This is a genomic window from Roseateles sp. P5_E4 (genome assembly GCF_054049255.1).
In genome coordinates, this window is sequence record NZ_JBFUMS010000008.1 from 285,055 (window position 1) to 341,091 (window position 56,037).

Sequence of the window (56,037 nt, forward strand, 5' to 3'; positions counted from 1 at the left end):
ATGACCGGCTCGTCGTAGCGCTCGGCCAGCGCGTTCAGCACCACCAGCAGGCGTTGCAGATTCTCCGGCGCGTCGACGTTCTCCTCGCGGTGCGAGCTGACGACGAAGTACTTGCCCGGCGTGAGACCCTGGCGCCGCAGCACGTCCGACGCATCGATGCCCGGGCGGTAATGCTCGATGACCTCGCGCATCGGGCTGCCGGTGACGATGACCTGGTCCGGCGGGAAACCCTCGCGCAGCAGGTAGTCGCGCGCGATCTGGCTGTAGCTGAGGTTGATGTCCGACGTGTGGTCGACGATGCGACGGTTGATCTCCTCGGGCACACGAAAGTCGAAGCAGCGGTTGCCGGCCTCCATGTGGAAGATGGGCACCTTGCGGCGCTTGGCCGCAATGGCCGCGAGGCAGCTGTTGGTGTCGCCGAGGATGAGCAGCGCGTCGGGCTTCGTCAGCTCCAGCACCTTGTCGACGTTCTGGATCACCTGGGCAATGGTCTCGGCGGCCGTGCTGCCAGCAGCCTCCAGGAAATGGTCGGGCTTGCGGATGCCCAGATCGCTGAAGAAGACCTCGTTGAGCTCGTAGTCGTAGTTCTGGCCGGTGTGCACCAGCACATGCTCGCAGTGACGGTCGAGCTGGGCGATGACGCGGGACAGCCGGATGATCTCCGGCCGCGTGCCCACGACGGTCATGACCTTAAGCATTCACGGCCTCCTTGATGAGGTCCAGTTGCAGCAGCACCTGCTTGACCTCTTCGACGCTCAGCCGCTGGGTGTTGTGGGAGGTGTAGTCGTCGATCTCGGAGATCGCCGTCTCGCCCTCGACGAAGTACTTGGCGTAGTTCAGGTCGCGCGAATCAGCCGGGATGCGGTAGTAGCCGCCCAGGTCCTCGGAGCGGGCCATCTCCTCGCGCGAGACGAGCGACTCGTACAGCTTCTCGCCGTGGCGCGTGCCGATGATGTTGATGTCGTTGCTCTTCTTCAGCAGCTGGCGCATGGCTTCGGCCAGGTCGCCGACGGTGGAGGCCGGCGCCTTCTGCACGAAGATGTCGCCGGGGCGGGCATGCTCGAAGGCGTAGAGCACGAGGTCGACCGACTCCTCCAGCGACATCAGGAAACGCGTCATCGTCGGGTCGGTGATGGTCAGCGGCTTGCCGTCCTGCAGCTGTTGCAGGAACAGCGGGATCACCGAGCCGCGCGAGGCCATCACATTGCCGTAGCGCGTGGCCGACAGCACCGTCTTGGCCGGGTCGCACAGCCGCGACTTGGCGACCATGACCTTCTCCATCATGGCCTTGGACATGCCCATCGCATTGATCGGGTAGACGGCCTTGTCAGTCGACAACACGACGACGCGGCTGACGCCCTGGGCGATGGCCGCGCGCATGACGTTCTCGGCGCCGACGACATTGGTCTTGACCGCTTCCATCGGATAGAACTCGCAGGACGGCACCTGCTTGAGCGCGGCGGCGTGGAAGACGTAGTCCACGCCGTTGAGCGCGTCATGCACGCTGTCGTAGTCGCGCACGTCGCCGATGTAGAACTTGACCTTGTCGCTCTTCAGGGCGATGCGCATGTCCTCCTGCTTCTTCTCATCGCGACTGAAGATGCGGATCTCGGCGAAGTCGGATTTCAGGAAGCGGCTCAGCACCGCGTTGCCGAAGCTGCCGGTGCCGCCGGTGATCAGCAGGACTTTGTCTTTGAACATGGAATATCTCTAAAAGGTTCAGCCGAAGGCGCGCATCTCGCGCACCAGCTCGGGCCAGGAGGGCGGCGCATAGCCGGTGGCCGCGCGAAAAGCGCTCGAGTCGAGCGAGCGGTCGATGACCAGCTTGTCATCGGGCGCGATGTCGTTGTCGCGGCCGTATTCGGCAGCAGCCAGCTTGAGCAGGCCGTACTTGTCGATGGGCGCGGCCGACACATGCCAGGTGCCGCGCAGTTCGGGATGCGGCACGACGAAGTCCTTCATGACGCGGGCGAGCTCCACGGTGGGCAGGCCCGAGAAGATCGCCTTCGTGAAGCCGCGCACCGGCCCGGTCTGGGCCAGGAACCAGCCGATCAGGCCGTGCGCGCTGGACAACTCGTGGCCGATGATGGAGGTGCGCAGCGTGACTGCGTTCTCGTAGTCGACCTCACCCATCAGCTTGCTGCGGCCGTAGAGGTCGTAGGCGTCCGAAGGGTCGGTCTCGAGGTAGCCGCCCTGCTTGCCCGAGAACACGCAGTCGGTGCTGACGTGGATGAGTCGGGCACCGGCCACCTGCGCAAGCCGCGCGAGGCGGTGCGGCAGCAGCGCATTGATCGGGATGGCGGTCAGCGGGTCGTCCGCTTCGGCCAGTTGCTTGACGACGCCGATGCAGTTGACGACCACCTGTGGGCGCACCTGGGCGAACAGGCGCGTCAGGCTGTCCAGGCTTTCGACGTCGACACCGGCGACGAACTGCGCCGCAGGCGCCTTGGCCTGCAGCGTGGAGATGACGCCGTGGCTGCGCACGGAGCCAAACACCTCGAAGGCGGGGTCGGCCGCGAACACGCGCAACGCCGCATTGCCCAGCATGCCGCTGGCACCCAGCACCAGCAGGCGCCGCTTGTTCTGACTCATCGCACCATCACTCTCATCAACGGCGCGCCGCCACGGCGCGCTCGAAATGCCCGACCAAGGCCTTGGCCAGCCGGTCGGGCTCGTAATGCTCGGCGTAGTAGCGCCGGCCGGCCTCGCCCATCCCTTGCCGCTGTTCGGGCGGCATGGCCTGCAAGGCCAGCGCCGTGGCGGCCAGCGCCCCGGCATCTTCCGCCGCACTGGCCAAGCCGGCACCGGCGGCCCGCACGACACGGGCGCCTTCGCCATCCATCGACGCGAGGATGGGCCGGCCAGCGGCCAGATAGGCCTGTATTTTGCTCGGAACCGTTCGGCTCAAGGCCGGGCCGCCAGTCAGGCTGACCAGCAGCGCATCCGCCTGCTCGAAGACTGCGGGCATCTGCTCGGGTGGCAGGCGCCCAGCCAGTTGCACTTGCGTGAGACCACGTCGCGCCACCTGCTCGGCCAACCAACCGTCGCGCGCGCCGCTGCCGACCAGCACCCAGCGCACGCCGCTGTCGGCACCCAGGCGCTCGGCAGCGTCGAGGACGCAGTCCAGCGACTGCACAGTGCCCAGGTTGCCGGCAAAGACGATGTTGAATTGCGCCGCGTCGAGTTGGAGCAATGTCGGTACACGCGGCTTGGATGAGGCCCGGTCGCCGGGGTTCTCATGCACCAGGACAGGCGTACCACCCGCCATGGCCTCCACGGGCGCCACGAAAGCCGGCGACTGCACCAGCAGCAGGTCACTGCGTCGGTAGATCCAGCGCACCACTGTGGCAACGGCCGACAGCAGTCGCGGGTTCTTCACGAAGCCGGTGATCTGCAGGCTGTCCGGCCAAAGATCCTGCACCCAGACGACCAGCGCCGCGCCCTTGATCCACTTCAGCACGACGGCCGCGATGGCCTGCAGGATGGGGCTGGTGCCGTAGACAAAGATCGCGTCGAAGCGCCGGCCGCGCAGGGCCCATGGGCCCATGACGGAGGCACAGAACAAAAAGGACAAATAGTTCAGCACCAGGCGCTTGGCGCCACCCACGCCACGCGGCAGCAGTGGCACGCGCACGATGTCGTAGCCCTCGTGCCTCTCGCGCTGGATGCCGCCAACGCGGTAGCCCGGGAACAGGTGGCCTTCCGGATAGTTGGGTTTGCCGGTCAGCACCGTGACCTCGCAGCCCTGCTCGACGAGGGACTGGGCGATCTCGTTGATGCGGAAGGACTCGGGCCAGAAATGCTGGCTCAGCAACAGCACCTTCATGCGGTCTCGTGGAACAGCGCTTGCAGGAAGTCCGCCGCCCGAGCCGGTTCGAGCGGCGCCTCCGCCTCGCCGAGGAAGCGCTTCACGGCGCGCGCGATCGATACCGCGGAGTTCGGGTCAAAGGTCTGGGCGGGCACGCAGACATCGCGCACGAAATCCAGCTCGCCAGCCAGGATGGGCAGGCCAGCTTGGCGGGCCTCGATCAGCGGCAGGCCAAAGGACTCGCCCTTGGACGGGAAGACCAGGGCCTTGGCACCGCGATAGCGCGCGAGGATCTCGGCATGTGAGCGCATGCCGAGACTGGTGATCTTCAGATCATGATCGGTCGCTTGCGCCTGCACCCATGCCGCCAGGCCGGCATCGCGGTCCGACAGCGTCAGCGCCAACGTCGGACGCAGCCCTTGCTCAGCCAGCAGCCGCCAGGCCTCGATGAGGGTGCGGTGGTTCTTGTGCGCCTCGCCGTCCGCCACATAGATGAAGTCCCAGGCGGCATCGGCGGCGGGCAGCGACTCTGGTGCTGGGGGAGCGAACGGCAGCACCCGGATGTCGGCGCGCTCCAGGCCATACCAGTCCTGCACGGCGCGCGCCATCGACGGCGTCTGCACCCAGTAGCGCGCCACGCGCTGGCGCAGCCAGCGGCTGACGGCCTGCTCGAAGCGCAGGCGCTGCCGCGTCTTCCAGCCAAAGGCCGCGAGCGGCACCTGGCCGAGGTAGTTGCGGTTCTGCTGGAACAGCCACACCGGCGCCGCATTGCGCATCAGGGGCGGCAGGCCGTGGAAGCACAACACACGGTCCTGGGCGGTGCCGGCGGATGCCAGCGACAACTCGGCGCCCAGGCGGGAGCCCGCCGACGCCTGCACCCACTGAACAGACGCGCCCTCGGGCACGCTCAGCCGTTCGCGCGCACGCGCATCGAGCCAGGCGACGAGGGGCCGCTCCTGGGGCCAGGCGACCAGCAAGGCCTGCAGCAGCACAAAGCCGCCACCGGTATGGACATTGGGCGCGTACAGCAGCAGGCGCCCGGCCTGCACCGTCACGGCTTGGGACCTTGGTAGACGTCCTTCTTGCCCAGGCCCTGCGGCACCAGGGCACGCACGCCCTGGCGCAGCCCGTTGTCCACGCGCGCCAACAGGCGCAGCAGAGGCTGCTCGGGCCGGGCGCTGAACGAGGTGACGTTGAAGTAGTCCTGGCCCGTCGGCGAGCGCGGCGAGAAGTAGTAGTTGGAGACGCAGCAGCGCGTGCCTTCGGCGACGACGGGGCTGACGGAATGCCAGGACGTCGGCGTCGTCTCCATGATGGCCAGCCGGTTGAAGCGGCTGACGATGGTGACGTTGTTGCGCACGCGCTGGTCCCAGAGCTCCAGGTTGCCGCCGTTTTCCAGCACCCAGCCCGGCGTCACGTAGTACAGCAGGTTGAGCGTGCGGTAGTAGCGGCGCGTGGACTCGTGCGAATTGTCGATGTGCGGGCCCAGGTGATGGCCCTTCACCATGGCGCTCAGGCCACCGGCGTAAAGGCTGGCGTCGGGGATTTGCTCCTGGATGCCGGTGATGCGCCCGACGATCTCGATGACGCGCGGGTCCTGGATCGCAAACGTGATGTCGGCCAGCACGGGGTCGAAGCGGTCGAAGTCCTTGGACGTGTACTTGCACTCACGGAAGCTGTCCATCAGCCGCATCTGCCCGGTGGCCGGGAAGGCCGCGGTGATGCGTTCCGCCACATCGGCGGGCAACAGATCGTCGACGATGGCGTGGCGCACGCCCACCTGGCGGGCCGAGGCCTCGAAATCCGCCGTCAGCTGGGCCAGGGATGACTCCAGCCGCGCACAGATCAGGTCGGTCAGCTCGGCTTTCGAGGGTAGGGATGAGGACATGGTCAGGTACGAGGCGCCCCGATGCCATCGGCAAGGGCGCAAATCAATGAGGACACGGCGCCAGCCGCCTGCACTCATCCCCGCGGGGAGAGGTCACGGCTGGGCGCCGGCATTGTAGGCATTGGGGTTAGCCCGGCCGGCTGGCGGCCCGCCTCCCGCAGCCAGAAGTAGCCGTAGGCGGCCAGCAGCACCGGCCCGGAGAAATAGCCCGTCCCGCGCAGCAGCAGCCCCACTAGGCCACAGAGCAGCAGGCTCAGCATGAGACGCGCTTGTTCCGACTGCAGGCCGTGCTGCCCATGCAGCAGGTGCCGGAAGCGCCAGGCCCGCCAGGCGCACCACAGCCACAGCAGTGCGGCGAAGTAGCCCATTTCGCTCAGGGCCTTGGAAGCGAGGAAGGAGCCGTCGTTGTAGTTGCCATCCTCCAGGCCCAGCAGATCGAGCACTTCCACACCCTCGGTGACCGGCCTGGGCTCGCAACCCATGCGATTGAAGCCCAGCCCCCAACCGCCGGAGCTGTGCAGGTTCTCCAGCGCGAGTTCCCAGCCCATCACGTACACCACGCTGGAGACATTGGCCTCCGTGCTCTGGTTGCCCAGGCTGGTGATCCGGTCCATGAAGTCGGTCCAGAAGGGCGACACAAAGGCCACGCCGGCAAACACCACCGACAGCACAGTGACCTGCAGGATCTTGAACAGCCCCAGGCGCCGGCCATGCAGCGCCAGCCACATCACTGCAAGCCCGACGGCCAGCAGCAGGAACAGCGTGGCCGAGGCCGCCAACCAGAGGCTGAGCACCGCGCCCACAACGCCATGGCGCCGCCAACGCCGGTTCTCGTCAAGGATGAGATAGATCAGCAGCGGCGCAATGGTCAGCGCGAAATGGCTGGGCTCGGAGAAGAACCCACTCGGCCTGAGCGTCTCGCGCGCACCGGTCGCTACAAGATAAATCTTCTCGACCACCACCGCCGCCACCAGCACGGTGACCAATCGCGCGATGCCACGCTGTGAAGGCATGCTGCGCCCCGCACTCGCCAGCACACTGAGCGAGGCGATCACCAGGATGAGCAGCACTTGCGATGCGACTGATTTGAGCATCAGGTCGCGGCAGGTATCCATGCTCCCGGCAATCACGGTGTGGCATAGCAGCAGCGCTGCCATGCTGGCACCTAGCACCAGCCCCCGCCAGGTCGCACGCCCGTCGAAGACGGAAAGCCACCCGGCCAGCAGCACGAACAGGGCGACCTGCGGGCCGACGCTGGTGGAAATGCTGGCCGTGAGCGCGGGGGCCAGCAAGCCGATCCAGACGATATGAAGCACGGTAGGCCTCCAGCGACCCTCCCTGGGGTCAAGCCGGTCGGCGATCATCTGACTCTCCTGTATATCAGGTCGACAGTCGCGTCGGCCGAACCGGCCAGGACAACCATGGACGGCAGCCGCCCGAACCTGAAGAGCTTGCTCTTCATTGTCTGGCCGCTCGCGTAGAAGCCCGGAGCTGGTACCAGCCACGACGCAGGAAACCCACCAGCAACTGGCGCCAGATGCCCAGATCGAACAGCAAGCCCGGGCGGCGCTTGAGCGCCTGGGCAAAGCAGCGCAGCGCGGCGCCGATGCGGCCGGACTGGCCGTGGTTCTTGGCGGCCAGGCTGTAGGCGCGCGCAATCGACCGCTGCGCACCGGCCTGCCCCGGCCGTGCAGCCCAGTAGGCCTGCATGACCCGCACGATCTCCTCGGCGCGAGCGTCTGGCATCACGCGAAACGACGCCGAGCCCTCATGGATGCGGTATTCAGCCAGCAGCTCAGGTACACGCACGAAGCCGCCCTGCCCCGCGGCGCGCAGCCAGAACTCGTAGTCCGGCACCTGGCGCAGGTCAGGCCGCCAGCCACCGCTCGCCTCGAACACGCTGCGGCGGAAAAACGCGCCTGGGCCAGGCTGGCAGACCAGGTCCACGCTGAGCCGCTCGGCATCGAACTCCTCGGTTCGGGACTCGCGCAGACGCTGGCCCTGCGCATCGATGAGCCAGAAATCGCAATAGGCCACGGCGGCCGACGGCTTGTTCTGCAGCATCTCGACCATGTGCCGCACGGCGCCCGGTACCAGGCAGTCGTCGGAACTCAGATAAGCCAGGATCTCGCCCTTGGCCATGCCCCAGCCGCGGTTCAAGGTGGCGGCCTGGCCGCTGTTCGCCTGGGTCAGCACCGTCAGGCGCCCCGGATGCGCGGCTTCGTAGCGCTTTGCCAGGGCCAGCGAGTCGTCGCTGGAACCGTCATCGATGACGATGTATTCAAGCCCCGGATAGTCCTGGACCAGCACGCTTTCGATCGTCGCCGCCAGGTATTCGGCCTGGTTGTAGACGGGGGTGACGAGCGTGACGAGGGACTGGGACATGGGCTGGCTTGAGCGGCGCGGCGATTGTAGGCAGCCGTGGTGAGGCGCCTTAGGGGCTGCGCCGTTCCAGCCGGCACAGCCAGAACATCGCCGCCGCGTCGCCGACCATGCGCAGCAACCAGGCCGTGGCCGCACCCATCAGGCCCCACCGGGCGCTCAGCAGCCACAGCGCCAGCAGGAACAGTGGCAGCTCGGCGCAGTGCAGCAGGGCCGGCGCGCGAAAACGCCCGGCGCCGTGCAGCCAGGTCAGCGGCACATGGGCCAGGCAGTTGATCAGAATGCCGATCGAGAACACGCGCAGGATCGGCGCGCTGTGCGCCGCCAGCTCGGGCCCGATCCACAGCGTCAGGATCGGCGCGGCGAACAGGCCCAACGTGGCGCAGATCGGCAGCAGCACGACAAACAGGATGCGCACGGCACGGTCGTACAGCGCCCAGGCGGCGGCATCCTTGCGGGCTGCCTGGGCCGCGAAGGCCGGGAACAGCACCGCCGTCAGCGCGCCCGGAATGATCCACAGCTTGGTGACGATTTCCTGCGGCGTTGCGTAGTAGGCGACGGCCGCGGCGGAGACGGTGGCGCCAATCATGAAGCGGTCGACGTAGCCCATGAAGGGGCTGACGATATTGCTCAAGGTGAGCCACCCACCCGACACCAGCAAGGGCCGCAGCCATTGCGCCTGCCAGTGCAGCCGCCCGCGCACCTGCGGCAGGGCTCGCCAGGCCAGCCAGCCATGCACGGCAAAGCCAACCACCCTGCCCAGCGCGAGGGCCACTGTGATCAGCAGCAGGTTGGGCCCGAACCAGTGCAGCACGATCCAGGGCCCGGCAAAGGTCCACAGCCCCATGGGCAGGCGCACATAGTTCAGCACCTCGAAGGCATGGCAGGCCTCGAGCATGCCGCGCAGGCCGGCGGTGACGACGATGAAGGGGACGGCCAAGCCCATCACGATGCAGGCCGCGACGGCCTCGCGGCGGTCCGGCAAGGCCTTGATGAGGTCCACGCCCCAGGGCGCCAGCACGATCATGGCGAGGCCCGCGACAACGCCCAGAGCGATCATCAGCAGCAACGCAGAAGCGCTGAGTGGCCCGATGCGCTCCTCGTCGCCTCGGTCGATCAGGATGGCGAGCTGCTGCGTCAGTGCCCGCCCCAGGCCCAGGTCGAAGAGCCCGAAATAGCTGGTCACGGCCCAGACCAGGGTCAGCAGGCCGAAGCGTTCCACGCCGAGGCCATGCATCAGGGCCGGGATGCTGAACAGGGCCAGCAGCAGCGGCGCGCCGAGTCCGAACAGATTGAGAAGCGTGTGCTTGGCGAGCTTCAAGGAGAGTGGGCCGGAAGGAGACGAAAGGGCGCGGATTGTAAGGACGAGCCCTGCGCGCAGACCCCGCCGCCCCGCTTCACAAATCGACACGCCGGGCTGCCCGATAAAATGCCGGTTTTGGCCGTCCGCGCGCGTCGGGCGGCCTAGCGCCCGGCTGATCCGGGCCGTTCAAGAACCCGACATGAAGCCGTCCCCTCTTCTGCTTTGCACGGCGCTGTGCCTCGCACTGGTCAGCCTGCCGGCAAATGCCTACATCGACCMCAATGCGGGCGGCATGCTGTTCCAGCTGCTGGCTCCGGTGTTTGCGGGCATCGTGGGCATCTGGTTGTTCCTGCGCCAGTGGATCAGTGCGATGGCGCGCCGCCTCTGGCGTCGGCTGACCGGACGCAACGCTGAATGAAGGTCGGCGCGAGCGCCGAACGCTCCCACCCTGAGCTGCCGCCGGCACGCCTTGGCACCTGCTTCGGGGTGGCCTTCGCCGCCTTGGGCCTGCTGTGGATGCCCTGGGTGCTGCTGCGCCAGGTCGACGCCTTTCTCGCCTTCCAGACTACCGGCGAGTTCGCGCGCGACGTCGCGCTGGCGCTGCTGCTGCTGACGCTGCCGGCCCTCGCGCTGGCCGCCCTGGCCTTTGCATTGGGCTGGCTGGTGGTACGCCTGGGAGCGTCCGTGGCGACGGGCCGCGTGGTGGCCTGGGCTAGCACGCTGCTGCCGGTGTCGTGGGTATGCCTGTGGCAATTCGGCTCGGCCAGTTGGGCCTGGCTGAAGCTGGTGACGGAAGGCGACTTTGCGCTGTCCGCCAATGCGCGGCTCGTTGCCGTCGCGCTGCTGCTGCTCGCCTCGGGATTGATGCTGCGCGGCCGGCGGCTGTCCTATGTACTCGCCCGCCTCGTGCCGCCGCTGCGCAGCCTACAGGCCCCGGCGCTGCTGCTGCTGCTCGTCTCGGTGGTCTGGCTGCTGCTGCACCCGCCGCGCGTGATGGGCCTGACCGCGCAGCCCGCCTCCGCGCCAGTGCGCGCTCGGCTGCCCGACGTCTACCTCATCACCATCGACACGCTGGCCGCAGAAGATGCGGCCGTATGTGGCGACGGCCCGACGACGATGCCGCGCCTGCGCGAATTAGCGGGCCGCGCCAGCTGCTTCGACCGCCACTACGCCTCAGGCAATTTCACGACGCCCAGCACCGCCACGATGGAGACCGGCGCCCTGCCCTGGTCACACTGGGGCGTGCAGATCGTCGCCAAGATGGCGCCAGCCATGCGCGGCCAGACCCTGGCCAGCCAGTTGCGCGCTCACGGCTACGAGGCGCACTCGATCAGCGCCAACCTGATGGCCAGCCCGCGCCACCACGGCAGCTACGACGAATACACGACGCAGGCGATCGCGCCGTCGCCGGCGCTGGGCCTGAAGCCGCGCGTGGCGCTGAGCGCCTTCCCGGACACGACGCTGCCGTTCTGGCTGTCAGGCCTCATTCCACTGCTGGACACACTGGACGTGCGCCTCTTCCCGGAGCGCAGCCCGTTCGCGCCGGAGCAGACTTACGACGCCGCCCGCCCGCTGTTGGACCGCGGCTCGCAGAACCAGCGCCCGCAGTTCATGTGGCTGCACACGCTGCCCCCGCACGACCCCTATCTGCCACCGCCCAGCACCAAGCACAAGTTGCTGCCCGAGGGCGAACTGGACCACTGGTCGCAGATGCTGGGCATGACACGCTACAACCCGCCGCAGCAGGCACTGATCGACAAGCACAGGCTGCGCTACCGCGAGGCCATCATGGGGGCCGACGAGGCGCTGGGGCGCTTCCTTGACGAACTGGACCGCCGGGGCAAGCTGGACGGTGCGCTCGTCATCGTGACCTCCGACCATGGCGAATCCTTTGAGCGCGGCTATATCGGCCATGCCGGCCAGTGGCTGCATGAGGCTGTCATCCGCGTGCCCCTCGTGATCAAGCTGCCTGGTCAACGTGCGGGGCGCGTGGTGCACACGCCGGTCGGCCTGGACGACATGGCGCCGACCATCGTCGACGTGCTGGGGCTGGCGCCCCTGCCTCATGCGGACGGCCGCAGCCTCAAGCCGGCCCTGCTGGGCGGGGAGTTGCCCGTCCAACCCGTGTACTCGATGGCGATCGAGCGGCAAAGCCGCTTCAAGCCGATCAAGGCAGGCCATTACGCGGTCATCGATGGCGCCAACAAGCTGGTGCTCGACCTGGGCGAGCAGCAAGCCGAGCTGTTCGACCTGGCCGCCGATCCGCATGAACTTCACGACCTGAGCAAGACGGCCCCCGAGACGGCCGCCAGGCTGCGCGCCTTGCTGGATCAGCAGCTCGCCGCCGCCGAGAAGCGCCGCGCGGCACAGTTCGGCGAGCCATGAGCACCAGCCCGCTGCACAGCTTCGACGCCGAGTTGCTGAAGTGGCTGCGAGCCGGGCCCGCCTGGCCCAGCCTGCCCCTCGGTACGCGCGCGCAGCTGCGCTGGCGTTCAGCCTGGGGCACGCTGAACCGCCGCCTCAGCGAAGCCCGCGTCGCCGACGCGCCTGCTCTGGCCCCGCCGCTGTTCATCGTCGGCCCGTGGCGCAGCGGCACGACGGTCATGCACGAGTTGTTGACGGCGGCCACCGGCTGGCCCACGCCGCTGACCTGGCAGTGCATGAATGCCACCGCCTTCCAGCTGCTGCCGGCGCCGCCCGCACGCAGCGGCGTGGCGCGCCCGATGGATGGGCTGGAGATCAGTGCGCTGTCACCGCAGGAAGACGAGTTCGCGCTGCTCACGCTAGGCGTGGACTCGGCTTACCGCGGCTTCCTGATGCCGGAGCGGCTGCCTGAGCTGTTGCACACGCTGGACCCCGCTTATTGGAGTGGCCGCGAGGCCGACTGGCTGCCGCGCTTCGAGCGCTTCATGGCCGGCGTGCTGGCGTCCAGCGGCCAGCCCGGCCAGCGGCTGATCCTCAAGTCGCCCAATCACAGCTTTCGGCTGCCTGCGCTGCTCAAGCGCTTTCCCGAGGCCAAGGTGGTATGGATGGTGCGCGATGCGGCCACCGTCTTTCATTCGAACCGCAAGATGTGGCATGCGATGTTTGCTGAGCATCGCCTGACGACCGGCGCAGCGGATGGGCTCGATGCTTTTCTCGGCGCAGCCCTGCAAGGCTGTGCTTCGGTGCTGGAGCATTTATCGGCGGCGTTGCCGCCGGAGCGTTGGATCGTCGTCGAGCAGACCCGCTTGGCCGCGGCGCCGCGCCAGGTGGTGGCCGGTGTCATGCGCCAGCTCAATCTTGACGCCGCGGCCGAAGCCGCGTTGGACGCGGCCTTGACGCGCACGCGCCAGGGCCGCATCGAGCGTTACGAGCAGCCTGTGCCCGGCGCTGCAGCGGCAGGCGTCGCGGCGCTGGGTGAAGCCCAAGGTCGCGTCGTGCAAAGCACCGGCGTTGAGTATCGGGCGGGTGAAGTATGAAATGTCGCCCGGTTTCCCTGCGTTATCATGAGACGCTGGCGGGATGGCGCCGGACGCAGCATTGCGACAGTGGCACATCACCATGACGAGTTCAGAATCTAATTTGCCGTCAAACCTTTCGTTTGGCGCCTTGTTCGTCGTGTTTTTCGGCGCAGTCGGCGGCTATCAATGGCTGCACGGCAATATGAATGGCAGGTTGTGGCTAGGCGCCGCCATTTTGATGCTGGCTGTGACGCTGCTCAAGCCCAAATGGTTGACGCCGCTCAACCGTGCCTGGATGGCTCTCGCAGATCTCCTGCATCGACTATTCAGCCCTATTGCCCTTGGATTGCTGTATTTCGGCCTGTTCACGCCCACAGGTTACGCCATGCGGGTATTTGGACGCGACGTCTTGAATCGCCGCTTTGACCCGTCTGCCGGCTCATATTGGGCAGAACGTTCGCCCCCTGGCCCCGATGTCGGCGGACTTGCCGACCAATTCTGATTATTTCGCCGGAGTGGCTTGAATGTCGTTGCTAGTTGAGCTGTGGCGATTTTTGAAATCGCGTAAGAAGCTCTGGTTGTTCCCGTTCGTGCTGGTCATGCTGATACTCGGCGGCCTGCTGATTGTGGCCAAGGGGTCGGTGATCGCGCCTTTCATCTACACGCTGTTCTAGCACGTGAAGATCCTCGGCATTTCGGCCTATTACCACGATGCGGCGGCGGCGCTGGTCATTGATGGTCGCATCGTGGCGGCCGCGCAGGAGGAGCGTTTCACGCGCCGCAAGCACGATGCCGCATTTCCGGTCCATGCGATTCGCGCCTGTCTTTCCATCGCCAATATTGGCGCGGCGGACGTCGACCATGTCATCTTCTATGACAAGCCGTTCTTGAAATTCGAACGGCTGCTCGAGACCTACCTGGCATTCGCGCCGCGCGGTTTCACCTCATTCCGGCAAGCCCTGCCGCTTTGGTTGAAAGAGAAGCTCTTCCAGAAAAGCTTGCTCATCGACGAACTCGCGGCGCTGGCGCCGGGCGTCGACTGGCGCGCCAAGCTGCTGTTTTCAGAGCATCACCTCAGCCACGCCGCGAGCGCGTTCTTTCCGTCGCCTTTCGAGAGCGCCGCCGTGCTGACGATGGATGGCGTCGGTGAATGGACCACCACTTCGCTGGCGTTGGGATGCGGCTCCAACCTCAGCATCATTCGCGAGATTCATTTTCCCCATTCGTTGGGGTTGCTGTATTCGGCGTTCACGTATTACACGGGCTTCAAGGTCAATTCGGGCGAATACAAGGTCATGGGCCTGGCTCCCTACGGCGAGCCAAAGTATGTCGACACGATCAAGGACAACCTGATTGACATCAAGGCGGATGGCAGCTTCAGGCTGAATCTCGACTACTTCGACTACTGCACCGGCTTGACCATGACCAACCGCCGTTTCGACAGCCTGTTCGGCGCGCCGCCGAGAAGACCCGAAGACCGGCTCGGTCAACGGGAGATGGATCTGGCGGCTTCGGTGCAGGCTGTCCTGGAAGAAGTGGTCCTGAAGCTCGGCCGCTCGATCGCCACGGAGACGGGTGAGCGCAATCTGTGCCTGGCCGGCGGCGTGGCGCTGAACTGCGTGGCCAACGGCAAGCTGCTGCGCAGCGGCCACTTCGACCGCCTGTGGGTGCAGCCCGCGGCCGGTGATGCGGGCGGTGCGCTGGGTGCTGCGTTGGTCGCCGCCCACATGTCCAAGGGCGAGCCGCGCGCCAACGCTGGCGTCGACGGCATGCAGGGCAGCTACCTCGGGCCGTCTTATTCGCAGCCGGAGATCGAGCAGCGACTGACGTCGCTTGGAGCGCGTTTCGAAACGCTGGACGACGAGAACCTGATTGACCAGTGTGCACGGGCCATCAGCGAGGGCAAGGCGCTCGGGTGGCATCAGGGGCGAATGGAATTCGGCCCGCGCGCGCTGGGCGCGCGATCCATCCTGGGCGATGCGCGCTCGCCAAGCATGCAGAAACTGCTGAACCTGAAGATCAAGTACCGGGAGTCTTTCAGGCCGTTTGCGCCATCGGTCCTGCGGGAAGACGTGGCCGAGTGGTTCGACCTTGACGAGGACAGCCCCTACATGTTGCTGGTGGCCGACGTGCTGGAAAAGCATCGCCTGAAAGCGCCGGCTGAGCAGACCTTGTTCGGCATCGACAGGTTGAACCTGCCGCGTTCATCGATTCCTGCGGTCACCCACGTTGACCATTCAGCAAGAATCCAGACGGTTCATCGCGACACCCATCCGCGCTATCACGCCCTCATCAGCAGGTTCAAGGCGTTGACGGGCGTGCCTGTCATCGTCAACACCAGCTTCAATGTGCGCGGCGAGCCCATCGTCTGCACGCCCGAAGACGCCTTCCGATGCTTCATGGGGACGGACATTGACGTGCTTGCGATCGGCAACTGCTTCATGCGCAAGGAGATGCAGGCCCAGACGCTCGCCAGACGCTATGAGCAGGCGTTTGAATTGGATTGACCCTGCCCCGTCACGAACCCGAACACCTGTTCTTTCTCATGGGATGTTGATCCAGTGACCCGTCAAGTTCGCTTCATGGCTCGATGCCGCTCGGTGGCCCTTTCGCTTGCACTGCTGCTGACGTCGATACTCGTCAGCCTGCTGATCCTGGAATTCGGCGTGCGCTGGCTGCTGCCCCAGTACTCTGCGGCCGGCGATATCGAGTACACCGTCGTCGACGGCGTGCCCCTGGCAGCGGCCAATACCGAGACGATCCAATGGAAGAACACCGGCGACTACAAGGTCAAGGTGTCGATCAACCGGCTGGGCTTGCGTGACACCAAGGACCTGTCCCAGTCCACCGCCGACGATCTTTTCGTAGTCGGTGACTCGTTTTCACTCGGGCATGGCGTCGAGGAAGCCGAGCGCTTCTCCAATCGTCTCGAAGGGCTGCTGGGCCAGCGCGTGTTCAACGTCGCCATCCCCACCGACATCGCCGGATACGAGACGTTGATCGGTTACGCCGAGCGCCAGGGCGCGCCGGTGCAAAAGGTCATTCTTGCCGTGTGCATGGAGAACGACATCGGCCAGTATCGCGACCGCATCACCCCGGTGACGCGCCTTCGCGAACGCCGCACCTTCGCCGAGGGTCTGCGTCGCACGAAACTCTGGCTGCAACGCAACTCCAGCGCCTACCGGGCGCTGGGCCATCAGGCGCACGCGTCGGAGTCGTTGCAGGCGCTGTTCGTTCGTCTTGGCATCATCACGCCGACCGCCGATGGCGCACTGCGCAATGTCTATTCCACCGCAGCGATCGAACAGTCCGCGGAGCGCGTGGCCGCCATTGCCGCCAAGCACCAGGTGATCACCGTCATCATTCCCTCGCGCTTGAAGTGGATCGGCAACAACACCGAACAGGAAGGCAAGCTGCATGCGGGCTTCGTTGCGCACCTGCGTTCCTTGGGGCTGCCCGTCGTCGATCTGGCACCCGCCTTCGAGAAGGGCGGTCATCCGATGGACTACCACTTCCCCAACGATGGCCATTGGACCGCGAAGGGGCACGCGCTGGCAGCGGCGGAAATCGCGGCCTATGTCCGGACGCAGGGCTGGCCTGCGCCGCTTGCTGCCAATCGTTGAGGGCAGGCCTTAAACCAAGGTGTCGAAGCTGGTGATGGCCATCATGACCGCCACCATGACGAGGCCGATGACGGCGCCGATGAGGATGATGGCGATGGGCTCGATCAGCCCGAGCATGCGGCGCTGAAGCACGGCGGCGGCATCGCGCTGGCTGTGGCCCAAGGCGAGCAACATCCTGGGCAACTCGCCCGAACGCTCACCGACGCGGATGAGGTTCAGCCGAGTGCGCGGGAACCAGGCTTGGGTCTCCAGGCCGGCGCTCAGCGACTGGCCCTGCTGCAGGCCCTTGGTCGCCCGCTCCAGGCCCGAGCGCAGCAAATTGAGGCGGATGACGCCCTGGGCCAGCTCCATGGCCGTGAGAACGGGCACACGGTTGGACAACAGGCTGCCCAACACCGTGGCCCAGCGGCCGATCTCGGCCTGCACCAGCCAGGGGCCGACCACCGGCATCCGCTGCAACGTCTGCAGCAGCGCCTGGCGCGTCGACTCGCGCGACAGGCTGGTGACGAGGATACCCACCAGCGCGGCGAGGATGAGCAAGGCCTCAAAAAGATGGCCGCGAACGTAGACGCCCGATTCGATGACCCAGCGCGACAGCTCGGGCACCTGGCGGCTGCCCTTGATCAGGTTGGCGAAGCGTGGCACGACGCCGACGAAGATGAAGAACACCGCCAGCGAACCCGCACCCACTAGCACGCTCGGATAGATGAGAGCACTGCGCAGGTCCTCGTTGGCCTTGCGGGCCAGCTCCATCTGCTCGGCCGACTCCTGCAGCGCGCGGGCGATGTCGCCGCTGGCCTCACCGGCCTGGGCCAGCGCGATGACGTAGACCGGCATGCGCAGCGCCTGGATACGCAGGGCGTCCGACAACCGGCCACCACCACGCACCAGGGTCTCCATCTGTGCCAGTGGCAGGCCCAGCGGCTGGCCTTCGTAGGCCTGCGCCAGGCTGGGCAGGGCATCGCCGAGCGTGACGCCAGCGGTGAGCAGCGTGGCCAGCTCGCGCAGCAGCACGACCTGGTCGGCCAGCTTGATGGTGCCGCGCGCTTTCGCACGCACAGGTGCGGCGGTGCGCGCCTGCAGGCTCACCGGTGTCATGCCCTGCGCGGCCAGACGCGCCATGGCGTCCGCCTGATCGCTCGCCTCAAGCTGGCCGCTGTGAGGCCGGCCGGCCGTGTCGCGTGCGGTGTAGTCGAAGCGCATCAGGCGTCGGCTGTGCCGGTGGCACGCAGCACTTCATCCAGCGTCGTCACGCCCTGGACGACCTTCAGCGCGCCTTCTTGGGCGAGCGATCGATAGCCGCCCTGGCGCGCCAGGGCGACGAGCTCCGGCAGGCCGACTTCGCGGGCGATGGCGTGCTGCATTTCGCTGCCCACGTCCAGCATCTCGTAGATGCCGACCCGGCCCTTGAAGCCGGTGTTCTGGCAGGCTGGGCAGCCGACATGGTGGCGCCAGCGCGGCAGGTCGGCGGCGCTGTCTTCGGCGCGCGCATCAGCGATTGCCGCGGCAAGTTCGGCGTCCCCCAGCGTCGGGGTTTCGTCGGTAGCCACCGCGCAGACTTCACACAGGCGGCGCACGAGGCGCTGTGCCATCACCGCGCGCAGCGAAGCACCGACGAGGAAGGGCTCCACGCCCATATCCACCAGCCGCGTGACGGCTGAAGGCGCATCATTGGTGTGCAGCGTAGCCAGCACCAGGTGGCCTGTCAGCGCGGACTGGATGGCGATCTCGGCCGTTTCGCGGTCGCGGATTTCGCCGACCATGATGATGTCCGGGTCGTGGCGCAAGAAGGCGCGCAGCGCGCGAGCGAAGGTGTAGCCGATCTCGGGTTGAGCCTGCACCTGGATGACCTGGGGCAGACGGAATTCGACCGGGTCCTCGACGGTGAGGATCTTGCGCGTCTGGTCGTTGGTGGCGGCCAGCGCGGAGTACAGCGTCGTGCTCTTGCCGGCGCCGGTCGGGCCGGTCACCAGCACCAGACCGTTGGCCAGGCCCAACCAGCGCTTGAACTGGCGCAACTGCGACGGCCGCAGGCCCAGGCGCTCCAGCGTCAGGTCGGCGCGTTTCTTGGGCAGCAGGCGCATGACGATGGATTCGCCATAGACCGCGGGGATGGACGACACACGCACGTCCATCTCGGCGCCAGCGGCGCGTGTGGAGATGCGGCCGTCCTGCGGCAGGCGGCGCTCGGCGATGTCGACGCCGGCGATCAGCTTGATGCGCGAGGCGACCGCCGGATAGCGGTCCATGCCCAGGGCCAGGCGCGTGTGCAGCTGGCCGTCGATGCGCAGCCTGACCTCGAACTCGCGCTCACCGGGCTCCAGATGGATGTCCGAGGCGCGCGATTCGACGGCTTGGGCGATGAGGTTGTTGACCCAGGCGATGACGGGCGCGTCCTCGGCCATTTCGCGCAGGGCCCGCTCGTCGAGCGTCTGCATGGCGAGGTCACCCTGTTGCAGACGCTGGACCCAGCGCTGGGCATCGTCGGGTGCGATCAGCCACCAGCGGGCCGATTTGAGCTCGGCCTGCTGCTGCGCGAATTCGCGCGCTTCGGCATCGAGGGGATCAGCGCAGGCGAGCTGCCAGCCGGCTTCATCGCGCCATGGCAGCACGCCGAGTCGGAGCAGTTGGGTGGCAATGCCTGCCAGCTCCTGCAGGCCCAGCCGCATGGCTGCTTCGTCGAGGTCGTCGAAGCGCCGCCAGCCCATGCCGAGCTGCTCGGACAACGCCGCATAAAGGCGCTCGGCCGTGATCGCGCCCATGCGCAAAAGCACAGCACCAATGCGACCGCCCTGCTCTGCCTGAAAGCGCAGCGCCGCGTTCAGATCCTCGGAGCGGATCTGCTCGCGGGCGAGCAGCAGTTCGCCGATCAGGCGCGGGGCGGCGGAATCCGTCATGGTTTCGGCGCAGAGCTGCCAGCTTCTGGCGTCGGCACGCGCGCCCAGTCGCCCAGGCTCTTGCGGAAGCTCTCCGTGATCGCCTCGGCTTCGGTGGAGTCGTTGGCGATATAGGGCGTGATCAGGATGATCATCTCGCGCCGTGTCTTCTTGACCGTCTGGTTGCGGAACAGGCTGCCCAGAATCGGAATGTCTTTGAGGAAGGGCACGCCGCCGTTGCCGTCGGAGGACGTGCCGTCGATCAGGCCGGCCAGCAGCATGGTCGCGCCATTGCGCAGCGTCAGCTTGGTCTCGACGCGACGCGTGGAAATGGTGGGCGTGGTCGTGACTCCCGCAGTCGTCTGCACGGGCTGACTGACTTCCTGGGAAAGGTCGATGTCGATCTGGTCGCCCGAGTGAATGACGGGCCTGATCTTCAAGATGACGCCCGTCGAACGGTACTGGTAGGTCGCCAGCAGGTTGCCGGCAGAGCCGCCAGTGGTGGATGGCGTGGCGATTTGCTGGCTCAGCACCGGCACTTCGTCACCGACCTGGATCAAAGCCGTCTCGCCGTTGCGCGCCATCAGGCGCGGGCTGGAGAGGATGGTCGCGCGCGAATTGCTCGCCAGCGCGTCGATGGCCAGCCGTTGGCCGCCCAACGAATTGAGGACCGAAACGTTGAAGCCGCCCGTGCTGCCTGAGCCGCTGCTGGCACTGGCCGTGATGCCCCCCTTGCCTTCCAGATGGCTGGTGAGCCACTGCACGCCCAACTGGGCGCCATCCTCGAGCTTCAGTTCGGCGACCGTCACCTCGATCAGCGCCGACTTCGTCGGTTTGTCCAGGGTCTGCAGCAGCGCCGAGACCTGGCCGAACTCTTCCGGGTTGACCTGGAAGATCAGCGTGTTGCTGGCCTTGTCGACCACGACGTTGGACAAGCGGCTGGCCGTCGTCGCCGTGCTGGCGGTGCCGGTCGTGGGGGACGCACCGCCCGCAGCCGGGGTAGTGCTGGCCGCCGACCCTCCGCCGCCCAGCACCCGTTCCAGGGTCACCGCCAACTGCTCGGCGTCCTTGTGCTTGACGGGGTAGGTGAACAGGTTCTTGCCGACGCCGCGCTCGTTGGGGCGATCCAGGGTCTTGGCCCATTCGGCAATGTGGGCGGCCACCTTGTCACCGGCGGCGAAGACGAAAACTTGGTTCAGGCTTGAGACCGGCAGCAGGATGATCGGGCTGCGCAAGCCCCCCTGGGTCATCGCGGAGCCCACCGGGTGGACCGCATAGCCCTCGGCCGACAGCACCTCGCCAAGCCGGCGCGCCAGCTCCTCGGCGGACCAGAAGGCGGGCGTCAAGGTCAAGCTGGTACGTCCCTTGAGCGCGGGCTGGTCGAGCACCGCGAGGGCCTCAATGGCCGCCTTGACGTTGTCGGGGTTGCCACTGATCAGCACCGCATTGCGGGTCGAGTCTTCCTGCACCCTGACGCGGTCGCCGAACAGCGTGCGTAGCCAGCCCGTCACGTCAACCTGGCGGACCGATTCCAACGGAATCAGTTGAAAGACAGGCCGCAGCGACGGCGGAACTGCCGGAAGCGCAGCGCCATACCGGATGCCCGGCAGGTCGCCACCCTGGTTGGCGTTGTCGGGCACCACGCGCACCAGGCCCCCCACCTCGATCACCGACAGGCCATAGCTCTTGAGCAGCAGGCGCACCGCGGTCTCGACCTGGGCTGCCGTCTGGCCGGCGCCGGCCTTGAAGGTCACGAGATCGGGCCGCGCAATCACGGCGGGGTCGACGCTGACACTTTTCTTCAGCACGTCCGCATAGATGACCTGGATGAAGGTCGGCAGGGCCACCTGCTGAAGGTTGACCGCAGCCACGACCTCGTCCTGGGGCTGGGCCACCGGGGCCGTGACCGCCAGGCTGGGCGTCTCGACCTCGGGTGCCTTGGGACCGGGCGCGATGCGCGTCGTGTCACGGCCGCCAGTCTCGGCTTGCGCAGAGGCATTGGGAGTCAGGCTGGCCACCGGCAGCGGCTTGGGCAATACGGGCACGATGGGTGCACAGCCGCTCAGGGCGAGCAGGGCACCGGCCGCGAGGGCAATCGGTCGCAGCGTCAGGGACATTCTGTTTTCACTCACGGTAATCAGCTCCCAACGGAACCTGCTTGTTGCCGACGCGGATCAGCACCTCGCCGTCGTGGATCTGGGTGATGCGCTCGCCACTGGGCACCTTGTCGCCCACGGCCAGTCGCAGCGGTGCCTTGCCAGCAGCGACAAAGCTGATCAGCACCTTGCGCTCCTGCCCGCGCCCGAACACACCGGCGACACGCCAACGCTTGTCTTCAGCCTTGGCCGCTGCGTCAGCCGCTGCAGCTGCAAGAACGGCCGCCTCTGGTTCGAAAATCGGCGAAGCAGCCAAAGCCATCGCCCGGCTCGCTTGGTCAGGGCGCTGAGGCAGGTCAGGCAGTCGCCAGCTTTCCTTGCGCGCCTGGATGACCGCCGGATCTGCATCGGGCGCTGGCGCGATCAGCCAACCGAGGCCGAGAGCTACCGCCAACAAGACCCAGGGCATGGCCTTCATGACTTGCTTCCCGGCCTGGCAAGGATGCGCAGGTCCATGTCAGCGACCGCCGGCTGGCTCTGGCTGCGGATGGACAGGCGCTCGACGACGATGCGGCGCTCCTGGTTGGCTATTTCGGCCAGCAGCACGAACAGCGGCGTGCGCTGCAGTTCGACGCTGACGCGGGCGTGCACTTCGACATAACCCACCGGGACGTTACCTGCGGGCTTGGCGGAAGGCTCGGCACGCACGAGGGTGATCTCGCGCACCTTCAGCCCCAGACGTTGCGTCACATTGCGCAGCCAGTCCTGCAGGCCGGCTTCTGACAGCGCGATGTCGGGTTCCATCCAGACGGCGGTGTCATAAGCCACCTTGAGGGCCGTGGCCTCACGTCGGCGCTCGGGCCAGTCCTTTTCCTTGGCCAGGCCCTGCAGGCGGGTCAGCTCGACCACCAGGCCGCGGTTGCGCTCCAGCAGCGCATCGACTTCGTCAAAGCCAGCAAACAGTATGTAGATGCTCAACAATGCCGCGCCCAGCCAGGCGCCCAGGCGCACCAGGCGGGATTCCTGCCACTGTTCGCGCAATTGCGCCCATGGCGTCAGCACAGCGTCACGACTCATCAGCGGTTCGGTATGGCATTGAATACGTCCGGGGGCGGCAGGCCGTTGGCATCCGGCTTGGCAACGATGGGCTTACCGGGGCCTTGCGGCGCTTGCGGTGGACGCGCCGGCGCCGGTGCCGGTGCGGGCGAGACTTGAGTCGCAGGGGCAATGGGTGCCTGCGTGACCGGCGACGGTGCAGCCGCCTGAGTTGCGGACGGCGGCGTCGCGGTCGCGGTGGTCACAGTGGCCGTGGCGGTAGCGGTGGCGGTGGCGTCTGCAGCGCCAGTCGCCGGCGGACGCAGACCCACGATGCGCAACTCCATCGTCAAAAGGCCCCGCGCGTTGTCGGCGCGCACTTCGTTGACGTCCACAAACCAGCCGCCGGATTGAAGGTCCTTCACGATGCCGGCGCGCGTCGCGTTGGGCTTGAGCTGCAAACCCAGGCGCAGCTTGCTGCCCTCAAGGTCAAGATCCTTGACCTGCACGCCTGACCTACCCAGCGTGTCATTCAGATGGCCGATCACGTCCACGGGCAGAGGCAGCGCAAACCAGGCGGCCAGCTTCTCGACTTCATCGACCGCGGCGACGGTGGCATCCCGCGCCGCGAGCACCGGCGCCGTCGCGGTCTTGATGTCGGCGATCTGCCGGGCAAGCGCCTGGCCTTGCTGGTGCGCGTCCCAGAGCTGTTGCGCCAGAACGCCGGCCGCCAGCGAGAGCGCCAAGGCGCCGATGAACACCAGGCGTTGCTCCGCGCCTTCGGCCCCTTCCGCGGAAGCGTGCAAGGGGTAGTGCTTGATCCATGCGCTGTCCAGCGCAAGCTGCTGCGCTTCAGGCAGCGCCCCACCGGCCTGCGGACCCGCGCCGCTGGCGTGGACGAACTCCTGCCAATCCTGGGCCGTGAGGGACTCGGACCACCAGCGGCTGGCGCGCAGGAACCCCTCCCGCCAGCATTGCACCTCCAAGCCTTCTGCACCGCGCAGCAGGCGCAGCCCATCCGGGCCGACGGGCTGCATCAGCGTCTCGGGTATGAACTGGCAGCGCTCGGGCACCACACCGTCGGCGACAAGTTGTCGATGGGCCGACGCCGCATCCCAAGCGATGGCCAGACCGTCTTCTCCAGACAGGACCAGCCGAGCCGCCGTGTTCTCAAAAGGCCGCCAGGCTTCGACCTGCAGCCGCAGCGCCGCGAGCTTTTCAGCCGGCGGAAGGCCTGCCAGGCGAAACCAGCGCAGACGGCACCGGCTGCGGGACACGATGACAGTCGTGTGGGCCCACCAGCTCGCGCGCGCCAGCGCCTCGAAACCCTCAAGGCGCAGGACTGCTTGCGGCCTGGGGCCGAGTACCGAGCGCAAGGGGGAAAGGGAGAGCTGGGGGAGCTTCATCAGTGAATGTAAGCCGCGAGATGCTGTGCTGTTCTGTGATCACCCACGGGCCAAGCTCCCCTGCAGGCATCAACCGGACATTGTACTCAAGGGCCCTTGGCAGCCCGGGGGCCCAGAGGGCGATGCGGCTGTCGTTGCCGGGTGCGAACAGATAGGCATCCTCATCAAGTTCCAGACCCACCAAACGTTGCGTGGTGCGGACGTCTCGCAATTGATCGGCGCGACGCAACGTCAAGAGCAGTTCGAGCTGGGCCTGGTTGGCCGTGGGTAACAACGCCCTCAAAACAGGCAGCGGCGCGCTGGACGGATTGTTTGGATGTCCGATGTCGCCACTGAACCAGCGTAACCATCGCGCCAGCCGGACCGGGTCATCGCGCCACAGCGGCATGGCTTCCAGCTCGCGGGGACTGAGCAGCCAGTCGTTGCGCGGTCCCGCCAAGCCGAGCGCCCGATATTCCGCCCTCTCGGCGCCGTTGAGCCGTTTGAGGTTGTCGGTGTCGATGTAGTCGTCCAGCACGTCGATCATGGCTTGTGCACGCGTCAGCGACACGCCGTCCTGGACCAGCAGGTTTCTCAGTACCGAGCGGCTCACGCCGTTGAGGGCAAGCAGTCCGCGAAAATCCTGCACGGCGACCGACGCGCCATCAGTCGTGGTGTAGCGCTGCCCGTCGTGCCGCAGTTGGCCGTCCGGCATGCCGCGACCTGCCGGCATCAGTGGGCGCGTGGCATTCCAGTACAGCGTGGCCGACAGCGCGCCCGCCGTTGCCGCCCGAGCCTGCGCGTACTCGCTGAAGTCCAGCGCATTGCGGCGCAGTTCGTCGTTGCGCAGGGCGAAGCGCTGCGCAACGAAGGTCATCACCGCCAGCGCAGCCAGCACCATCAACAACACATAACCCTGCTGCCCTTTCGCATGGGGTCGCGCGGCTCTCATTGCGCCTCCCATTGCGCTCGGCGCATGCGGCCAGGCTCGGTGACGCTCAAGACCGTCACCAGCGGCCCGCCGACGTCACCACCCATCTCCAGCCAGACGGCCCTGGGCAGCCGCGGGATAGCGGCTCGCGCCGCCCGCATTTGCTCGTCTTCGCCGCCCGCCGCAGCGAGGCGGATCGCCAGGGGTGGGGGCCATTGCTCGAACCATTGCCCGCTCGCATCGAGGAAGCGGACAGCACCTGGCTTGCCCTGCCAGGCCAGCACTTCAACCGGCGCGGCAGGGGTTCGCAAACCTTGGGCAAAAGCGTCGGTTGCCGGTGCCTCGGCAAGCATCAGCCGCTGCCGACCTGAACTGGCATCAGACTCGAAGCGGATCAGCAGCTTTGCGGCCTGCATGCCTGGCAGGCCCAGGGCTTCAGCGCTGGCGACGGTGAGTTGCCGGCTGTCACCCTGCAATTGCTGCGGCGCCCCGCTCTGCTCCACCAAGCTGGCCTGAATCAGGCTGCGCAGCCATTCACGGCGCACGACGTCCAACTGCCCGTCAACGCCCGAGCGCTGCAGCAATTGCTCCACTCTCAGCACCTGCTGCAATGCCTGCCAGAGCAGCGACGAAATCATGGCCATCAGCGCCAGCGTCACGAGCATCTCGACCAGCGTGAAGCCTCGTCGCGCACGGTTGGGCTCGAACCCGGCAAGCGTCTTCATGGAGGGCCTGTTTTCGGATTAGCGGCCGGTGCGGCAAAGGCGGACCTCCACCCCGTGGCGACCTGCTCCCAGTCCGTGCGCATGCCGCTGTCCAGGCGCGTGATGCTGGCGTTCACGCGATAAAGGCCGATCATCCAACGCGACACGATGACGCCGCCCATGTCGAACTCAGGACGCATCGGCTCCAGCAGGGTCGCGCGCCAAGTCAGGCGCAAACCACCCATTTCCCGGTCCCCTTCGGGCTCAGCGACAGGATTGATCGTCGCCAGCCAGGACACACCCTCGATCTGCAATTGGGAACGGGCCTGCGACTCACGCAGCCGCGTTGCCGTCGCCAGGTTCTGGTTGATCCAGCCGAACAGCACCAACCCGGCGGTGGACAGGATCACCAGCGCAACGATCACCTCGAGCAAGGTGAATCCCCGCGGCGCAGTCGCGGCGCAGCAGTTTCGACGCAAGCGGAGCCCGTTCGACATCGTGTCAGGATCCTTCGACGACACGGCCACTGAACGGCTCGACCACCCACACTTCGCGCACGCCGCCACGCTTGAACTGCATGCGGCCACCGCTCGCAACGCCGGTCGGGCCGTACGTCAGGGGTTCAGGCAACTGCAACTCAAGCCCCGGCGGGCCTCCCGGTACGGCAGCCAGGATGGCTGCCGCATCAAGCCGCTTCTCTTCGCCGGACAGGAAGGTGCGAACGGGCATGGCTTCTATGTAGGCGCGCAGGTCGGCACGCCAACCGCGCTCCTGAACACTGTCCAGCCAGCCCGTCGCCCGCGGGAGCACGATGCCAGTCGCCAGCGCCATCAGCGCCAGAACGACCAACATCTCCAACAGCGTGAACCCACGGCTGCGACTGGGGCTCATGTCACTGACGCCCAGGCGGTATTGCGAATCCGCCGTCATCGGTGGCCAATGGCAATGGATGGAAGACTCAGTTGGCCGGCAGAACGCCGAGATCCTGGGCATCGGCCTCGCCACCGGGCTGGCCATCAGCACCCAATGAATACAGGGCAAAGGGCTGACCGTCGCGGCCAGGCAGTGAATATTGATAAGCCTTGGACCACGGATCCAGCGGCACCGATTCTTCGAGGTAGGGACCGCGCCAGCGCGAAGCAAGGGCGGGGTCGGTTGGCGGCTTGTTGAGCAATGCCAAACCTTCCTGAGCAGTCGGGTAGCGGCCGATGTCCAGGCGCAGATTCTCCACAGCCCCACGCAATTGCTTGATCTGGATCGTCGCAGCCTGGATGCGTGACTGATCGACTTTCCTGAAAAGCCGCGGGCCGACCAAACCTGCAATCAGGCCAATGATGGCGAGCACGACCAGCATTTCGAGCAGAGTGAAACCGCGCACGCGCGGTTGAGAAACAGAGTTGGAGCGGACCATGAGGGTGCAATTTCGCAAGAGGTCGGCAGTGTAAGTGATGGCCTTGGCCATAAAAAAGGGCACCCGAAGGTGCCCTTTTGCTTGGCGCGAAAGCGCTTTTGCTTAGTACGTGTTGGCGCCGTACGGACGCTCCAGGGGGATGTAGCCAGCAGCAGCGCCGTTGATGGCTTGCTGGTACACGCCCTTGACGACGCCGATGTTGGCGTTGATCGTGAAGGTGATCGAACCACGCGTGCCGACGCTGAAAGTGCAGATCTCAGAAGCATTCAGAGCGGTCGTGCCAACAGCCAGCTTGCCCGACTTGGCGGCGCCATAGGTCACCGTGCGGCCGGTTTCAGCCTGGCAGGTTGCCGAGTAGTCAGCCTGCTGCGAACCCGTGTTCTGGAAGTAGAAACGGGTGAAGTTGTTGGCATCAGCGAAGTTGTTGAAGAACGCCGAACGCAATTCGATGCCGTTCGCGCCCCAGACCCACCAGCTGGCGTTGCCAGCCAGGGCTTGGGCACCGACGCCAGCCAGCGACGGGTTAACCACAGCGGACACGCCGAAGGTACGGGCGGTACCCAGCGACTGCGTCAGAGCGGAGTTGAGGCTCACCTGAACGTTGGACGTGCCGGACTGGTTCAGTTGCGGGCCAGTCACCGTGAACACGGCGGTACCTGCAGTGGCGTTATAAGTCACGGCGGGAGCGCCGACAGCACCGTTGCTGACGATCACGGAGCTGTTGCCAGCGCCGCTGAAGCTCGTGACCAGACCGGTGAATTCACCAGCAATAGTCACGACAATGTTCGTCAGGATGCTGTTGGCCGTCACGGCGACGCCGCTGGAATTCAGCAACGAGCCATTGATACCAATGGTGAAGTTGGCGCTGGCGTTGGTGGTCGTGTCGTCGTTCTGAGCGACGAAACCGAACAGCGGCTGGTTACCGCCGTTGAAGTTCACGTCAGCCTTGGTGCCGGTGTCTTGCGTAGCGGTCAGCGAGATGGCACGGGCAGACGTAGCAACCGTGGCGGTGATGTCGTTGGAGTTGTCAACACGGGCGGTTTCACCCGTGTCGTACAGGGCAACGTTCAGCTTTTCAACCGCACCGACCGTCGCCAGGCCGTGACCGTTGATGGCCAGGTTGGGGAAAGTGATGTTGCCGCCGACGTTGATGTCGGTCGTGACGTTCACGTCCCAGACGCACTCGGTAGCCGAGGTGCGCTTGACGGTGATGTTGGCAGCACCGCCACCAGAGACCGTCGGCACAGCGCCGCAGCTCAGGGTCGTGGTGGCGCCAGCAGGCTCACGCACGATGATGGTGAACGGCTGCGAAACCACGCGGGAGACGCCCATCGTGTAGACGACGGGATTCAGCGTGATGGCGCTGCTCGAAGTGATGGCTTCGACGGCGTACGTGCCGGCCGTCGAGGAGACCGAGCCTGCCGCCTGAGCACCAGCACCACAAACCGCAGCGGTCGCGACGGCCAGGGCCTTGTAGGTGAAGTTCTTCATTAAATGAACCTTCCGGATCGTTGTTGCAACAAATTAACCGAACACAAGCGAAGCTGAACACTCAGACACCGCATTGGGTCGATTGCCTCGGCCCGTTTCCGGACCGTCGCAGCCACCAACGCGGCGACCACTGCGTCGACACAAAGCGCTCATGCTTCGCCTCCCCTACTATGACTGGCACGGCTCAATACCCTCCAGCTCAGCAGGTTGTCCGGCAGCATAGCAGACGATTACAGGCGTTTCACTCTCGGGTGTCGGTAGCGGGTCGGGGTTTGCCCCAGATGCGTTGCTTGTTCACATCAGCACCCAGCACCCCACGACGGCGCTTTCCCTTCGCCCGTTCCGCTCAGCGATGCCGAGTCGGTGGTCCTGACCAGCTCGAACCGCGGACGCATCCCGCCCGACCGGCCCTTTAGAATGCTAAGTTCATTTGAGCGATCTGGCCAGCGCGCCGCGTCGCCTACCCCGCACCGAAGCGTCGCGTCAGCGCTTCCCGCGCTACAGCACACGCTCTTCCTCGCTATATGACCACTGCAGATAACCCCGTCCTGGTCGACGAGACCCTCGACAAGCTGGAACGAGCCGTATTTCAACGCCAGACACGCGAAGGCGTCGCGCTGCTGCTGAACTTGCTGACCTACATCAGCCAGACGCGCAACCCGTTCGGGATCCTCGCACCCACCTGCACGCCAGAGCAGCGCCGCGCTGCATATACGCGGATCGCTGCCATGATCTCGGCGCTGCTATGCAGCCCGGATTTCCAGATTGATCTCGGACAAATTGAATTTCTGGCCGGCCGCAAGCCGGCACTTGAAGCCATTTTCGAGCTCAGCGGTTATGAGGGTCCCTTCCATCTGCTGCGCTATCACGGCATTCGCAACGCAAACGGCAGCCTGACCCTGAAACCGAATCAGGTTTTCGTACTGTCACTGTTTTATTCGCTGGACGACATGCCGGCGGAGTTGATGTCGGGGGTGCTCAAACTGCCACCCGATCAACTTCTGCCGCTGATGCTGGGTTGGTTTACCGCGCCCTTCGTGCACAACGCTCAGGGCGAAACCAACCGCGGTCTGCTGATCGAAAATGCGGCCCTGATCGAGAACGCTGTTCCGACCCAGGGCATCATCCAGGCGTTGACCTCGGCCTGGATGCATTGCAGCTATGCCGACCACCCGCACAAGCACAATCTCAAGAAGTCCCTCAACGCCGTCTGGTTGCGAATCGATAAGACGGGCGGCCTCAAATCTCGCAGCAGCGCCCACAGGATTGTCGACCGGCCCACCATCTTGGTCGCGGCAGAGCGAATGTCCACCGGCCATGCGATGTATCGCAGCTATGCGGCCAGCATCCGCCAGTTGAAGACGCGCTACAACACAGTCTGCATGGCGGTGAAAGGATTCGTCTCGGAATCAGCGTTTGACCTGTTCGATGACGTGATCCTGCTCGAGCAGGGAACCAACATGAAAGACATCGGCGCGCACATCGTCAAGATCGCGCCGGACATCATCTACTACCCGAGCCTGGGCATGTCGGAGTGGACGCAGATGGTCGCCAACCTGCGATACGCGCCGATTCAGGTGATGACCCTGGGCCATCCGGCGCCCGCGATGATGGACACGATGGATTACACCCTGGTGCAGGCCGGCCACGGCGAGGCGTCCTGGGAATTCGGCTCCAAGGTGCTGGAACGCAAGGCCTGGGGTAGTTTTGCTCCCTACAGCGAAGACATCGACTTCGGCATTGAAAAGCTGCCGTTTGATGATGACGCCCTCCATATCGCCGTAAACAGCTCCCTGATGAAGCTGTCCCCAAGGTTCCTGGCCTTGTGCGAGCGCCTGGAAAAGGAATCCACCCGGCCCATCCATTTCCATTTCTTCGCCAGTGCTGCGGGTGTTATGTATGACCGCATCCGGCAGGTGTTCGAGCGCCGTTTCAGGAACTTCACGCTGGAGCCCTCGCGTCCCTACGCGTCGTTCTTGCACCAGCTCAAGCGCTGCGACCTGGCTCTGGCCGCTTTCCCCTTCGGCAACACCAACAGCACCGTCGACACCTGCCTGCTGGGCGTGCCCACGGTGGCTTACCACGCCAACGAGGTGCTCAGCATCGGCGACCGCGACGTGATGCGCATGGTGGGGCTACCAACCTGGCTGGTGTCGGACAACGATGAGGACTACTTCCAGTCCGCCATGAAGGTGATCCACGATGATGAGGCCCGGCAGGCCATCGTTGATCAGTTGAAGGCCACGGACGTCAAGGCCAAGCTCTTCCAGCCACCGCGTCCCGAAGACGCGACCGAATTCGTCGACGCCTTCGACTGGATGTACAAGAACCACGAAGCTCTGCAAGCCAGTTCCCAGCACCTTCTGAAGGTCGGCGAGCCCATCCCCGCCTGATCACCATGAGCCAGAAACCCATCTACGTCACCCAGCCCCACCTGCCGCCGCTGGAGGAATTCCTGCCCTATCTGAAGGAGGTGTGGGACAGCAAGTTCCTCACCAACGGCGGCCCGATGCACCAGAAGTTCGAGCGCGCGCTGTGCGAATACCTGGGCGTGCCGGAGATCGCGCTGTTCTCCAACGGCACACTGGCGCTGCTGACGGCGCTGCAGTCGCTGCGCATCACGGGCGAAGTCATCACGACGCCCTATTCCTTCGTCGCGACGGCGCACTCGCTGCTGTGGAATGGCATCAAGCCGGTCTTCGTCGACGTGGATCCGGTCAACCTGAACCTGGACCCGGCCAAGATCGAGGCCGCCATCACGCCGCAGACGACGGCGATCATGCCGGTGCATTGCTATGGCCACCCCTGTGACGTGGCGGCCATCGAGAAGATCGCAGAGAACTACAACCTGAAGGTCATCTACGACGCCGCCCACTCCTTCGGTGTCGAGTCCGACGGGCAGAGCGTGCTGAATGCCGGCGACCTGTCGGTGCTGAGCTTCCATGCCACCAAGGTGTTCAACACCTTCGAGGGCGGCGCCATCGTCTGCAAGGACGCCAAGACCAAGCTGCGCATCGACCAGTTGAAGAACTTCGGCTTCGTCGACGAGACGACCGTCGTCGCGCCTGGCATCAACGGCAAGATGAGCGAGTTCAACGCGGCCCTCGGCCTGCTGCAGCTCAACCATGTCGATGAGGCCCTGCGCCAGCGCGGCGAGGTGGACGTGCGCTACCGCGCCATGCTGGCCGACATCCCCGGCATCGAATGCCTGCCGCCCAGCCCCGGCAGCAAGCACAACTACTCCTACTTCCCCATCTTGGTGAAGCCCGAGTACGGCGCCTCGCGCGATGAGCTGTATTCGGCCATGCGCACCAAGAATGTCTATGCGCGCCGCTACTTCTATCCGCTGATCAGCAGCTTCCCGATGTACCGCGCGCTGCCCTCGGCGGCGCCGGCCAACCTGCCCGTCGCCTCGCGTGCGGCCGAGCAGGTGCTGTGCCTGCCCATCTACCCCGGCCTGACGGCGGAGCAGCAGGATCAGATCGTCGAGCTGATCCGCTCGCAGCGAAAGTAAGCGGCCATGCGGCTGGCCATCATGCAGCCCTACTTCCTGCCCTACATCGGCTATTGGCAGCTGATGGGGGCGGTGGATGCCTTCGTCGTCTACGACCGCATCAAGTACACCAAGAAGGGCTGGATCAACCGCAACCGCATGCTGCAGAACGGCGATGCGGCCACCTTCTCGCTGCCGCTGGCCGCGGGCGCCGACCAGCTCATGGTCTGTGAACGCGAGCTGGCAGCCACCTTCGACCGCCGCAAGCTGCTGGCGCAGTTCGATGGCGCCTACCGCAAGGCGCCGCAGTTCGAGGCGCTGCGCCCCTGGCTGCAGGATGTCGTGCTCGATCCGGCCAACAACCTGTTCGACTTCCTCTGGCAGTCCATCGTCAAGACACGCGACCACCTCGGCCTGACGACCAGGCTCATCGTGTCGTCCGAGGTGCCTCATGACGAAAGTCTCAAGGCCCAGGACAAGGTGCTGGCGATTTGCAAGGCCTTGGGTGCCACGACCTATGTCAACGCCATCGGCGGCATGGAGCTCTACGAACGCGAGGCCTTCGCGGCCGAGGGCATCGCGTTGCGCTTCCACAAGGCCAGATCCTTCGAGTACCCGCAGTTCGGCGCGCCTTTCGTGCCCTGGCTGTCCATCCTCGACGTGCTGATGTTCAACCCCGCCGCGGTCGTCGACGACGCCGTGCGCCACCAGTTCGACCTGCTGTGACCTCCTACCGCTGGACCAAGCTGGGCCGCCCCTTCGTGCCCCAGCAGATCGAGGGCCGCCCCTGGCTGCGCAGCTTCGCGCAGGCGCCTCACACCCTGCTGCTGGACGACCGCATCCGCGTCTATTTCTCCTGCCGGCCAGAAGCCGACGCGCGCGGCCAGTTCGTCAGCTACTCGGCCTGGGTGGACCTGGACCGGCGCGACCCGATGCGCGTGCTGGACATGGCCGACGAGCCCATCTTGCCGCTGGGCGGCCTGGGCTGCTTCGACGAGTTCGGCACCTACCCTGTCTCCGTGATCGCCCAGGGCGACGTGCTGCGCGCCTACTACGCGGGCTGGACGCGCTGCGAGTCCGTGCCCTTCGACACCGCCATCGGCACGGCCATCAGCCGCGACGGCGGCAAGCATTTCGAGCGCGAGGGCGACGGCCCGGTGCTGGCCGCCAGCCTGAACGAGCCCTTTGTCATCAGCGGCCCCAAGATCCGCCGCTTCGGCAACCGGTACCAGCTCTTCTACATCGCCGGCCGCTGCTGGAAGATGGTCGACGGCCGCGCCGAGCCGGTCTACAAGATCCGCATGGCCACGTCTGACGACGGCCTGAACTGGCAGCGCGAGGACCGCGACCTCATCGACAGCCGCATCGAGGCCGACGAGGCCCAGGCCAGCCCCGACGTCTTCGAGTCGGGCGGGCGCTTCCACATGTTCTTCTGCTACCGCTACAGCGCGGGGTTTCGCGGCAAGGAGAAGGGCTACCGCATCGGCTATGCGTCCAGCACCGACATGAAGCACTGGTCGCGCGACGACGCCAAGGCCGGCCTGGACGTGTCCGAAGAAGGCTGGGACCACGAGATGGTCGCCTACCCCCACATCTTCCGGGTCGATGGCGTGACCTATATGGCCTACCTCGGCAACGGCGTGGGCCGCGAAGGCTTCGGCCTGGCCCGCCTCGAAGGGCACCTCTGATGCATTGGCGCAAGCTCGGTCGCATCTTCAACCCCTTCGAGCATGACCTGCCAGGGGCCGGCGCTGGCTTTGCGCAGTCGCCGCAGGCCGTCGTCTTCGATGACTTCGTCCGCATCTACTTTTCCACCCGCGCCAAGGGCGCCGATGGCAAGTTTTTGAGCCAGGTCGCCTTCGCCGACTTCAGCAAGGATCTGCAGCAGGTGCTGCGCGTGAACACCGAGCCGGTGCTGGGGTTGGGCGGCCTGGGCTGCTTCGACGAGCACGGCATCTTCCCTTTCAGCCCCACGCCGGTCGGCAACGAGATCTGGGCCTACACCACCGGTTGGAGCCGGCGCGTCGCGGTGTCGGTCGAGACGGCCGTGGGCCTGGTCATCAGCCGCGATGGCGGCGCGACCTTCGAGCGCGCCGGCCCAGGCCCGGTGCTCGGCCCGAGCGTGCACGAGCCCTGCCTCGTGGGCGACGCCTTCGTGCGCCGCTTCAACGGGCGCTTTCACATGTGGACCATGTTCGGCACCGGCTGGAAGCATTTCCCCGGCGAAGCCGCGCCCGATCGCATATACAAGATCGGCCACGCCAGTTCGGCGGACGGCATCCACTGGACCAAGGACGAAGGCAAGGCCCTGGTGCCCGACCGCCTCGGCCCCGACGAATGCCAGGCCCTGCCGGCCGTCATCCGCGTCGGCGAGCGCTGGCTGATGGTGTTCTGCTACCGCGAGGCCTCCGGCTTTCGCACCGACCCGTCACGCGGCTACCGCCTCGGCCAGGCCTGGTCAGATGACCTGATCACCTGGACGCGCGCCGACGACCTGCCCCGTTTCGACCGCGAGGCCGGCGCCTGGGACGGCGACATGGTCTGCTACCCGCACCTGACCGAGATCGATGGCCGCATCGTGCTGCTCTACAACGGCAACGCCTTCGGCCGCGAAGGCTTTGGCGCCGCGGTGCTGGAGACATGAACTATCGGCTCGACAGCGCGGACGTCAGCACGTTACTGACCCATTTGCGCGCCGCCGATGCCAGCTTCGCGCCGCCGCTGAGCAGCCGCCTCGACCTCGCCGCCTATGCCGACAAGCTGTTCGCCCACGCGCGCCGCGTCGAGGCCTGGCAGGACGACGTCCTCGTCGGCCTCATCGCCATGTATGCCAACGATGCGGCCCAGGGCGGCTTCATCACCAATGTCAGCGTGCTGCCCGACCAGCAAGGTCAAGGCATCGCCGGTGAACTGCTGACCCGCGCACTGGCCCTGGCCACCGAGCTGCGCCTGCCGCGGCTGCGCCTGGAGGTCTACGCCGACAATACGGCCGCGCTGGCCCTGTACCGCCGGCACGGCTTCAGCGCCGAGGCTTCGGCTGCCGCCAGCCCCACCCTCTTTCTGCATCGAGAGCTTTGATGAGCAATTCCCGCGACTACAACGCCGAGCACGTCGACAACGCGCGCCAGTACGCCTACGGCTTCGACTTTGACGTGATGCACCCGCTGATGGTGCGCTCCTTCGCGCCCTTCTTCCGCCCGGGCAGCATGCTGGAGCTGGGCAGCTTCAAGGGTGACTTCACGGCGCGGCTGACCGAGCACTTCAGCGACCTGAGCTGCGTCGAGGCCTCCGACCAGGCCATCGCCGAAGCCCGCCAACGCCTGGGCGACAAGGTGCAGTACTTCAACTCGCTGTTCGAGGACGTGCAGCTGCCGCGCCGCTACGACAACATCGTCATGACCCATGTGCTGGAGCACCTGGACGACCCGATCGCCGTGCTCGGCCGCATCAACCGCGAATGGCTGGCGCCGGGTGGCCGCTTCTTCCTGGCCTGCCCCAACGCCAACGCGCCGTCGCGCCAGATCGCCGTCAAGATGGGCCTGATCGACCACAACGCCGCCGTCACGCCAGCCGAAGCGGAGCACGGCCACCGCTGCACGTATGCGCTGGACACACTGGAGCGCGACGCCACCCGTGCCGGCCTCAAGGTCATTCACCGCTCGGGCATCTTCTTCAAGGCCCTGGCCAACTTCCAGTGGGACCGCCTGCTGAAGACCGACATCATCACGCCGGCCTATCTTGAGGGCTGCTTCCAGCTCGGCCAGCAGTACCCGGACCTCTGCTCGTCCATCTACCTGGTCTGTGAAGCCGGGGCCTGAGCCCGGCATGCACGTCGCCGTCGTCGGCTCCGGCTTCAGCGGTGTCGCCATCGCCTGGCAGCTGCTGGGCCGCCTGCCGACCGGTAGCACAGTCACGATGATCAACGGCTCGGGCCGCTTCGCGCGCGGCCTGGCCTATGGCACGCATTCGGCCGACCACCTGCTCAATGTGCCCGCCGCACGCATGAGCCTGGATCCGGGCCAGCCCGATCATTTCGTCGACTGGCTGCGACAGGGCGATGCGGGGCTTGACGGCCATGAGTTCGTTTCGCGCCAGCGCTATGGCGACTATCTGCAGTCGGCGCTGGAGCAGCGCGCTGCCACTTGCACTGGCGTCTCCTTGCAGCAGCTTGTCGCCTTGGTTGACGACTGCCTGCCGGCGGTCCGGGGCTGGCAGCTGAACTTCGTCGACGGCTCGCAGACGACCTTCGACGTCGTCATCCTTGCCATCGGTCACCTCCCGCCCCGCCACCCGCACCCTGATCTCGCCGGCCTGCCAGGCTACGTGGCCGACCCCTGGGCCGGCACGGCGCTCGATGACCTGCCGCCCGACACGCCGGTCGCATTGATCGGCAGCGGCCTGACCATGCTGGATGTGCTGATCACACTGCGCGCCCGCGGCCACCACGGTCCGGTGCTGGCCCTGTCGCGCCGCGGCCTGCTGCCGCAAGGCCATCGCCGCAATGAGGGGCCGCCCACGCCCTGGACGCTGAACCCGGCCATCGCCGACAGCCGCCCCCTGCGCCGGCAGCTACGCCTTTTCCGCGCCGAACTCGCGCGCGCCCAGGCCGCTGGCGTGGACTGGCGCGACGTGTGGGCCGCCTTCCGCGCGCAAACGCCCAGGGCCTGGCAGGCGCTGGACGCGTCAGGCCGCCGCCAGTTCCTGCGTCATCTGCTGCCCTACTGGGACGTGCACCGCCACCGCGCGGCGCCGCAGGCGCGTTCGGTACTCGAAGAAGACCTTGCCAGCGGTCGGTTGCACCAGGCTGCGGGCCGCGTCATGTCGGTCCAGGGCCACGACGGGCTGCTACGCATGGGCTGGTGCCCGCGCGGCACCACTGGCGTGGAGCGGTTCGACGCGGCCCGCATCGTCAATTGCTCGGGTCCGAGCTCGACCATCGACGGCAGCTCATCGCCACTGCTGTGGCGGCTGCAACAGGCCGGCCGCCTGCAACCCTGCCCGCATGGCCTGGGCTTGCAGGTGGACGAGGGCTACCGCATCCGCAGCGCCTCGAGCACAGGCCAATCGGGGCTCTACTACCTCGGGCCACACCTGCGCGCCCAGCTCTGGGAAGCGACTGCCGTGCCCGAGCTGCGCGAGCACGCCGCGGCGCTCGCCGCGCAGCTGGTCAACCCCTGAGCAGCGCCTCCAGCGCAGCCACCGCCTCGCTCGCATCGTCGCGGCTCGCGTCGATGCGCAGATCGGGCGCCTGAGGCTCCTCATAGGGTGCCGACACGCCGGTGAACTGCGTCAGCGCATTGGCACGCGCGTTGCGATACAGGCCCTTGGGATCGCGCCGCTCGCAGACCTCCAGCGGCGTGGCCACATGCACCTCGCGGAAGTTCGCGGCCCCGATGATGTCGCGCGCCATCGCGCGGTCCTCGCGCAGCGGGGAGATCAAGGCGCAGATGACGACYAGCCCCGCCTCGCGCATGAGCTTGGCCACCTCGGCCACGCGGCGGATGTTCTCGCGCCGGTCCTCGGGGCTGAATCCCAGGCCGCGACACAGGCCGGCGCGTACGGCATCGCCGTCCAGCACGGCAGCCATGACGCCGGCGTCTACCAGGCGCCGATGCAGGGCGGCCGCCAACGTGGATTTGCCTGCGCCCGACAGCCCCGTCAGCCACAGCACTCGCGGTTCGTGAAGCCCGGCTGCCATCAGCTCACTTCCCGACTGCGCTGGCCGCGGCGGCGCTGCGCTGCGCAATGGCCTCATCCAGGCCCGCGGTCAAGGCGTCCTGGCGCGGCATCACCTCCAGCAACTGGAAGCGCATAGCCATCAGTTGCATGACAAAGCCCAGGGTGGCCTTGTTCCCGCCCACACTGGCGGAAAGATCCAATTTGTTGATCACAAAGGCCTCGATGGCCTCGGCCTTCATCGAAGCCAATTGCTGTCGTAACGTGCGAATCGTCGGCTCGACGTCTGCCCAGGGCATGGCCAGCACCTGGTCGCGCAGATGCCGCCGCAGCCAGTCCGCGTCGCCACGAGCGGCGGCCTGACGGGCCAGCACTTCATTGAGCAGGCCCGCCGTCTGTCGACCCGCCGCGCCGTCCTGCAATTGCCGCGTCTTCTTGACTGCGTCGAACACGGCCGGCCATTCCCGCTGTGCTTGCGCAAAGACGGTGCGCTGCACATTGAGCTCGATCAGCGCCGGCTTGCTCAGCAAGAGGACCGCCTTGCCACGTTCGTCCAGCGCGGCACCGGCCTTCGCCAGCAGGGGTTTCCAGGTCGCAGCGGGCGCGCGCAGCATTTCACTGGGCTTGGCCGGCAGGACGAAGCTCGCCTGCGGCGCCTCGGTGCCCGCTTGGGTGATGGCGGCACCCGCCGGAGCGGTGGCAACGGCCATCAGCAAGGCCGACAGCGGCGCCAGCAAACGAGCGGCCCAACGGGACCGGCGAGAAGAGATCAACAACATCATCAATGCTCCGAATGGGAGGCGTGGAATTCAGAGCCCAGCCAGGCGCCCAGCAGGGCTCTCGGCTGGGAGGTATCGAGACCGGCAAGGTCGCGCAGCACGCGCTCGCCGGCACCCTCGTCCACCAGCCGCGCCACGCGCACGCCGGCACAGGTGGTCGGCAGGCTGGTTTCTTGGTCGGCGAGAAGCTCTTCGAAGAGCTTCTCGCCGGGCCTGAGGCCGGTGAACTCGATGCGGACGTCATCGGTCGAATGGCCGCTCATGCGGATCATCTGCCGCGCCAGGTCGGCGATACGCACCGGCTCGCCCATGTCCAGCACCAGCACCTGGCCGCTCTCGCCGATGGCGGCGGCCTGGATGACGAGACGGGCAGCCTCGGGGATGGTCATGAAGTAGCGAATGATGTCCGGGTGCGTCACCGTGAGTGGGCCGCCGCGGGCGATCTGTTCCTTGAACTTCGGGATCACGCTGCCGCTGGAGCCCAGCACATTGCCGAAGCGCACGGCCATGAAGCGTGTGGCGGTATGCCGCTTGGCCAGTGCCGCCAGCGCCATCTCCGCGGCCCGCTTGGTGGCGCCCATCACATTGGTCGGATTGACCGCCTTGTCCGTGCTGATCAGCACGAAGCGCTCGGCGCCAATCTCGGCCGCGGCCAGAGCGGCGTTGTAGGTCCCGAGCGTGTTGTTGCGGATGCAGGCGGCCGAGTTGTCGGCCTCCTCCATCAAAGGCACGTGCTTGAACGCCGCCGCGTGGAAGACCAGATGAGGCCGGTGACGAGCAAAGCAGCCGCGCAAATGGTCGAGATCCTTGACGTCGCCAATGACCCGCACCAGCGGCAGATGCGGGAAGGCCTCCGCCATGGCCTGCTCGATGGCATAGAGGGCGTACTCGCTGAGCTCGTAGAGCACGACGGCCCGCGGGCCATAGCGCGCGATCTGGCGGCACAGCTCGCTGCCGATGCTGCCGCCGGCGCCGGTCACCATGACGACCCGCGAGTTGATGCACTCCGAGATGCCGGCCTCGTCGAGCTGCACAGGCGGGCGGCCCAGCAGGTCCTCGGGTTCGATGTCGCGCACCTCGTTGACGCGGCGACCAGCCATCAGCTCGGTGCTGCTGGGCACCGTCAGCACCGGCAGCCCCGTGGCACCCGCCAGGTCCAGCGCGCGGCGGCGCTGCGCCACCGAGGCTGCCGGCATGGCCACGATCAGATGGGTGACGCCATGCACGTCCGCGAAGCGTCGCGCCTGGCTCAGGTCGCCCAGCACAGCCAGGCCAGCCACGCGGCCGCCCAGCTTGGCAGCATCGTCATCCAGGAAGCCCACCACCACCCAGCCTTGGCTATGCTGGATGCCGGCCACCAGCAGCCGGCCCGCGTCGCCAGCGCCCATCACCAGCGCCCGGCGCTGTTCCAGCGCAGTCCCGCTGATGCGGCTGCGCATGTGCTCGTAGAGCATGCGGTAGCCCATGCGCATCATGGCCAGCAGCATCAGCGTGAACAGCGGATGCAGGGCCAGTACGGCCCGCGGCACGGCATGCAGATGGGCCATCAGCACGGCAGCAGCGCCGATCAACCCGGCCAGCACGCAGGCCGCAGCCAGGCGCTTGACCTCGCCGAAACCGGAGAAGCGCCACATGCCCTTGGGCACGCGCAGCAGCCAGAGCACGGCGGTATAGATGGCCAGCAAGCCCAGCAGCACCCAGCCGTCGTAGTCCGGCCGCGCGGCGAACCAGCGCTCGAAGCCGAGGCGAAAGAGATAGGTGGCCTGCCAGGCGATGGCGACGACAAGGATGTCCAGCGCCAGGGCCAACGCCTCGCGGCGGGGGCGAAGGCGCGTCAGCAGGGTATCGAGAAACTGCCAGTTCATGCGGTCAGAGGAGCCACGCCAAGGCCAGCGAGGGCGTTGCCCAGGGCTTCGGGATCGACGCGGAAGTCGCACTGTATCGCCAGGAAATGGGAGTTCTGCTGCGCCTCGCCCACAACGAAGCAGTGCTGCATGCCCAAAGATTGGAGCGCGTGCGCCCATGAGGGGAAGTTGGCAGCGAACCCCGAACACATCGCGATGACCCGTGTTCCCGGCGCGCAGAAGACGCAGTTTGACAGCGCCGACCCCTGCGCGCCCACCACGACATCAGCGTCATGAAAACGCCTCACCTGGTCAGCGAAACCCAGGGTCTCCGGATAGACCTCCTCGAAGCCCCACCTGCTGACGAGCATGCGGCACACCTCGTCTTCGTTCAGCACTCGGCGTGTCGAACTGCGACGCCTGACCAGGATGCGCCGGCCCTGCCGGCCCGGCCTGCCCAGCGCAGCCAGCATGCGCTCCCGCAGATAGGCCAGACCATCGATAGACGACGGAGCCACGGACGCCATCGGTGGCAGATCGCGGCGCATGAGATGCGGGAAGAAAACGTCCGGTCCGGCAAACAGCACCCGATCGACCTGCACGCAATGGCCGGGCGCAATACGCCGGATGACGGCGTCAGGCCCCAGTAGCAACCGAAGCGCCTCGTAGTGGCTTGCGGGCATGCCGTCCTCCACCAGCACGCTGGCCTGAGTCGCACCCGGGTGCTGGTCGATGGCTCGCAACCTGAGCAGATGGTCCAGCAACCAATGGCCGTAAAACCTGGCCGAGGCTCCCAGCAGGGAGATGGCCGTGCCAGACACTCCGACTACGGGCAGATCGCGCAACATGACCTCGCGGGTCGAACCCAGTGCGATCCAACTGTCCGAAAAATAGTCGGTGAGCTCGCCCAGGGCGTGGGTCAGGGGGTCGCAGAGAGCCGAGCCGTCCTTGAACAACACGACGTCACTGCCTGCAGCCACCTTGGCATCAAGCGCGTCGCCCACATAGCGTGCGCAGGTCAACGCGGGGCCGGCAGCGCCCGTCACATCAAGGTAGGCTCCGGCGCTCCTTGGCTCGAGAATCACCATGGTCGTGGCCGGTTCGAGCAGCTTGACCGCGGCAACACCCGCCAGTCTCGGATCGATTGCAGCGCGCAGCGGGAAGGGTCCTAGCAGCTGGCTCCCACGTTGAGCCGCCACCGCAGCGACTTCGGCTTTGCCCTGCCCCTCTTCGAATCGCATGCGAGCCAGCAGCGACAAGGCCTGCGAGTCATCCGGCAACAGCTTCAGGGCTGTCTGAAGTTGCGCCACGATCTTGCCGCGGTAGTCCGACATGGCATTCGCAAGCGCGCTTCTCCATCGGGCTTCGACGTCGGTAGCCTCCGTCGTAGCTTTCGGGAACAGCAGGATCTCTGCCGGTACGCCACGGCCGCTGCGGCCGAACATCAGCCAGGCCCGCAGGACCTGCCCCCTGCCCCACCGCGGATGCGCCTGAATCTGAGGCGCCAGTTCCTGCTCGGCTTGTTCGAACAGGCCATGGTCAAACAGCCTGCTCAGCCGATCTTCGACGAGAACGCCAGGGCCAAGCGCGTCAACACCCTGCTTCAGCGCGGCCTTCCAGGACTTCAACATCGGGCGCGCCAGAAGTTCATCAGACAGCTTGGCAGCGAACTGCAAGGCCAGCTCCTGCTGCCCCAAGGCACGCCAGGAGTCCAGCAAAGCCACGTTCAACTCTTCCTGGGCGGTGAAGTGCCGCAAGGCCTGCTGCAGCACATCCACGGCCTGCGCAAAGGCTGACGCGCGCCAAAGCGAGAGCCCCAGAAAAGCCACCGCGGTCGGGTCACCCGGCTTCTCCTGCAGGACAGCGACACACAGATCGACCGCCTGCTGATGCTGTCCTCGCAGGCCGGCCTCGCGAGCGGCCTGCAGTCTGTTGTCCATCGTGCTCATGCGCCCGGTCTTGTCAGCCGCGAACGACGCGAGCAAGCGTCGCGAAGATCAGCCGCAGGTCGGTCGCCAGGCTGGCGCTGGCCGCATAGTCAGCCGACAGCCTGAGCTTGGCCGGCATCACGACCTCGCGGTACTCGCGCTCTGGGTCGTCCGCGGCGGCGAGCAGTTCGGCTTCGCGGCTGAAAGCGAGCGAGGCAGGGTCGGTGATCCCAGGCCGCACCGCCAGCACGCGCTCACGCAGCTCGACCGGATAGAACTCGACATAGCGCGGCAGTTCCGGCCGGGGACCGACCAGGCTCATGGCGCCGCGCAACACGTCCCAGAGCTGGGGCAGCTCGTCCAGCTTGGTCTGGCGCAGCACCTGCCCCGAGCGGGTAATGCGCGGGTCGGCGCCCACCGTGATGGCTGCGCCCGGCTCGACGCGCATGGTGCGGAACTTGTGGATGGTGAAAGGCACACCGAAGCGTCCGACGCGTGTCTGGCGGAACAGCGCCGGGCCGGGCGAATCGAGCTTGATCCAGACGGCGGCCAGCAGCAGCACCGGCGCGAGGATCAACAGCCCCAGCGCCGAGCAGACCACGTCGAACAGGCGCTTGATCAAGCCAGCAGCCCACGCACCGCCGTGATGACGCGCTCCACATCCGCATCGCTCATGGCCGTGTACAGCGGCAGGCTGACCGTGCGCTCGAAGGCCTTCTGCGACTGCGGGAATTGCTCGGGCGTCAGACCGTAGCGGTCGCGCCAGTAGGGATGCAGGTGCAGGGGCACGTAATGCACGCTGCAACCGATGCCGGCAGCGTACATGCCCTCGATGAAGGCATCGCGTGTGATGCCGGCTTCGTCGGCCAGGCGAACGACGTAGAGATGCCAGGAGTGCGTGTCGCCCGCCGGCGCCAGCGGCGGCAGGATCAGCGGTAGGTCGGCAAGGGCCTCGTTGAAGCGCATCGCAATCTGCTCGCGGCGGGCCTGGAAGGCCGGCAGGCGCTTGAGTTGGTGCAGGCCCAATGCGGCGGCGATGTCGGTCAGGTTGTACTTGAAGCCGGGCGCGACGATCTCGTAGTACCAGCTGGGCACCTTAGCCGTGAAGCGGTCGAAGGCGTCGCGGCTCATGCCGTGCAGGCGCATGACGCGGGCGCGCTTGGCCAGCTCGGCATTGCGCGTGACCAGCATGCCGCCCTCGCCGGTCGTCATCGTCTTGTTGGCATAGAAGCTGAACACGGTGGCGTCGCTGCCCAGCGTGCCGATCAGCTCCTTCTCCAGCGTGGTCGGCAGTGCATGGGCCGCATCCTCGATGACGCGCAGGCCGTGGCGGCGGGCGATGTCGAGGATGGACAGCATGTCCACGGCCAGGCCGGCGTAGTGCACCGGCAGGATGGCTTTGGTTTTCGGGGTGATCGCTGCCTCGATGGCCGCGATGTCGATGTTCAAGGTCGCCGGGTCGATGTCGACCAGCTTCACGTCGGCACCGAGGTAGCGCACGACCTCGGCGGTGGCCGTGAAGGTGTGGGTCGTCGTGATGACCTCGTCGCCGGGGCCCAGGCCAATGGCTTCCAGCGCCAGGTGCAGGCCTGCGGTGGCCGAGTTCACCGCGATGCACTCGATCTGCGGGTCACCGAGGAAGTCGGCAAAGGCCTGCTCGAAGCGCTTGGCCTTGGGGCCGGTCGTGATCCAGCCGGATTTCAGCGTGTCGACGACTTCGGCGATCTCGTCGTCGCCCAGGTCGGGCAAGGCAAAGGGAAGGAAGGGCTGGGCACTCATGAAGGGATTTTCGACGATCAGGTTTTGGCGATCAGCACCAGCCGGTGGGTACGCAGCCAGGGGACGAGGTTGAGCAGGCCATAGGCCGCAGGCAGCGCCCGGGCCAGCGGTGGCGCCAGCGTCACGCGCCGGGCCGTGAAAGCGCCTTGCGGGAAGAGCTGTCGCACGCGCGCCAGCGGCACGCCGCGGACGTCGGGGTTGCGCGGATTGTTGACGGTGAAGTCGTACCAGACGACGGCGCCACCCGGTTTGAGCCAGCGCCACATCGCGTCGGCCACGTGCTGCTGCAAGGCGTCGTCGAGGATGGACGAGAAGACCGTGGATTGCAGCACCAGGTCCTGGCTGGCCGGTGCGACGTCGGCTTCCGAAGCATCGCCTGGGAGCAGGCGCACGCTTTCGGGTAGGGCAGCGCGCGCGGCGGCCAGGCGCTCGGGCAGCAGTTCGATGCCGGTCAGGTGCGCGGGCAGCAGCCCCAGGCGCAGCAGGTCCAGCAGATTGCCACCGGCACCGCAGCCCACTTCGGTCGCTTGCCAGTCGGCCGGGCGCCCGGGATGTCGGGCAAGCAAGGTCAGCAGCACGCGCTGGCGCTCCTGCCACGTCCGCCAGACCTCGGGCCGCAACAGGCAGTAGCGGTCGGCGCCATCTGCGCGGGCCCTGCGGCGGGCGTAGCGCTGCGCGATCTGGTCGAGCTCGCTCACGACAGGGCCTCGATGAAGCGGGCGGCGAGAACCGGATAGGCGTGATGGGCCATCGCGAAGGCACGACCCCGCTCACCCATCTCGGCGCGCTGCTCGGGCGTCAGCGCCGCCAGCTTCAGCAGGCCCTGGGCCACGGCGTCGGCGTCTTCAGGCGCGACCGTCAATCCGGCGCCGGCCTCGGCGACCGGGTCGTTGCCCGCCTCGACCGAATGCAGCACGGCACGACCGGCCATCAGGTAGTCGATGAGTTTGTTGGGCGCGATGCCGAAGCGGTAGATGGGCGTGCGCTGCCAGCCGATGTAGGCGATGTCGAAGTGGCTCAGCAGCGTCGGGATCTGGGCTTTGGGAATGGGGGCGAAAAAGCGCACTTGCTTCAGCCCCTCGGCGTCGGCGCGCCCGGCCAGGCGTGTCGCCTCGTGACCGCTGCCCACCAGCACGAAGCTGATCGACCGATCGCGCAGCTTGGCGGCTGCATCCAGAAGCAGGTCGAGCGCATTGGGCAGGCCCATGGAGCCGGCATAGCCGACGATGACGCGACCGGCCGCGCGCTCCGCGTCGAGATGCGCCGCCAGCGTCGCACCGAGTGGCGCCGATTCACCCTGCCATTCCTCTGGCGCAAAGCCATTGGGCACGATGCGCAGCTTGTTCAGATCCAGGCCCTTTGAGGCCATGTGCTCGTGCACGCAGGGCAGCATGGAGACGACGACATTGGCATCTCGATACGCATCCACTTCCGCCTTGCCGCACATCAGCGCGAAAGGGTGACGCGGCGACATGCCGGACAGCTCGATCAGCGACAGCGGCCAGAGATCGTGCACCTCGTAGACCAGCTTGGCCTTGGCCAGTCGTGCCAGCTTCCTGGCGACCCAGACATCCATGGGATAAGTGCTCGACGCGATCACGGCATCAGGCCGGAACTCGCGCGTCAGCCGCCAGGCGTCGGCGCGCAGCTGGCGCAGGAAGGACAGGATGTTGCGCAAGCGGCCCACGCCGTTGCCCTGGTAGCTGGGCACCGGCAGCCAGCGGTAGCGGATGCCGTCGATGATCTCCTCGACCGGTTGGCCGGGCACCTCGGGCTGTACGGCGCGCACATGGGAGTAGCTGGCCGCGACGATGGTGACCTCGTGACCCGCCCTCACCCATTCACGGGCCAGGTAGTAGGGCCGGAACTCCATGCCGTGGGCAGGCGAACCGGCGTAATGGTTGACCAGAAGGATCCTCATGCCGGCGTGAGCTCCTTGAGCCGGGTCAGGAAGCGCTGCACGTGGGGCTCGAAGAGGCCGTTGGCGGCGACCCAGTTGCGATTGGCGATGGCGAGCTTGGTCGTGTCCAGCGTTGCCATGCGCGCCGGCAGGTCGTCCAGCGAGCCGACGATGAGGCCACGCGCCGAGTCGCCAATCAACTCACGATTGGCAGGCAGTTCGGACAGCAGCGGCACACAGCCATGCGCCATCGCTTCCAGCACCGAAACCGACACGGAATCGCTCTCGGGCAGGCTCAGGAACCAGGTCGAACGGGCGTAGTAGGAGGCCTGGGCGGCGGCGTCCAACCGGCCAACGAAGGTGATCTGCTCATGCAAGCCATGAGCAGCCGTTTCATCTTCAAGCGACTGACGTAACGAGCCATCGTTCGCAATGACCAAGCGCGCTTCAGGGTTCTGACGCGCGATGCGCAGGAACGCGTCAATGACGAGTTGCGGCCGGTAGATCGGCTCCAGGCCGCGGTTCGCGAAGCACAGCCAAGGCTGCTTCTTCGCGTTCTGCTTGGGCATGGCTTCAAGGCCGAATGGGAAGGTCATGACCTCCCCCGCACCCAGCTCGCGCATGCGCTCGGCCATGTAGACCGAGTCCGACGTGGTCAGGGTGCAATTGCGCAGCACCTTCTTCGTCATCCAGCGCCAGGCGCCACCGCGCTGCGGCGTCACGAGGATGTCGCTGCCCCAGGCCGAGCCGGCGATCTGGGCGCGCAGCCGCCAACCCGTGCGGGCCGCCCAGGCCAGCGTGCCATGGGAGGTCAGGTAGTGGGCGTGAATCCAGTCCGGATCGGTGTCGGCCAGCCAGGCGCCGACCTTGGGCAGCATCTTGATCAGGGCGACATTGCCGCCGCCATGGTCGGGAGCCGTGTTCAGCGCCAGCCGGCGTGCGTCGGGAAGCAGATGATGGAACTCGGGCAGGAAGCCGCGCGACGAGATGGCATGCAATTGCACGCGTGGGTTGAGCGCACGGGCCCACTTCAGCAGGTGCGGGCTTTCGCCGTCGCCGATGAGGACGAGCTTGAGACCGCCGCTCAGCATGGCCCGGCCCAGGCTGCGTAGGCCTCCCGGAGCTCGGGATGGCGTGCCAGCAAGGCCGCATCGCGCTCGCGCGTGTCGCCCACCTGGCGAGCTGGCTGGCCGGCCATGATGGCGAAGTCGGGTGCGGCGCCGCGCAGCTGCGAATAAGCGCACAGGATGGCACCCTTGCCGAGCGTGCTACCGGGTTCGATGAGGCTGTGCGGGCCAACAAAACTGTAGGCGCCCAGGCGGATCGTCCCCTTGCGGTAGCCCGGCAGCTCGCCGCCCAGCACCGCGCTGCGACGACCGTTCACGCGCAGGGCATTGTGGGTGCTGTGGGTCACGATGGAACAGAAATTGGTGATCTGCACGCCTTCCTCGATGACCAGCCCCGCGCCGGCGTCGATGAAATTGAACTGGCCGATGAAGACGTGGTCCGCCAGCTGCAGGCCGCCCTCGCCTTCGATGCAGGTGCTGGGTGCGATGCGCGAATGCGGCGCGCCGGCCTCGCCGAAGAGCATGCGAAAGCCGAGCAGCCTCAGCAAGCGGCGGCGCAGGCGGTTGATGAATACGCGCATCATTCCCAGGTCCAGAGTGCCCAGAAGAAGTAGCCGAAGTAGAGCAGCATCGCCGCGGACACGCCCCAGCCGGCACCGGCCAGGCCACCCAGGTAGATGCCGGCCGCCAGCCCGCCGATGAACATCGCCTGCCCGACCAGCGCCAGCTTCAGCGCCCAGGCCTGTGCACCCCAGGCCATGGTGACGACGGACAGCGGCGACGCGATGAAGTGCAGCGCGACATAGGGTGCCAGCGAGCGGGCCAGTTCGCCGGCGCCGCGCCATTCGGGGCCGAAGACGGTGGCGAACAGCCATGGCCCGAAGGCCAGCAGCGCGAGCATCAGCGGCAGCGCGATGGCCGTCAGCAGCAGCAGCTTCTTGCGCACCAGGGCGCGGGCTTCGCTGCGGCTTTCGGTCTGCGTGAGGCGGGGGTAGAGGGCCTGCGACAGCGAGCCGCCGACGAGGCTGGCCGGCGCCTTCAGATAGCGCAGTGCCAGCGCCCAGGCGCCAGCCTCGGGCGAACCCAGCCAGGCGGTCAGCAGCGCGATGGCCAGGGTGTCCTGCAGCGCGCCGGCAAAGGCGTGCGGCGTGTTCAGCAGCGGGAAATCGCGATGCTTCTCGGCCATGGCGCGCAGCGGCTGCGGTGCCAGCAGGCCACGCCAACCGCGCAGGGGGGCCGGCTGCGCCTGCAGGGCTGCGGCAGCAGCCGTGGCCAATGTGGCGCCGCCGATCAGCCCCCAGGGCCCCGCCTGCAACAGGCCGAAGCCAACCTGTGCAATGGCGCCGCCGCCCCACTGCACGACGCGGCCCCAGGCCAGCACGCCAAACCGACCGGCTCGAGCCTCCCATTGCGCCAGCGCCTGGCTGGCCGCGGCCGCCAGCACGGCCGGCGGCAACGCGGCGGCAACGGGAAGATCCGCCCAGATCATCCAGGCCCCGCCGACGACGATGGCCATGGCCGTCATCGCCAGCAGCACGCGCAGGCACAACGCCAACAGCGCCGCGGCGCCCTCTTCGCCCGTCTCGAGCGCCAGCGCGAACTCGTAGCGCGCACAACCGACAACGGCCAGATTGCTGGCTACCGTCCACACCAGAGAGAACTGGCCGTACTCGGCCGGCGTGTACAGCCGGGCGATCCAGGGGCCCAGCAAGAGCGGCACGGCCTGGGCCAGCGCGCTGCCGGCAAGCAAGGTGAGAGTGGCGCGCGTCAGGCTGTGGGAGGTCATCAAGGCGCGAGATTCTAGAATCGCTGGTTCGACTGAAGGCCCGCAATGACCACAACGACTCCGACTCCTGTTTCGACCGCTCAGGCCGACGACAACCAATTGATCGCCGAGCGCCGCAGCAAACTGGCCGCACTGCGGGCCACCACAGCGGTGCCTTTCCCCAACGACTTCAAGCCCCAGCACCGCGCCCAGCCCCTGCAGGCCCAGTACGGCGAGGTGCCCAACGAGGAGCTGGAACCGCAAGCCGTCAAGGTCAGCGTGGCCGGCCGAATGATGCTCAAGCGCATGATGGGCAAGGCGAGCTTTTGCACGCTGCAGGACGCCACTGGCCGCATCCAGCTGCGCGTGACCATCGACAACGTTGGCCCCGAGGTCTACGACGCCTTCAAGCACTGGGACCTGGGCGACATCATCGGTGGCGAAGGCACGTTGATGAGGACCAAGACCGGCGAGCTGTCCGTCGCAGTGACGACGCTGCGCTTGCTGACCAAGAGCCTGCGCCCGCTGCCGGACAAGTTCCACGGCATGACTGACCAGGAACAAAAGTACCGCCAGCGCTATGTCGACCTGATCACGGACGAAGACGCCCGCAAGCGCTTCACGGCGCGCTCCAAGGCGGTGTCGGCCATCCGCAGCTTCATGGTGGACCACGGCTTCCTGGAGGTCGAGACGCCCATGCTGCATCCGATCCCGGGCGGCGCCAACGCCAAGCCCTTCAAGACCCACCACAACGCGCTGGACCAGGAGATGTTCCTGCGCATCGCGCCTGAGCTCTATCTGAAGCGCCTGGTCGTGGGCGGCTTCGAGCGCGTGTTCGAGATCAACCGCAACTTCCGCAATGAAGGCATCTCGGTCCGGCACAACCCCGAGTTCACGATGATGGAGTTCTATGCGGCCTACTGGACGCATCATGACCAGATGGACTTCACGGAAGCCGTGCTGCGCCACGCGGCGATTGCCGCAACCGGCAGCGCCGCGCTGACCTATGCCGGCAAGCCGGTGGCGCTGGACAAGCCGTTTGCGCGCGTGTCGGTGCGTGATTCGCTGATCCAGTTCGCTGGCCTGACCGAAGCCGAGGCCGATGATGCCGACGTGCTGCGCGCCAAGGTCAAGGCCGCTGGCGAAGAAGCGCCCGCCCGTTGGGGCCTGGCCGAGCTGCAGTTCGGCCTGTTCGAGGCCGTCGTCGAAGAGAAGCTCTGGGAGCCCACCTTCATCATCGACTACCCCGTCGAGGTCTCGCCGCTGGCCCGTGCGTCGGATGCCAATCCCAAGATCACCGAGCGCTTCGAGCTCTTCATCACCGGCCGCGAGTACGCCAACGGCTTCTCCGAGCTGAACGACGCCGAGGACCAGGCCGCGCGCTTCCACGCCCAGGTGGCCAACAAGGATGCCGGCGACGAAGAAGCGATGTTCTTCGACGCCGACTTCATCCGTGCGCTGGAATACGGCATGCCTCCGACCGGCGGCTGCGGCATCGGCATCGACCGACTGATGATGCTGATCACGGACTCGCCGTCGATCCGCGACGTGATCCTGTTCCCGGCGCTGCGCCGGGAAGGCGGAAACTAAGCGGCCGAGGCGAGCGCCTTGCCCGCGATGCATTCGCTGTCGATGCGCTGCGACAGCTGCGCGAAGGCGTCCTGCGGCGCTTGTTGCAGGGTCTGGTCAAGCGGACTTTGAAGCAGGCGCAAAGCAAAAAGGGAACGTTTTCAACACGTTCCCTTTTTATCTCCAGTCAGTGCCTTGATGCCCTAACTGACTGGCATTGCCCTCTCGGGTCGCCTTTCGTCGGTTTGAAACCGCTTTGTTTCAGCGCTCGCTCAACGGCTGGCCAGAGCGGAGGCACGGCGCACGACAGGAGCCGGGAAATCACCCAGTTCGCGGGCGGCGTTTTCACCATGGTCGGCTGCCTGGGCGGCGGCGATCTTCTCGTCGGCGCGCACTTCGCTCGGCTTGACGGTCAGCACGGCCTGGCGGGGAAGCTTGACAGTGGCAACCGCGGCAGCCTTGGCCGCGCCCGGGGTCGTCACTTCGATGCCCTTTTCGCCCTGGATGGCGGCCAGTTCACCGCTGTTGCGGGCCGCAACCAGATCGGCAACGACTTGCTCGCGGGTCAACGGGGTGGTTTGGGCGGAGGCGGCGCCTGCGGCGATCAGCAGGGTGGCGGCGATGAGGGTGGACAGCTTGCTCATGACGGGCTCCTTCAGTGTCTGGCAGGAACTTCCTGCTTTCTAGGTCACTCGGACATCGCGACCGCGGTGTCCATGGGCCGAACTGTAGGGAGTCGATCTCAGTAGAAATACTAGGCTGGCGGGAACTGACTATTCATTCAACGCAAACAGTCATCCCTAGTTCGTCATCGTTTCGCCACAAGCCATCAACGGTGCTCGAAGTTCGGCGCTCGCTTGGCCAGGAAGGCTTCCATGCCCTCGTGCTGATCATGGCTGCCGAACAGCGCATGAAAGTAGCGGCGCTCCACGGCCACGCCGTCGGTGAGCGGCGCCTGATAGGCGAGGTTGACGAGTTCCTTGATCAGCATGACCGAGGGGCCGCTGAAGCCATTGATGGTTTCAGCGGCGGCCAGGGCTTCTTCGAGCAGCTTGTCAGCCGGCACGACGCGCGACACCAGGCCTGCGCTCTCGGCTTCTGCGGCGCCCATCATGCGGGCGGTCAACAGCATGTCCATGGCCTTGCTCTTGCCCACCGCGCGCGGCAGGCGCTGGGTGCCGCCCGCGCCGGGGACGATGCCAAGCTTGATCTCGGGTTGGCCGAACTTGGCTGTGTCGGCCGCGATGATGAAGTCGCACATCATCGCCAGCTCACAGCCGCCGCCGAGCGCAAAGCCGCCTACCGCAGCGATGACGGGTTTGCGCACCTGCAGGATGGTCTCCCAGTTCTTGGAGATCAAACCGCTCTTGAAAGCCGTGGCGAAGGTGTGGGGCAGCATGGTCGGAATGTCGGCGCCGGCCGCGAAGGCGCGCTCCGATCCGGTCAGCACGACGCAGCCGATGCCGTCATCGGCGTCAAAGGCGAGCAGGGCGGCGCCCATTTCGTCCATCAGCTGGTCGTTCAGCGCGTTCAGCGCCTTGGGGCGGTTCAGCGTGATCAGCCCGGTCTTGCGCGGGCCGTCGCCATGGACAGCGGTGATGATGCACTCGTAGGTCATTTGCTGAGTTTCCTGGGCGTGTCGTTGATTGATTCTGGCGCGGCTTGCAGCGGCGCGCTCTTGAGCATGAGATCGATATAGGTGTCGGCGTCCTGTCGGATGACCAGGCGCACGGGCAGGTATTGCAGGGAGGGCGCGAGCCAGACCTCGGCGACCAAGTCGCCGCCGCTGGCGGCCTGGCGCGGTTTGAGATGCCAGGCTGCCAGCGGACCCATCGGCGTGTCGAGCATCTCTTCCCCCAGCACTTCATAGGCCCAGTCATAAGGCCGGCTGGGTAGCAAGAGGCGGAACTGCACGACATGCCCCGCTTGCAGCGGCTCACGAGCGGTCAGAAAGAGCCAGGTCAGGTGCACGAACTGGCTGACCGCGTCCTGGGCACCGCGCGGTGCCGCCCCGCTCACGCCGGTCGCGGTCTGCACTTCCCCGCCGAGAAAGACAAGGTTGAGGCGTCGGGGCTCGCCGAAGATGCGCTTGGTTTCCTCGTCATAGCGCTGCGGTGCGATGCCGTCGGGCGTCAGCTGGCCTTGGCTGCTCATGCGCCGCGTGATCAACGGCGCGAAGCTGGGACCGATACCGACGTCGAGATGAATCTGGTAGTCCCTGCCCTTGCGCAGCCATTCGACCTGCGCCTGGCCACTGACAGGGCCGCGGTAGTTGCCGGTCAATACATAGCTCAGCCGCGTGGAGAGCGGCCACTCAGGGCCTGGCTCGCTGTCGAAGGGGGCCGAGGCCGCACTCGCAAACGGCGCCATCGTCTCGACCGGCGCCGAAGCCGCTGCCGTGACGGGCTCGACCAAGGGCTCGGGTACCAAGGCTGGCGGGGGGAGCGGCTCGGCGGCCGACGCAGCTTGAGATGCCGGCTGAGCCCGGGCGCGGGCAAGGTCCGGCCTGGCAGACCGCTGCGGGGGCGATGCGGGTGGAATGGAACGCACGGTCACCGGAGCCTGTGGTTTCATCTCCTGCACGAATTCGACCTTCATGCGAGGTGGCGTGGGGGGAGAGCCCTCGCTCATCCAGCCTTCGTGGATGCGCAGCACCTCGCGTCCGCCCAGCACGTGCAGCGCCAGCACCGCCAGCACCAGCAGGACCGGTGGCCGTGCCGCCTTCATGTCTGACTCAGGCGCCGAGCCAATGCCGGCGTGCGGCATGCGCGCCGTCGGCCAGATTCAGCGCGACGGCGGCCGGCCGTGCAGGCGGCAGTTCGACAGCCAGTTCAAGCAGCCGTTGGTCACGGCCGACAAGCAGTCTCAGCCGCGTATCGCCCGGCGCCAGCAAAGCCGGTATGTCATCCAGCCGGCGCAGCCGCCAGCCATTGCAGCCGAGGATCTCGTCGCGCGCATAGAGGCCGCCAGTCTCCGCCACCCCGCCAGCCAGCACATGGGTGATGGCAACACCCGTCAATGCGCTCTCGCGCACGCGCAGACCCAGGCGCTGGGCAATGCTTTGGCGGCCATCATCACGCCAAGCCACGCCATGAGCATCGAGCAGCTCACGCAGTTGCAGCTCGCCGGTGCCGTGTACCCAGTTGTGCACTTGCGCGGCCAGCTCTTTGCCCCCCAGAGCCGTGACGGCAGCCAGGATGTCCACCTCACTGACCGGGCCGCCGGCGCTGGCCGTCCACAGTCGCGTCATCAGCGCATCCAGGCTGGATTTTTGATCCCGCAGGCTCAGGTCCAGGCAGAGCGCGACAAGGGCGCCCTGGCCGTAGTAGTTGCTCGCGGCGTTGACGCTGTTCTCGTCGGGCCGGTAGTACTTGGTCCAGGCCTCGAAGCTGGCTTGGGCCAGCGGCTGCACGCGCCGGCCCGGCGAGGCCAGCACGCTGTTGACGCTGGCAGCGAGCAGTTTCAGATACCGCGGCGCATCGACCAGGCCGGCGCGGCACAGCATCAGTTCGTCGTAGTAGCTGGTGAACCCCTCGAAGAACCACAGCAGCTCGGTGTAGTTCTCGCGCTGGTAGTCGAAGGTCGCGAACTCCGCAGGGCGCAGCCGCTTGACGTTCCAAGCATGGAAGTACTCGTGGCTGAACAGGCCGAGCAGACGCACATAGTTGTCGCTGGGTGCAGCGCTTTCAGCGGCTGTCGGCAGTTCACGCCGTGCACAGATCAGCGCCGTGCTGGCACGGTGCTCCAGGCCGCCATGGCCGTCATCCACGGCCGAGAGCAGGAAGCTGTAATGCTCGAAAGGTGCACCACCCCAGAACGCGATGTGGGCCTCGCAGATGCGCCGCACATCGGCCAGCAGGCGCTCGCCGTCAAAGCTCGGCCAGGCGCCGGCCACGACGATGCGATGCGGCACGCCGGCGGCGATGAACTCGCCCTGCCAGTGCGGGCCGATCTCGAAAGGGTGGTCTAGCAGTTCGTCGTAGTCGGCGGCCTCCCAGCTTCCCTCGGCAGCGCTCATCCCGGTTGCGACACGCCAGCCCTCGGGCAGTTGCCCCAATGTCACGCGATGCGGCTCGCTCTCGCGGCCATGGGCGCGCAAGCATAGGCTGCTGGCGTTGAAAAAAGCGCGCCGGCTGTCCAGCCAGGCGGTTCGCACCGAGGCGTCGAAGGCGTAGACGTCATAGCTCAGGGTCAATGCCTTGGCTCGCGGCTGGCCGCTGCAGCGCACGCGCCAACTGGCCTTGTCGAGTTGCTCGACGACCAGTTCGTTGCCGCCCTGACGGGCCGTCATCCCGCTCAGATGCTTGGCGAACTCGCGCACGAGGTAGCTGCCAGGGATCCACACCGGCAGGCTGAAGAACTGCTCAGCCGCTGGGCTGGTAAGGGTCAGCGTGACGCGATAGCGATGGGCCGCAATGTCGGCCAGCTCAATCTTGTAGCTTGGTCCCCGCATCAGCTACCCGCGGCGGCGAGAAAGCAGCTCAGCGCTGCGACGGCCGTGAGCCGAAAGCGCAAGGTCAGCCAGTCCGCCGCGCCGAGCTGCGGGTACACGCGGCGGTCGACGAGATAACAGGCGATCAGCACACCGCCATGCAGAGCCAGGCCCGCATAGGCCGGCATTACCACACCCAGCCAGCCCAGCAGCACGGCGCTGATGCCCCAGACCAGGGGCTGACGCCCAGGCAGGCCACGTGCAAAGGACAGGCCCCAGTGGATGCCGCCGAGAAAGGCAATGACCAACCCGGCATACGCTGACATCCCGACGCTCACAAACGTGTGCTGATCGAGGTCACGGTCGCCGATCAGCCAGATCAGGGCGCATCCGAGCATGAAGGGAACGAGGCCGGCGTAGCCCAACCGATGCGCGAGCTCGCGGCGATCCACGCTCATCGGATTCAGGATTTGCTGGCCGGCGCGGCCAGGGCTTGCAGGCGCTTCTCCAACTCCACCGGACCGACGGCACCGGGGATGCGATTGCCGTCCTCCAGCAGGATGGCGGGCGTACCGTTCACATGGATCTTGCGCGACAGCGCGAGGTTGCGCTCGATGGCGGCGTCGTCGCAGGAAGCCGGTGCCTTGGCCGGCTGCTCGCCCTTGAGCATCCAGCCGAGCCAGGCATTGGCGTTGTCCTTGGCGCACCAGATCGCACGCGTCTTCTCGGGAGAGTCGCCGCCAAGGATGGGGATGAGGAAGGTATAGACCGTCACGTCCTTGAGCTCCTGCAGGCCCTTCTCGAAGCGCTTGCAGTAGCCGCAGTTGGGGTCGGCGAAGACGGCGATCCGGCGCTTGCCGCTGCCGTTCTTCCACACCAGCGCATCCTTAAATGGCAGGCTCGCGAAATCGATCCGGTTGAGCTGGGTGATGCGCTCCTCGGTCAGGTTCTTCTTGGCCTTCAGGTCGTAGAGCTCACCTTCGATGAGGAAGCTGCCGGTCGCGTCGGTATAGCGCACCTCATTGCCGATGCGGACCTCCCACAGCCCGGGCATGGGGGCCGGGCGGATCTCGTCGACCTTGGGCGCGTTGGGCATGCGCTCGGCAAGGGCCTTGCGGATGACGGCGTCGTTGGCCAGCGCGGGAAGGCTGATGGCAACAAGCAGGCCGGCCAGGAGTCGAAGGAACGTAGAGGACACGATGGGAGAGCCGGTTGGGGTTCAGAGCCCGAGGGCGCGCTGGGTCAGCCAGCGCTTGACGGGGGTGAGTTGGTTGAGCGCATCCAAGCCGCGGTTGCGCAGGCTCTGGACGGCGGGGGAAGAGTTGGCGAAGAGACGCTGCAGCACGTCGGTCAGCTCGCCCATCGCCAGCGTCGGCGCGAGGCGCTCGCGGGCATAGCGGCGCAGCAGGCGTTCGTCGCCGAGGGGGCG

Annotated in this window: 56 protein-coding genes (2 of these 56 cut by a window edge); 16 read left to right on the forward strand and 40 right to left on the reverse strand. The window is 66.5% G+C overall.

All coding sequences use genetic code 11. The features are described 5' to 3' along the window. The 9 genes from wecB to ACXJLH_RS17470 form a co-directional block, all read right to left on the reverse strand. Positions 1-698: the 5' portion of a non-hydrolyzing UDP-N-acetylglucosamine 2-epimerase gene (gene wecB / locus ACXJLH_RS17430; protein WP_457445524.1), read on the reverse strand. 439 nt of this gene lie to the left of the window's left edge; only the first 698 of its 1,137 coding nucleotides appear in the window; its start codon is at positions 696-698; the stop codon falls past the left edge of the window. After that, a complete protein-coding gene (locus ACXJLH_RS17435) occupies positions 691-1,701 on the reverse strand; it encodes an SDR family NAD(P)-dependent oxidoreductase (protein WP_457445526.1) in 1,011 nt (336 codons plus the stop codon). Before ACXJLH_RS17435 ends, wecB begins: the two co-directional genes overlap by 8 nt. Positions 1,702-1,719: 18 nt before the next feature. Next, complete coding sequence (locus ACXJLH_RS17440) at positions 1,720-2,592, reverse strand: dTDP-4-dehydrorhamnose reductase family protein (protein ID WP_457445528.1); 873 nt, start codon at positions 2,590-2,592, stop codon at positions 1,720-1,722. A gap of 16 nt (positions 2,593-2,608) precedes the next feature. Next, on the reverse strand, positions 2,609-3,826 hold the full coding sequence (locus ACXJLH_RS17445) for a glycosyltransferase family 4 protein (RefSeq protein ID WP_457445530.1): 1,218 nt from the start codon (positions 3,824-3,826) through the stop codon (positions 2,609-2,611). Further along, positions 3,823-4,863 carry a glycosyltransferase gene (locus tag ACXJLH_RS17450; RefSeq protein WP_457445532.1) on the reverse strand — a complete coding sequence of 347 codons (1,041 nt, stop codon included), beginning with the start codon at positions 4,861-4,863 and terminating at the stop codon, positions 3,823-3,825. The genes ACXJLH_RS17445 and ACXJLH_RS17450 overlap by 4 nt, the downstream gene beginning before the upstream one ends. Continuing rightward, positions 4,860-5,696 carry a 2OG-Fe(II) oxygenase gene (locus ACXJLH_RS17455; protein ID WP_457445534.1) on the reverse strand — a complete coding sequence of 279 codons (837 nt, stop codon included), beginning with the start codon at positions 5,694-5,696 and terminating at the stop codon, positions 4,860-4,862. The genes ACXJLH_RS17450 and ACXJLH_RS17455 overlap by 4 nt, the downstream gene beginning before the upstream one ends. A 74-nt stretch (positions 5,697-5,770) precedes the next feature. Then, on the reverse strand, positions 5,771-7,060 hold the full coding sequence (locus ACXJLH_RS17460; protein WP_457445536.1) for a hypothetical protein: 1,290 nt from the start codon (positions 7,058-7,060) through the stop codon (positions 5,771-5,773). A gap of 94 nt (positions 7,061-7,154) precedes the next feature. Beyond that, positions 7,155-8,081, reverse strand: coding sequence for a glycosyltransferase family 2 protein (locus tag ACXJLH_RS17465; protein WP_457445538.1), 927 nt, complete (start codon positions 8,079-8,081; stop codon positions 7,155-7,157). 49 nt (positions 8,082-8,130) lie between these two features. Continuing rightward, positions 8,131-9,399 (reverse strand): flippase, encoded by a 1,269-nt coding sequence (locus ACXJLH_RS17470; RefSeq protein WP_457445540.1) that lies wholly within the window; start codon positions 9,397-9,399, stop codon positions 8,131-8,133. 181 nt (positions 9,400-9,580) lie between these two features. On the opposite strand from ACXJLH_RS17470, the gene ACXJLH_RS17475 reads away from it, so the two are divergent. The 7 genes from ACXJLH_RS17475 to ACXJLH_RS17505 all read left to right on the forward strand — a co-directional run bounded on the left by ACXJLH_RS17475 (position 9,581) and on the right by ACXJLH_RS17505 (position 16,447). Then, positions 9,581-9,799, forward strand: a complete 219-nt coding sequence (locus ACXJLH_RS17475; RefSeq protein ID WP_457445542.1) for a hypothetical protein — start codon at positions 9,581-9,583, stop codon at positions 9,797-9,799. Then, positions 9,796-11,766: a sulfatase family protein gene (locus tag ACXJLH_RS17480; protein ID WP_457445544.1), complete on the forward strand. Its 1,971-nt coding sequence runs from the start codon at positions 9,796-9,798 to the stop codon at positions 11,764-11,766. The genes ACXJLH_RS17475 and ACXJLH_RS17480 overlap by 4 nt, the downstream gene beginning before the upstream one ends. Continuing rightward, positions 11,763-12,842: a sulfotransferase family protein gene (locus ACXJLH_RS17485; RefSeq protein ID WP_457445546.1), complete on the forward strand. Its 1,080-nt coding sequence runs from the start codon at positions 11,763-11,765 to the stop codon at positions 12,840-12,842. The genes ACXJLH_RS17480 and ACXJLH_RS17485 overlap by 4 nt, the downstream gene beginning before the upstream one ends. Before the next feature lie 43 nt (positions 12,843-12,885). Beyond that, positions 12,886-13,326, forward strand: coding sequence for a hypothetical protein (locus ACXJLH_RS17490; RefSeq protein ID WP_457445547.1), 441 nt, complete (start codon positions 12,886-12,888; stop codon positions 13,324-13,326). A gap of 22 nt (positions 13,327-13,348) precedes the next feature. Next, a complete protein-coding gene (locus ACXJLH_RS17495; protein WP_457445549.1) occupies positions 13,349-13,498 on the forward strand; it encodes a DUF5989 family protein in 150 nt (49 codons plus the stop codon). 3 nt (positions 13,499-13,501) lie between these two features. Beyond that, positions 13,502-15,331, forward strand: coding sequence for a carbamoyltransferase family protein (locus ACXJLH_RS17500; RefSeq protein ID WP_457445551.1), 1,830 nt, complete (start codon positions 13,502-13,504; stop codon positions 15,329-15,331). 75 nt (positions 15,332-15,406) lie between these two features. Further along, a complete protein-coding gene (locus tag ACXJLH_RS17505) occupies positions 15,407-16,447 on the forward strand; it encodes an alginate O-acetyltransferase AlgX-related protein (RefSeq protein WP_457445553.1) in 1,041 nt (346 codons plus the stop codon). Between the two features lie 9 nt (positions 16,448-16,456). On the opposite strand, the gene ACXJLH_RS17510 is transcribed toward ACXJLH_RS17505, so the two are convergent. The 12 genes from ACXJLH_RS17510 to ACXJLH_RS17565 are packed head-to-tail and all read right to left on the reverse strand — an operon-like array spanning position 16,457 to position 28,376. Then, a complete protein-coding gene (locus tag ACXJLH_RS17510) occupies positions 16,457-17,650 on the reverse strand; it encodes a type II secretion system F family protein (protein WP_457445554.1) in 1,194 nt (397 codons plus the stop codon). Next, on the reverse strand, positions 17,650-19,344 hold the full coding sequence (locus ACXJLH_RS17515; RefSeq protein WP_457445555.1) for a GspE/PulE family protein: 1,695 nt from the start codon (positions 19,342-19,344) through the stop codon (positions 17,650-17,652). Before ACXJLH_RS17515 ends, ACXJLH_RS17510 begins: the two co-directional genes overlap by 1 nt. Then, positions 19,341-21,440 (reverse strand): secretin N-terminal domain-containing protein, encoded by a 2,100-nt coding sequence (locus ACXJLH_RS17520; protein ID WP_457445556.1) that lies wholly within the window; start codon positions 21,438-21,440, stop codon positions 19,341-19,343. The genes ACXJLH_RS17515 and ACXJLH_RS17520 overlap by 4 nt, the downstream gene beginning before the upstream one ends. Before the next feature lie 7 nt (positions 21,441-21,447). Further along, positions 21,448-21,897: a hypothetical protein gene (locus tag ACXJLH_RS17525; RefSeq protein WP_457445557.1), complete on the reverse strand. Its 450-nt coding sequence runs from the start codon at positions 21,895-21,897 to the stop codon at positions 21,448-21,450. Beyond that, positions 21,894-22,496: a GspMb/PilO family protein gene (locus ACXJLH_RS17530; RefSeq protein WP_457445558.1), complete on the reverse strand. Its 603-nt coding sequence runs from the start codon at positions 22,494-22,496 to the stop codon at positions 21,894-21,896. The genes ACXJLH_RS17525 and ACXJLH_RS17530 overlap by 4 nt, the downstream gene beginning before the upstream one ends. After that, positions 22,496-23,860, reverse strand: a complete 1,365-nt coding sequence (locus ACXJLH_RS17535; protein WP_457445560.1) for a hypothetical protein — start codon at positions 23,858-23,860, stop codon at positions 22,496-22,498. The genes ACXJLH_RS17530 and ACXJLH_RS17535 overlap by 1 nt, the downstream gene beginning before the upstream one ends. Further along, a complete protein-coding gene (locus ACXJLH_RS17540) occupies positions 23,784-24,791 on the reverse strand; it encodes a hypothetical protein (protein WP_457445561.1) in 1,008 nt (335 codons plus the stop codon). The genes ACXJLH_RS17535 and ACXJLH_RS17540 overlap by 77 nt, the downstream gene beginning before the upstream one ends. After that, positions 24,788-25,495 carry a prepilin-type N-terminal cleavage/methylation domain-containing protein gene (locus tag ACXJLH_RS17545; RefSeq protein WP_457445562.1) on the reverse strand — a complete coding sequence of 236 codons (708 nt, stop codon included), beginning with the start codon at positions 25,493-25,495 and terminating at the stop codon, positions 24,788-24,790. The genes ACXJLH_RS17540 and ACXJLH_RS17545 overlap by 4 nt, the downstream gene beginning before the upstream one ends. Continuing rightward, a complete protein-coding gene (locus tag ACXJLH_RS17550; RefSeq protein WP_457445563.1) occupies positions 25,492-25,971 on the reverse strand; it encodes a type II secretion system protein in 480 nt (159 codons plus the stop codon). Before ACXJLH_RS17550 ends, ACXJLH_RS17545 begins: the two co-directional genes overlap by 4 nt. A 4-nt stretch (positions 25,972-25,975) precedes the next feature. Beyond that, positions 25,976-26,404 carry a type II secretion system protein gene (locus ACXJLH_RS17555; RefSeq protein WP_457445565.1) on the reverse strand — a complete coding sequence of 143 codons (429 nt, stop codon included), beginning with the start codon at positions 26,402-26,404 and terminating at the stop codon, positions 25,976-25,978. A gap of 28 nt (positions 26,405-26,432) precedes the next feature. Then, entirely contained in the window at positions 26,433-26,936 is a 504-nt protein-coding gene (gspG, locus tag ACXJLH_RS17560) for a type II secretion system major pseudopilin GspG (RefSeq protein WP_457445567.1), read from the reverse strand. 51 nt (positions 26,937-26,987) lie between these two features. Next, positions 26,988-28,376 (reverse strand): hypothetical protein, encoded by a 1,389-nt coding sequence (locus tag ACXJLH_RS17565; RefSeq protein WP_457445569.1) that lies wholly within the window; start codon positions 28,374-28,376, stop codon positions 26,988-26,990. 524 nt (positions 28,377-28,900) lie between these two features. Here ACXJLH_RS17565 and ACXJLH_RS17570 point away from each other — a divergent pair. From ACXJLH_RS17570 to ACXJLH_RS17605, 8 genes are read left to right on the forward strand one after another with little or no spacing between them, the layout of a single operon-like run. After that, a complete protein-coding gene (locus tag ACXJLH_RS17570; RefSeq protein WP_457445570.1) occupies positions 28,901-30,769 on the forward strand; it encodes a hypothetical protein in 1,869 nt (622 codons plus the stop codon). Positions 30,770-30,774: 5 nt separating this feature from the next. Further along, positions 30,775-31,890 carry a DegT/DnrJ/EryC1/StrS family aminotransferase gene (locus ACXJLH_RS17575; RefSeq protein ID WP_457445572.1) on the forward strand — a complete coding sequence of 372 codons (1,116 nt, stop codon included), beginning with the start codon at positions 30,775-30,777 and terminating at the stop codon, positions 31,888-31,890. Between the two features lie 6 nt (positions 31,891-31,896). After that, positions 31,897-32,595, forward strand: a complete 699-nt coding sequence (locus tag ACXJLH_RS17580) for a WbqC family protein (RefSeq protein ID WP_457445573.1) — start codon at positions 31,897-31,899, stop codon at positions 32,593-32,595. Then, the gene (locus ACXJLH_RS17585; RefSeq protein WP_457445574.1) at positions 32,592-33,557 is read left to right on the forward strand and encodes a hypothetical protein; all 966 of its coding nucleotides are present in this window, start codon (positions 32,592-32,594) and stop codon (positions 33,555-33,557) included. Before ACXJLH_RS17580 ends, ACXJLH_RS17585 begins: the two co-directional genes overlap by 4 nt. Further along, positions 33,557-34,513 (forward strand): hypothetical protein, encoded by a 957-nt coding sequence (locus ACXJLH_RS17590; RefSeq protein WP_457445575.1) that lies wholly within the window; start codon positions 33,557-33,559, stop codon positions 34,511-34,513. The genes ACXJLH_RS17585 and ACXJLH_RS17590 overlap by 1 nt, the downstream gene beginning before the upstream one ends. After that, positions 34,510-34,947 (forward strand): GNAT family N-acetyltransferase, encoded by a 438-nt coding sequence (locus ACXJLH_RS17595; RefSeq protein WP_457445576.1) that lies wholly within the window; start codon positions 34,510-34,512, stop codon positions 34,945-34,947. Before ACXJLH_RS17590 ends, ACXJLH_RS17595 begins: the two co-directional genes overlap by 4 nt. Beyond that, entirely contained in the window at positions 34,947-35,687 is a 741-nt protein-coding gene (locus tag ACXJLH_RS17600; protein ID WP_457445577.1) for a class I SAM-dependent methyltransferase, read from the forward strand. The genes ACXJLH_RS17595 and ACXJLH_RS17600 overlap by 1 nt, the downstream gene beginning before the upstream one ends. A 7-nt stretch (positions 35,688-35,694) precedes the next feature. Continuing rightward, complete coding sequence (locus ACXJLH_RS17605) at positions 35,695-37,047, forward strand: FAD/NAD(P)-binding protein (protein WP_457445578.1); 1,353 nt, start codon at positions 35,695-35,697, stop codon at positions 37,045-37,047. Here the strand turns inward: ACXJLH_RS17605 and cysC are convergent. From cysC to ACXJLH_RS17660, 11 genes are all read right to left on the reverse strand, one after another. Then, positions 37,037-37,624, reverse strand: a complete 588-nt coding sequence (gene cysC, locus ACXJLH_RS17610) for an adenylyl-sulfate kinase (RefSeq protein WP_457445579.1) — start codon at positions 37,622-37,624, stop codon at positions 37,037-37,039. The two genes, ACXJLH_RS17605 and cysC, sit on opposite strands and share 11 nt — an antisense overlap. Continuing rightward, entirely contained in the window at positions 37,572-38,159 is a 588-nt protein-coding gene (locus tag ACXJLH_RS17615) for a hypothetical protein (protein ID WP_457445580.1), read from the reverse strand. The genes cysC and ACXJLH_RS17615 overlap by 53 nt, the downstream gene beginning before the upstream one ends. A gap of 167 nt (positions 38,160-38,326) precedes the next feature. Continuing rightward, positions 38,327-40,189 carry a polysaccharide biosynthesis protein gene (locus ACXJLH_RS17620; RefSeq protein ID WP_457445581.1) on the reverse strand — a complete coding sequence of 621 codons (1,863 nt, stop codon included), beginning with the start codon at positions 40,187-40,189 and terminating at the stop codon, positions 38,327-38,329. After that, positions 40,186-42,117 (reverse strand): glycosyltransferase 61 family protein, encoded by a 1,932-nt coding sequence (locus ACXJLH_RS17625; RefSeq protein ID WP_457445582.1) that lies wholly within the window; start codon positions 42,115-42,117, stop codon positions 40,186-40,188. The genes ACXJLH_RS17620 and ACXJLH_RS17625 overlap by 4 nt, the downstream gene beginning before the upstream one ends. 13 nt (positions 42,118-42,130) lie before the next feature. Next, positions 42,131-42,718: a sugar transferase gene (locus ACXJLH_RS17630; RefSeq protein ID WP_457445583.1), complete on the reverse strand. Its 588-nt coding sequence runs from the start codon at positions 42,716-42,718 to the stop codon at positions 42,131-42,133. After that, complete coding sequence (locus ACXJLH_RS17635) at positions 42,715-43,875, reverse strand: DegT/DnrJ/EryC1/StrS family aminotransferase (RefSeq protein WP_457445584.1); 1,161 nt, start codon at positions 43,873-43,875, stop codon at positions 42,715-42,717. Before ACXJLH_RS17635 ends, ACXJLH_RS17630 begins: the two co-directional genes overlap by 4 nt. 17 nt (positions 43,876-43,892) lie before the next feature. Continuing rightward, positions 43,893-44,573: a class I SAM-dependent methyltransferase gene (locus ACXJLH_RS17640; RefSeq protein ID WP_457445585.1), complete on the reverse strand. Its 681-nt coding sequence runs from the start codon at positions 44,571-44,573 to the stop codon at positions 43,893-43,895. Next, positions 44,570-45,796 (reverse strand): glycosyltransferase family 4 protein, encoded by a 1,227-nt coding sequence (locus tag ACXJLH_RS17645; RefSeq protein WP_457445586.1) that lies wholly within the window; start codon positions 45,794-45,796, stop codon positions 44,570-44,572. The genes ACXJLH_RS17640 and ACXJLH_RS17645 overlap by 4 nt, the downstream gene beginning before the upstream one ends. Then, positions 45,793-46,866: a glycosyltransferase gene (locus ACXJLH_RS17650; RefSeq protein WP_457445587.1), complete on the reverse strand. Its 1,074-nt coding sequence runs from the start codon at positions 46,864-46,866 to the stop codon at positions 45,793-45,795. The genes ACXJLH_RS17645 and ACXJLH_RS17650 overlap by 4 nt, the downstream gene beginning before the upstream one ends. Continuing rightward, entirely contained in the window at positions 46,860-47,423 is a 564-nt protein-coding gene (locus ACXJLH_RS17655; RefSeq protein ID WP_457445601.1) for an acyltransferase, read from the reverse strand. The genes ACXJLH_RS17650 and ACXJLH_RS17655 overlap by 7 nt, the downstream gene beginning before the upstream one ends. Next, the gene (locus ACXJLH_RS17660) at positions 47,423-48,628 is read right to left on the reverse strand and encodes a lipopolysaccharide biosynthesis protein (protein ID WP_457445588.1); all 1,206 of its coding nucleotides are present in this window, start codon (positions 48,626-48,628) and stop codon (positions 47,423-47,425) included. The genes ACXJLH_RS17655 and ACXJLH_RS17660 overlap by 1 nt, the downstream gene beginning before the upstream one ends. Before the next feature lie 45 nt (positions 48,629-48,673). On the opposite strand from ACXJLH_RS17660, the gene lysS reads away from it, so the two are divergent. After that, on the forward strand, positions 48,674-50,197 hold the full coding sequence (gene lysS, locus ACXJLH_RS17665; RefSeq protein ID WP_457355725.1) for a lysine--tRNA ligase: 1,524 nt from the start codon (positions 48,674-48,676) through the stop codon (positions 50,195-50,197). On the opposite strand, the gene ACXJLH_RS17670 is transcribed toward lysS, so the two are convergent. The 8 genes from ACXJLH_RS17670 to ACXJLH_RS17705 all read right to left on the reverse strand — a co-directional run. Further along, a complete protein-coding gene (locus tag ACXJLH_RS17670) occupies positions 50,194-50,319 on the reverse strand; it encodes a hypothetical protein (RefSeq protein WP_457445589.1) in 126 nt (41 codons plus the stop codon). The genes lysS and ACXJLH_RS17670 overlap by 4 nt on opposite strands. Before the next feature lie 129 nt (positions 50,320-50,448). Next, complete coding sequence (locus ACXJLH_RS17675) at positions 50,449-50,820, reverse strand: DUF4148 domain-containing protein (RefSeq protein WP_056204416.1); 372 nt, start codon at positions 50,818-50,820, stop codon at positions 50,449-50,451. 185 nt (positions 50,821-51,005) lie between these two features. Next, positions 51,006-51,794: an enoyl-CoA hydratase gene (locus ACXJLH_RS17680; protein ID WP_457445590.1), complete on the reverse strand. Its 789-nt coding sequence runs from the start codon at positions 51,792-51,794 to the stop codon at positions 51,006-51,008. Beyond that, the gene (locus ACXJLH_RS17685) at positions 51,791-52,903 is read right to left on the reverse strand and encodes a DUF3108 domain-containing protein (RefSeq protein WP_457445591.1); all 1,113 of its coding nucleotides are present in this window, start codon (positions 52,901-52,903) and stop codon (positions 51,791-51,793) included. The genes ACXJLH_RS17680 and ACXJLH_RS17685 overlap by 4 nt, the downstream gene beginning before the upstream one ends. Before the next feature lie 7 nt (positions 52,904-52,910). Next, on the reverse strand, positions 52,911-54,629 hold the full coding sequence (locus ACXJLH_RS17690; RefSeq protein WP_457445592.1) for a M61 family metallopeptidase: 1,719 nt from the start codon (positions 54,627-54,629) through the stop codon (positions 52,911-52,913). Then, a complete protein-coding gene (locus ACXJLH_RS17695) occupies positions 54,629-55,066 on the reverse strand; it encodes a DUF3429 domain-containing protein (protein ID WP_056204427.1) in 438 nt (145 codons plus the stop codon). The genes ACXJLH_RS17690 and ACXJLH_RS17695 overlap by 1 nt, the downstream gene beginning before the upstream one ends. Positions 55,067-55,071: 5 nt before the next feature. Then, positions 55,072-55,806, reverse strand: coding sequence for a DsbC family protein (locus ACXJLH_RS17700; RefSeq protein WP_056204429.1), 735 nt, complete (start codon positions 55,804-55,806; stop codon positions 55,072-55,074). Between the two features lie 21 nt (positions 55,807-55,827). Beyond that, a protein-coding gene (locus tag ACXJLH_RS17705) for an FAD-dependent monooxygenase (RefSeq protein ID WP_457445593.1) crosses the window boundary here: on the reverse strand, positions 55,828-56,037 show its 3' portion. It continues 912 nt past the right edge of the window; only the last 210 of its 1,122 coding nucleotides appear in the window; its start codon lies off the right edge, out of view; it ends in the stop codon at positions 55,828-55,830.

Coding starts and splice junctions, on each gene's coding strand:
- ACXJLH_RS17435 (WP_457445526.1), bottom strand. CDS start 1,701: ATGTTCAAAGACAAAGTCCTGCTGATCACCGGCGGCACCGGCAGCTTC.
- ACXJLH_RS17440 (WP_457445528.1), bottom strand. CDS start 2,592: ATGAGTCAGAACAAGCGGCGCCTGCTGGTGCTGGGTGCCAGCGGCATG.
- ACXJLH_RS17445 (WP_457445530.1), bottom strand. CDS start 3,826: ATGAAGGTGCTGTTGCTGAGCCAGCATTTCTGGCCCGAGTCCTTCCGC.
- ACXJLH_RS17455 (WP_457445534.1), bottom strand. CDS start 5,696: ATGTCCTCATCCCTACCCTCGAAAGCCGAGCTGACCGACCTGATCTGT.
- ACXJLH_RS17460 (WP_457445536.1), bottom strand. CDS start 7,060: ATGATCGCCGACCGGCTTGACCCCAGGGAGGGTCGCTGGAGGCCTACC.
- ACXJLH_RS17465 (WP_457445538.1), bottom strand. CDS start 8,081: ATGTCCCAGTCCCTCGTCACGCTCGTCACCCCCGTCTACAACCAGGCC.
- ACXJLH_RS17480 (WP_457445544.1), top strand. CDS start 9,796: ATGAAGGTCGGCGCGAGCGCCGAACGCTCCCACCCTGAGCTGCCGCCG.
- ACXJLH_RS17485 (WP_457445546.1), top strand. CDS start 11,763: ATGAGCACCAGCCCGCTGCACAGCTTCGACGCCGAGTTGCTGAAGTGG.
- ACXJLH_RS17490 (WP_457445547.1), top strand. CDS start 12,886: ATGGCGCCGGACGCAGCATTGCGACAGTGGCACATCACCATGACGAGT.
- ACXJLH_RS17495 (WP_457445549.1), top strand. CDS start 13,349: ATGTCGTTGCTAGTTGAGCTGTGGCGATTTTTGAAATCGCGTAAGAAG.
- ACXJLH_RS17505 (WP_457445553.1), top strand. CDS start 15,407: ATGGCTCGATGCCGCTCGGTGGCCCTTTCGCTTGCACTGCTGCTGACG.
- ACXJLH_RS17510 (WP_457445554.1), bottom strand. CDS start 17,650: ATGCGCTTCGACTACACCGCACGCGACACGGCCGGCCGGCCTCACAGC.
- ACXJLH_RS17515 (WP_457445555.1), bottom strand. CDS start 19,344: ATGACGGATTCCGCCGCCCCGCGCCTGATCGGCGAACTGCTGCTCGCC.
- ACXJLH_RS17520 (WP_457445556.1), bottom strand. CDS start 21,440: ATGTCCCTGACGCTGCGACCGATTGCCCTCGCGGCCGGTGCCCTGCTC.
- ACXJLH_RS17525 (WP_457445557.1), bottom strand. CDS start 21,897: ATGAAGGCCATGCCCTGGGTCTTGTTGGCGGTAGCTCTCGGCCTCGGT.
- ACXJLH_RS17530 (WP_457445558.1), bottom strand. CDS start 22,496: ATGAGTCGTGACGCTGTGCTGACGCCATGGGCGCAATTGCGCGAACAG.
- ACXJLH_RS17535 (WP_457445560.1), bottom strand. CDS start 23,860: ATGAAGCTCCCCCAGCTCTCCCTTTCCCCCTTGCGCTCGGTACTCGGC.
- ACXJLH_RS17540 (WP_457445561.1), bottom strand. CDS start 24,791: ATGAGAGCCGCGCGACCCCATGCGAAAGGGCAGCAGGGTTATGTGTTG.
- ACXJLH_RS17545 (WP_457445562.1), bottom strand. CDS start 25,495: ATGAAGACGCTTGCCGGGTTCGAGCCCAACCGTGCGCGACGAGGCTTC.
- ACXJLH_RS17550 (WP_457445563.1), bottom strand. CDS start 25,971: ATGTCGAACGGGCTCCGCTTGCGTCGAAACTGCTGCGCCGCGACTGCG.
- ACXJLH_RS17555 (WP_457445565.1), bottom strand. CDS start 26,404: ATGACGGCGGATTCGCAATACCGCCTGGGCGTCAGTGACATGAGCCCC.
- gspG (WP_457445567.1), bottom strand. CDS start 26,936: ATGGCCAAGGCCATCACTTACACTGCCGACCTCTTGCGAAATTGCACC.
- ACXJLH_RS17565 (WP_457445569.1), bottom strand. CDS start 28,376: ATGAAGAACTTCACCTACAAGGCCCTGGCCGTCGCGACCGCTGCGGTT.
- ACXJLH_RS17570 (WP_457445570.1), top strand. CDS start 28,901: ATGACCACTGCAGATAACCCCGTCCTGGTCGACGAGACCCTCGACAAG.
- ACXJLH_RS17575 (WP_457445572.1), top strand. CDS start 30,775: ATGAGCCAGAAACCCATCTACGTCACCCAGCCCCACCTGCCGCCGCTG.
- ACXJLH_RS17580 (WP_457445573.1), top strand. CDS start 31,897: ATGCGGCTGGCCATCATGCAGCCCTACTTCCTGCCCTACATCGGCTAT.
- ACXJLH_RS17590 (WP_457445575.1), top strand. CDS start 33,557: ATGCATTGGCGCAAGCTCGGTCGCATCTTCAACCCCTTCGAGCATGAC.
- ACXJLH_RS17595 (WP_457445576.1), top strand. CDS start 34,510: ATGAACTATCGGCTCGACAGCGCGGACGTCAGCACGTTACTGACCCAT.
- ACXJLH_RS17600 (WP_457445577.1), top strand. CDS start 34,947: ATGAGCAATTCCCGCGACTACAACGCCGAGCACGTCGACAACGCGCGC.
- ACXJLH_RS17605 (WP_457445578.1), top strand. CDS start 35,695: ATGCACGTCGCCGTCGTCGGCTCCGGCTTCAGCGGTGTCGCCATCGCC.
- ACXJLH_RS17615 (WP_457445580.1), bottom strand. CDS start 38,159: ATGCTGCGCGCGCCCGCTGCGACCTGGAAACCCCTGCTGGCGAAGGCC.
- ACXJLH_RS17620 (WP_457445581.1), bottom strand. CDS start 40,189: ATGAACTGGCAGTTTCTCGATACCCTGCTGACGCGCCTTCGCCCCCGC.
- ACXJLH_RS17625 (WP_457445582.1), bottom strand. CDS start 42,117: ATGAGCACGATGGACAACAGACTGCAGGCCGCTCGCGAGGCCGGCCTG.
- ACXJLH_RS17635 (WP_457445584.1), bottom strand. CDS start 43,875: ATGAGTGCCCAGCCCTTCCTTCCCTTTGCCTTGCCCGACCTGGGCGAC.
- ACXJLH_RS17645 (WP_457445586.1), bottom strand. CDS start 45,796: ATGAGGATCCTTCTGGTCAACCATTACGCCGGTTCGCCTGCCCACGGC.
- ACXJLH_RS17650 (WP_457445587.1), bottom strand. CDS start 46,866: ATGCTGAGCGGCGGTCTCAAGCTCGTCCTCATCGGCGACGGCGAAAGC.
- ACXJLH_RS17655 (WP_457445601.1), bottom strand. CDS start 47,423: ATGCGCGTATTCATCAACCGCCTGCGCCGCCGCTTGCTGAGGCTGCTC.
- ACXJLH_RS17660 (WP_457445588.1), bottom strand. CDS start 48,628: ATGACCTCCCACAGCCTGACGCGCGCCACTCTCACCTTGCTTGCCGGC.
- lysS (WP_457355725.1), top strand. CDS start 48,674: ATGACCACAACGACTCCGACTCCTGTTTCGACCGCTCAGGCCGACGAC.
- ACXJLH_RS17675 (WP_056204416.1), bottom strand. CDS start 50,820: ATGAGCAAGCTGTCCACCCTCATCGCCGCCACCCTGCTGATCGCCGCA.
- ACXJLH_RS17680 (WP_457445590.1), bottom strand. CDS start 51,794: ATGACCTACGAGTGCATCATCACCGCTGTCCATGGCGACGGCCCGCGC.
- ACXJLH_RS17685 (WP_457445591.1), bottom strand. CDS start 52,903: ATGAAGGCGGCACGGCCACCGGTCCTGCTGGTGCTGGCGGTGCTGGCG.
- ACXJLH_RS17690 (WP_457445592.1), bottom strand. CDS start 54,629: ATGCGGGGACCAAGCTACAAGATTGAGCTGGCCGACATTGCGGCCCAT.
- ACXJLH_RS17695 (WP_056204427.1), bottom strand. CDS start 55,066: ATGAGCGTGGATCGCCGCGAGCTCGCGCATCGGTTGGGCTACGCCGGC.